Raw genomic sequence first — 57,671 nt, 5'->3', positions numbered from 1 at the left:
ATGTGACGTTTTAAAAAGAGTTAATTACTTAAGACGTTTGTATTTTATTCTGTGCGGCTCTGCGGCGGCTGCACCATATGTTTTCTTAAACCATTCTTCATATTCAGTATAGTTACCTTCAAAGAACTCAATATGGCCTTCATCTCTGTAGTCAATTATGTGTGTCGCTATTCTATCTAGGAACCAACGGTCATGCGAAATTACCATCGCGCTACCTGGGAACTCTAAAATAGCGTTCTCCAGTGCCCGAAGGGTTTCAATATCCAAGTCGTTGGTTGGCTCATCGAGCAGCAGTACGTTGCCGCCAGCTTTTACTAATTTAGCTAAGTGAACACGGTTACGCTCACCACCAGATAAGTCACCAATACGTTTTTGTTGGTCTGAACCTTTGAAGTTAAAGCGACTAACGTAAGCTCTTGATGGAACTTCAAAGTTGCCCACTTGAATGATATCGCTACCTTCAGAAACTTCTTCGTATACCGTTTTAGAGTCATCCATGCTATCCCTAAACTGGTCAACAGAAGATAAAGCCACGGTATCACCAACAATAACATCGCCAGAATCTGGCTTTTCTGCATCGCTTAGTAATTTAAATAGAGTGGATTTACCGGCACCGTTAGGGCCAATAATTCCAACAATACTGCCTTTTGGCATTGTGAAGCTTAAGTCATCAATTAAAACTCGATCGCCAAAGCTCTTACGCAAGTTTTTAACTTCAATAACTTTATCACCTAGTCGAGGCCCAGGTGGGATGTATAATTCATTTGTTTCATTACGTTTTTGATAATCATTTTGCTGCATTTCTTCAAATCGAGCTAAACGAGCTTTTGATTTTGATTGACGTGCTTTAGGGTTTGAACGAACCCACTCCAATTCTTGTTGAATAGACTTTTGGCGCGATTTTTCAGTACGTTGCTCTTGCGCTAAACGAATATCCTTTTGCTCAAGCCAACTAGAGTAATTACCTTCCCAAGGAATACCTTCGCCTCGGTCTAGTTCTAATATCCAACCCGCAACATTATCTAAGAAGTATCTATCGTGGGTAATTGCTACAACTGTACCTTCATATTCATGTAAGAAGCGCTCAAGCCAAGCAACAGACTCAGCATCCAAATGGTTGGTAGGCTCATCGAGCAGTAACATGTCTGGCTTATCTAGCAACAAGCGACAAATAGCAACTCGTCGGCGTTCACCACCTGATAGGTGTTCGATGTTTGCATCCCAAGGCGGTAATCTAAGTGCATCTGCGGCAATTTCTAATTGATGCTCTAGGTTGTGACCGTCTTTTGATTGAATGACAGCTTCTAGTTCGCCTTGTTCTTTTGCCAAAGCGTCAAAATCTGCATTTTCTAATGCGTATTCAGCATAAACTTCATCTAATCGAGTTAATGCATTTTTAACATCAGTGACAGACTCTTCAACAATCTCGCGAACTGTTTTTGATGCATCCAAAACCGGCTCTTGAGGAAGGTAACCAATTTTAATGCCAGCCATTGGGCGAGCTTCGCCTTCAATTTCAGTATCTAATCCAGCCATAATGCGAAGTAAAGTTGATTTACCCGCGCCGTTTAGACCTAAAACACCAATTTTTGCGCCAGGGAAAAAACTAAGAGAAATGTCTTTTAAAATTGTACGTTTAGACGTGGGTATATACTTTGACACTCGATTCATAGAAAATATGAATTTATCGGGCATTACCATAGGAAGTCCTTTATGAAAAAAATTATTGTTAGCTACAACCGAGTATCGACTAAAAAACAATCGAAAGAAGGTATCGGTTTAGACATTCAGATTAAGAGTAATAATACAGCGATTAATCGGCTAATGGAAGAAGACCAAAGCTTTGTAAGATTAGACGATATTTCGGAAAGTGAATCTGCTTTTAAAGGCGGTAATATTGATACGATTATGAATCTAGTTTTATCTGGTTTATACGCTGGCGGCAGCATAATTGTAATTTATGACCAAACTCGTTTTTCAAGAATGGAACCAGTTGAAGTAATAACCTTGATGAATACGATTATAAAATCAGGGTTTAAGTTACATTTTTCTGCGAGTAATAAAACAATAGATAGCCTGAAGAAAATAGAAGAAATAATTCTTCCGCTAGTGAATGCGGGAGCTGCTCATGCAGAATCTGAAAATAGAAGTAACCGTACGAAAGATAGTTATCAAACTAGATTAAATGCAATTAAATCGGGCGACAAAACGGCCCTTGTAAATGTTGGTAATGTACCAAGTTGGATAGATAAAAAATACGAAGGTAGGAAAATAACAGGATATACGCTTAACGATGATAGAGCTGCTGTTATAAAGATAATATATGAGAAGTATATAGGTGGCTTGGGAGCAAATGCAATCGTTGGTTGGCTTAATGCTAACGTAGAGCCTTGGGGTAATTTCGATTACCGCCGAAAAGACATTAATAATAAGGTTTGGGGCGAAACAGCCGTTTCTAAAATCCTTCGAAATGAGAGCGTGATTGGCGCTAAAACTTTCAACCGAACTAATGACCATCAAGAAGTTACGATAAACGATTATTTTCCGCCAGCGATATCTAAAGAACTTTACTACAAGGCCAAAGAAGTAAGAGAAAATAGGGTAGGAAGCCAAGTTCATCGCACTAAACACCCCAGCATTTTTTACATTGGATTGGCCAAATGCGGCTATTGTGGTGGCAGTATTGTCCCACAAAACTTTAAAAATAAACGGGCGGCTGTAAGGTGCAGCGCGCACGCTAAACAACAAACCACAGAATGTGCTGGTGGCAGTCACCCAGCAAGGTTCCTAGAGAAAGTACTAGTTGAATTATGTAGCGATGAAGTTAATTACAATTTGTTATTTGAAGATAAAGTCGATGTCAATCAGCTAAAGGCGCAACTTGCCGTAATAATCGATATACGGGATAAGTTGTTGGTGGGTAAAGAGCGAGCCAATATATTGTTTAAAGAAGGCCTTATGACTCTCGATGAATATAAAAATGATGTTGGCGGTGATAACGATAAGCTAAATGAATTAGAACCTAAGATATTGAACTTAACGGCTGAGATAGAAAAGGCTACGCATATTCAGACAGGTACCAGCGAGGAGTTCTTAGAGCTATTAAAACAGGCTAAAGCAGATGGTATACCAAACGATCTTAGATTACGCCTTAAAGACCACTTACGGGCTTATATATCACGTATAGACATCTATCGTTACGGTGAGCAATGGAAAACTGAACAGCAATGGCAAGACTTCAAGGCTAAAGCACCTAAAGAAGTAATTGAGCATATTTGGGAAGTTAGAAACCCATTTGAAAAGAGTAGGGCGAATTTATGCTACAACATCATATTTAAGAACGGTCAAAGCCGTTATGTGGCGTTTGATTATAAGACCGAGACATGGAGCTTTACGGCTACTCCAAAAGGCAGCGAATTTAACTCACAATTCAATTTAAGCTAGATAAGTGCAAGGTAATTGCCTGATTTATAAGTGTTTACTTGTTTTGCATTTAAAGGTTACTATTTTAGCTGGAACTACTTATCCAATTAATAAACCGAGTAAAATTTAAATAAGCCTCAATGTGAGAGAATAAAAGGAAGTTAAATGAAAAAATTGTTTATATTAGTCTTGGCTTTTGTAATTACTGGTTGCGCCAGTGTTAACTTGAAAGAAGCAAGATATTCCACAAGTGTAAAAATTGCGGAATTCAATAGCATTGCGAGTCAATATTTCGAAAAGCCAACATTCGCAAAGATAATGAGGATGGACACACTTAAAGGTGACACTATTCAGTATATAGCGGACTCATACGGAGCAAGTTGCGGAAAGTATGGATGTAGTCAAAATAATATGGCCTTTTTTATTCATATAAAAGACGTAGAAAATGTATTGATTGCGATTAATAAATATGAGTCTTGGAATAAACTGGCCACATCTGAAGGCGACACAATTAACAAAGAGATATTAACATTTGATAGTAATTTTAATTCTAGTTTAAAATATAAATATAGCTTTTATAGTGGAAATAGAACCAGTCATTATTTAGTAATTACAGCGTGTGGTGGCTTCGGTGTTTGTGTTCATGACAGCGCCGCCTATCTCAATGCCGACTCGGTTAAACACTTGAAAAGCGATTTACAAAAATTCAAAAGTGGTGAGTTGAGTAAATTTGACATAGAAAGCAAATATAATTAAAAAAAAAAAAAAAAAAAAAAAAAAAAAAAAAAGCCCCTAGATAATTATGCTAGGGGCATTCTTCTTGAATAAGTCTCAACTCGATTAACAGCACTCTATCAAATCTGACAATCGCCAAATGTGCCAGAAGAAGTCATTTGGCAAAGGGTTTAATGAAGTTTCGATTTTAGCGCTTAGAGTACATCCGTTTTTATTTATGTGAAAATACAGTTCCTGTTTTTAAGAAGAAACGGGTGTTACTATCAATTCTTAATAATAAGCGTTAGAGGTTTTCGATGGATTTAGATTTCGACTCAATGGATCGAATAGAAAAGGATTTTTCAGGCCTATTCGTAACTCTTTCCATGACTCAGAGAAAAATCAGAGAAATGCTTGCTGATTACTCTGATGGAAAAGTGCTTAAAGGAGATGAGCTAGTAGGGTGGCTGGGAGAAATCTATACAAAGATTGCTGTAGGTGGCTACCTTGTAGATGACAGTTTCGAGCATGATGTTGAGACAACGACAGGAATGGCCATATCGGTTAAAACACGTCGTGGTAAAAATAGTGGATGGACTCGAACTAGTGCGATCCCAAAAATTGAAGGAGAGGAAGCTCCTACCCACTTGATGTTTGTGCATCTTAATGAGGAATATATTGTTACTGAAATGTGGCTATATCCGTGGCAAGACTTGATTGAGCAAGAGCGATTTAGGAAGCATAAAGTTCGTGGGAATTTCCGCTCTTATTATATGTCTGTAAATCCAAGTAAGGATCAAGTATATAAGGTCTATACCTGCACGCCCTAAAAACATTTTTTGTTAGGCTGTTTTGCTTAAGAGTTTCAAACCAGACTCAAATTAGTGACTAAGTAACCAAAAGGATTTATGGCATTGGAATATTTCGATCCACCTAATATAGACAAAAGTATCCTAAGAAAGGCAGGAATAAACGAAACAATTTTAGTTCCTATTAAACCGTCAAGTGGTGCTTTGCCGCAAAACTGTCTTAATAACGTCAATACCTATATTGATAGATTTGGTGGTGAGGTTCAATTAGGCTGGATATTTTCGATTATGGGAAATGTTGCACTTAAACTAACTGCTCATGCTGTGGTAAAAACGAAAGAACAAAAGTTTATTTGCATTACTCCAAATCTCAACAGAAAAGACAACGTTCGCTTTTGTCCTGACAATGGCGTCAGCTCTCTGATCGTTAATAATTTTTTACCTCAAAAACTAATTCCATTGATTTCTAGTAAGGTGTTAGACGAGTACTTAGCCTTAGAAAGGGAAATGAACGACCTAAGGCTAAGTAATTTAAGGTTGGTTTCTCAGAAACAAGTTCAAGAAATCCAACTAAAAGCACAGCTTTTATATCCTTCGATATTACATTTAGCTATGGGAAATACGTCGCAAAAGGATTATTGCTTTTGTGGTTCTTATAAGAAAAGGTGCAAATGCTGTAAATAGTATCGAGCTACAGCAAGAGACTTTGCCTGAAAGGTTAACATGTGACCATCTTAGCCTAGTGCTGTTTTAGGTTAGGTTCATCAATACAGGTTCAGTGGAAGACTTATAATCTTAAAGTTTTTCGTATAGCGAGCATTTGCCTGATTCTAGCTTTTATCAAGTAGTGAGTTTTGTTCTGTTATCACGGCTTATATGTGATTAAAGAGTTTCAGCGAAGGCTAAGAGTCTATCGAATTTATTAGGATCTAGCTCTTCCAGCCTCGCAATTACCCTACGTCGATTCAATTCACCTTCTGAAAGACCAAACCGTTCTTGGCTAGACATTCGTTCTGATGCTTCGTATTCGATCGGATTATCAATATTATATTTTTCGGCTAGGTTTTCTTTATCTACTTGCCAAACAATAGTCACTTTTCGTTTTTCTGGCTTTAATCCTTTCGCGGGAACTATAATTGTTGTTCGCTTCCCCAAAGTTTGAAGGCTAGTATTAGTACCACCACCAGCAGTGCCAATAAAACTATGTACTACTACTTCAAAATCTAACGATTCCGTTATCTTTTTAGAGCCACGATCTAACGAATATTGGTTAACAGTTGGGTGCGCTCGGCTAGTGTTTGCTAGTAAGCGATCAAATAAGTCTACGTCTTCTTGCGTAGTGCAGTCGCCAAATGACTGCTTCTTATCGGCCTTAATTGGTTTATTTGTTCCCGCAGTGAGGATTACCAAATCACTCTCGTGTGGGTCTTGCAAATGTTGTGGTTTGGAGGCTACTTTTAGGCCTCCGAATTGTTCGCTTCTTTGTGGTGGTTGTGTCACTTGAATTGTTGAAGTCATATTATTGTCCTTTTTTGTGATTTTAGGGGGACATAATTCCCCCATAATATTCGTTACTAAGCTTCTGGTAATAACGCTACAAATGCATCGTTAGCTTTAGGCCAAGATTTAAAGCGAGCTTTACGGGTATAACGAACCGCACCATCAATTGCGAATGGATTAACAACATCATTGGTGTTGTAAACGCCTACGCCTAAAGCTAAGTCTGGTACGCCGAAACCGATAGTATTGTTTTCAACGTTTTCGTCAGTCACGACTTTATATCCATCAATGCTATCTGGCTCGATATTTACAATAGAGTCAGCTGTGCGCAGTTTCTGAATGGCTTTCCAAGTAGAGTCTTTCATCACGAACACTGGAGATTGGTTCCGATAGTTGGCAGGTAACATAAATATAAGATCTTTAAGGTTACTTAATACCGTAACGGAGTCAGATCCCAAAGCCGAATTTTTGCCTGACTTCATAGCTGCGAAAATAAATGGTTTACGGGTTGTCAAAGGTTTGTAAGCTTCTGCGTAACCATTATCTGAATCCAATAGTTCTGTAAATACGCCAGCTGCTTCTCCTAAGTCACCATCTCCAGAAATAAGCTCAGCGCTTAGACTTTCCGAAATAGACTTATTAAGTGACTCGTTAGCCATATCAACAATTTTGGTTTTAGGATCTCTAACTACTTCGTCAGAAGCGTTATAAGTACCCATAAAGCCAGTATCAGAAGGGATAGCTTGAGCAAAATGTGATGTATCGACTACGCTGTATTTAAAGTTGTCAGCCAATCCAGACTCAGACCATTTTGCGGCTACCGTAGGCGAAATTTCGACTAAGTCAGGTTTAAAGTCCATACTAGGTAAAACTTCGATAGAAATTTCACCCAATAGGCCAGGAGCTTTCCGAGCGCGTTCAACAATTCCAGACTGCACGTATGAATCAATAGCAAATGCAGCGTCAGAAGAAGTTAATGCTTTAACATGAACTTCTTGCTGTTCTAATGTAGCTGATTTGATTGCCCCCTGTATCGCGGCAGTAATTGTTTGACTAACGTCCATAGCGTGTCCTTGTTCTCGGCTTTTTGCAGATTTAGTTAATATTTTATTAGCATGGTGTTTAGCCTTTAGAGCAGCTAAATCTACTGATTCGATTGCATTGATTAAAAGGTCACGTTCTTTTCTCTGATCGTCGGTGAGGTATACGAATCCATCATTTGATGCTGGTTGGCCGATAGATTGAATTTGAGCTACGACGGCTTGGTAATGTGGATAAGTTTTAATTTCCATTACATTTCCTAAATGTATTTGCCAACCTAATTGTTGGACTTAAATAGATACACGCCAGCGGTATTGCTGGACTTACGATTAAACCTATATAAACAAGCACAACATCAACGCCCGTAAGGGCTAAACCGCAAAGTAAAGTTGAGCCTTTTACACCTGCGAATCAGCTCTAAACACAATAGTCAATTGTGGTAGCTAAACTCCGCGTACAGAGACGCGTGACAGGATTGTCAAAAATATGGCTGTTATCAGGGAGGGAATTTATCTATATAGGAGTGATTTACTCACACTAAGCCTGAGTTAATTCTATAAGGGCTATAATTGAGCACTGGTTATTCAATAAAGGAGCTTGAGGCTCTGTCCAAGCACAAACAGCTTGCCAATATTAATGTATGATTGTCTAAAGTGATTAACTTCTTGCTTTACAAGCAGCTAGTATGTATTCGTCTAGTATGTCGACGACTTCACCTTCGATAAGGTTAAATAAGCCACTACCGTTCAAGGCTAAGTATTCATTCGCATATTTCTTAACGAGATCGCGTGAGTACCCTTTCTTCTCAAGGCGAGTTACTACAGCATTTTTCTTAATTCGAGCCTTAGAAGTTTTCATATCGAAAGGTTGGAGCATAGCTCTAGCGCGCCTAGCATTTTCTTTGGATTCTAAAGCATTATTAGCTGATTCCTTCTGGAATATGGCTAGGGCTTCATAGTGATCTTTACCCCAGTATGGGCTTTGTTCGAACTTACTATGAAGGGAGTGAATTACTTCGGGGTGGTATAAAATTGTAACTTCGTCAGCCATGTTTAGCTCGTTAAGTAAGGCGATTTGGTCTAACCAAGGAACGTGTGTGAAGTCTAGATTCAGCAGGTCTTTGCCTAGTATATCTTTTCCATACACTCTGTACCGTTTGGTTAGTTCTATTTCTAGTTCACCTTCTTCAAGGCGCAGTAGTTTTGCTTTCATTTTACTCTCGGTCTAATGTCTATATTTGTCGAATTCTCTAAATACGAGGGTTAGTGACTTTTAGATATATCGGCTAGTTAGGCAAACGCGCCTAAATTCTTGCTGAATCTCGTAAATATTGACGGATATTGATTATTTGGTGTGTTGGATTGGGGCGGTTGGTTGTTCAAAAAAACGTTAAAATTTAGAGCGCGCAGGTTAACCGTATATCATCGCACTTATTTTTACACCCCCCCAGTATAGGTTATGCAATCCGTGGCCTAGGGCCTGTTTTCTATATGTTAGTAGTGGAAAACAGCGGGTCTTACACCAGTGTTCTAGGTCGGGAAAAATTAGATATTTCAATATCGGTATTCTTCTGATTTCCTGAAGAATACCGGTATATTGTTATTACACTCTTTGCCACTTCATAATTAAAAATGCGGCTATTTTGCTTGTTTAAAGCTCGTTGCAATTGATGTTTGTCGATCATAATGTTCTCCCTTTGTGTTTGTAACTGGACTAACCGTAAATAAAGCTTGGATTTTTTGAGGATTAAAACCGCGACGAGCCAACTAAGCTGTTGCCTAGAGTCAACCCGTTAAAGCCGTTTTAAAAGACTCTACGGGAATAACTCTATTCGCCTCGGTAATCGTATAGACTTGGGGTGTTTAGTTCCTTCTGAGGAAGAAGAAGGGTCTTAACTTACTTTTTTGGAACGTTTACCGCCTATCTTCAATGGGTAATCTTTATCTAGGAACTTATCTCTCGTTATATTACCTACTGAATTCCTAAAGCTCTTTATGCGTGGAAGCATTTCACACATTGCAGTATCGACTGCTCCTTCAATGGTAAAGTTCAAGCGTGGGATTTCATGGTTTAAGTCTATTTTAACTTTACCAACTAAATTATCTTCGGTGATATCAATTTGGAATATGTTTTCCCCTGTTTGGGTGACTTCACCAACTAGTTGTTCTAGTAATTTTTGTTTTATGTTCATATATGTATTTGTCTGTGATTATAGGTAATAAGAAAAGGTGGCTAGCTCTTAAGCAGCCACATTTGGCGTAGGCAATTTTCATGCGTGCGAGCTATTAGGCTCTATTTGTAATGTGATTTTCACTTCGTTTGACGGGGTAAGTGAGTTACGGTATCAATGGGGACTGTTTAACACTGATATTATTAAGCGATTGCTATGTATGTAGGTATTAACTCTTTTCTTGGAAATACAGTAATAGACAGGCCGCTAATTTTTTCGTACCTCTAAAACGAGCCACGAGTGGCTGATGATCTGAAATATAATAAAACTAAAATATTTATCACAAAAAGCCACGCGAGGCGAAGCCACGTTAACGCCCCGACGCGGGTCGGGCTACATAGCGCAGCGGAGTAGAGTTAAGAAATATAAAAGTAAGAACGTTCAAACTATGCGAACGTAGTGAGGCAGGTAAACGTATGGCTTACCGAAAAGTAGCTCAAGATCTACCAATCAGTCTACCGATACCAACAATCTTACTTTCTTTATCCTCACCAACATTATTAAAGTTAGCGGGGGTCACTCGGAATGTGAACATATCACCAGCAATAAAGACGTCTAACATACCATCAAACCCGCCTGTTTCTGTGCCTTGCCAAACTGCGCCCGTGAATGGAACCATCTTAATTCCTTTATTAGTTTCGGTCTTACTTAGGCCGTACCACATACGATGTTTATTCTTAACTCTGGGGGGAATCCTAGAGGATAGGTTGATGGGTCGATCTAATTCTTCTTCATACATATTAAATATATGTTCAATGATTGCTGAGTGATAAATACGACTTTCTTTATCGTCATCGTCATTCCATTTTTCAATAAAGCGCTTGCGGCCATCGTTAGCGCCAAGTTTGCAAATTAAGGTATGATCCAAAAAGTTTATATATTGATCAGTTTCTTTGTCCTGACCAACGATAGGTTTAATAGAAAATTCTAATTCAAACCTATGAGGAGTATTCCCACCGTTATCAAATACGGTTAATTTTATATCTTCTATAAATCTAATTAGTGAGATATTGTCCATAAATAACTTCTCAGTATCGAAAGTTATAAATTCGTGTTCTTTAACTTCGCCCGTTGCCTTACTGACGGATTTCCGTTTAAGTGTAGTTATCTCCTCATGTTCAAGTAAGTTCGTTTTTACTTTATTAGAACTTTTCTTATTTTGTTTCTTGTACGTGCTGCTTTGTTTTAATTTCTGGAAACTTTCCATTCCATTCTCCGCGCCCTGTAGCGCCTGTTTGAATATGTTCTTTAATAATATTGTTAACTACATCAGTCATTTTCATATTGGGGTACATTTCAGATATACGATCTAACGTGTCTGATAGAATTAATATTTTAGGGTTCTTAGCCATGCTGTACTCCTAGGTAGTAATACGAGCTATTTAGGTATAAAAGAGGGTTTCAATGCTCTTTGACAAGTGAGTACGCATCTTGGAGCAAGCGTCTAAAGCTACGAAAGCCTTAGCTATGTGCAATAAGGCCTCTTTATCACCCGCAGAAATTACAGGCGCTTTTTCATTGCGTTCAACCATACGTCTCCATCGGGCGCGGCTAGCAGCTCTTTCAACGGAATTGCTTCCTGCGAATTCAGACTCACAGATGATCTTTCTTGCGATACTTACTGACAAATGGTTACTCCTTAAAGTAGTAAGTGACGTAATTTAAAGTTTACGTCTTTAGTTAATTTGGTAAGGGCTTTCCCCTGAAATTAGGTGGTCTCTTGTTCTCTATTAAGGGGTGCTTTATAAACTCCACGTATCCATTGGCTTACGGGAGGCGTTAAAGGGGTTTAGTAAATAAACTTTTTATTAACTGGTTCGTAACCTATACTTGTATATATAGAGTTTGAAGGGATTACGAAGGAAAGTTGATAAAAATGAGCAAGGTGTGGAAAAGGGGAGAGTTGTTCTCTGATTATCACGTTAAGCGAGATATAGAATCTCAGCAGGACAGTAAACTAAAAGAACTAGCGCTAGAAATGGTAGCTTACATAAGTGAACTTGAACGAAAGGTAAGCGAACTTAAAACTTCAAATTCTTCCGCGGAAAACCGTGTGGAATGGGAAAAGGAAAAAATAGAAGAGGCTCAAGGAAAATTGGAGTCCAAAATAGAAGACTTAGATAAATCTAACCGCCTTATCAAAGCGAAGCACGATAAGCTAGAGAAGGAATTAGAAGCGAAAAAGAAAGAGTTATCTCAAACTAAAGCGAAACTTGGTAGGCCTAAGGATAAATCACCGAAATACGATAAAGACGGTTTACTTAAGGTGAAACATACGAACAAGCGTTACAAATCGCCATGTAACGCTGTAATTAACCTTCCTAATAACGTAGATGTTAAGTTGGCCTCGGTAGTTAACCCAAAACGATTAAATGACTTAATTAAGGCGGCTAATTGTGGTGTTAGGACTGATAAAAGGGCAATACACCTAAAAGAACAGTATAATTATTGCCTTCTTAATCTCTTTAGGGAAATGGAGCCGAGGGATAGGAAAGCCCTATACCATCACAAACTAGGGGCACTTAAGCTGGGTAGCGAGATCTACAATTATGTGTCAGATTATCGGGCTAGGAAAGGTTTAATCTGAATGGGTAATATAAGCAGGTAACGTGTTGCTGGTGCGCATACTCAAGTACGTTATTGAACCTTAGAGAGTCGTAGAAAGGGGGTTGCTTAACTACGAAACAAGCCCCAATTGAATAAAGTTCTTGACATATTTTTAATAGAATATAGATTGTTAAAGGTTAGCGAAAGCTGATTACAAACAGAATTTAAAAGAATCCCCTTAGAGAAATCTCTGGGGATTTTTTGCGTCTAGGTTTTAATCACTAGACTAGCAAAATTAGTCGCCGTAGCTAGCTACTAATTTGCGAATACCCCACCGACTTGTCGAGTGGGGCTTTTGGCGTGTTCTGAATTCAGTTTGTGGTCATTTTTTGTCTATTAATCAGTTGTTTAAAAATAAAAGGAAATATTATGAAGAAATATATACCAACTAATTACACTGGCAAAGTGTTAGACGACAACATTTTTGTTATTCAGTCTCCGAAGGTGGTAGAAGGTAGGGTGACTACGCATAACCCTGAGCTTCACTTATCTGATTCTTACGCATATAGAGTGTATTTCCACGCATTGGATCAAATGATCAATACAATACAAAACTACGATGTTAGCACTGCCATTATCAAAGCGACTACTATTCGTCTCTTTGGTATGGATGCTGGTGGCCTTGGTGGTGGCTTTGAATTAGTAATGGACAAAGATCCTAACGATGTTTGGGATAGTGTCGCGTCTGGAATTTGTTACAGCTGTGATGATTTGAACACAGGGGAATGGAGCGGAATGAATGACGATGACTATTACGCATTACAGATATTAGCGTGTTTTACTCAAGACGAAGTGGGCGTTATGGCGATAACAGCAGCAAATGCGGTATTTAATACATTTACTGAATTGTATAAGGAAGGAGAAGTCATAGGTGTTGAAGCGATAAATGAAATTATGGAAGACAAAATAGGAGATTGGGGCAATTGGTTATGTGGAGAAGTGAATGGAAAGATCAAGTTAGACTTTTCTGGTTTCTTAAAAGAAAACCTTGAAGAAACCACCGAATATCCTGTAAGAGAATTGGACAAATAAGGAATACAAAATGAAATCCGAATTAATAGATAAAATTGATCCAGATATGTTTAATACTTATGCGCCGCTACCAAAAGTCACAGCGTCAGAGCTAGCGGATAAGCACGCTATTGAGTTACGGGATTTTGGCCTTACTAGGGTTGATAGCCGCTTCGTTGTCCCAAATGGGATCGCACCACTAGCTATAGGGCTGGCTGATAAAAACTTCCTTGATAGAGTAGGAGGTTATCCGAGACTGGCTATATCTAAGGCGGCATTAACTGATACGGCTTTTAAAGCAGTACTTAATAAGCACAATCTTATTGGAAAGCAAAACTATGGCCTTACTTTGGTTGGGTATGACTTTGAAGATGAACTATCAGTGAAAGAGCTTGGTAGCTTTTTAGTTGAGTTTGAAAGGGAATATAGAATATCTAAGGCCACTTAAAGTTTGCCATAATTAGGCGCGTTAACGCCATGTTAACCGCCTAAACTAAACTTAAATGAATATTCTTTATTTAATTAACAGAAGTCAACCAAGTTTGACCATCGCAAATATGCTAGAAGCGTGCATTTAGGTATAGTCCGGTTCTTATTACTCTGAAATAAATCGACCTCATACAACAAGTATTGTAAACGTTAGCAAAATACTATTTAGCCCTACTAGCCTCTGTGTGTTGTCTTCATTAGCACTTGATTCTAAGGTAATTTGTTTAATATGCTCATTATATAATTGAAGGTAGTATTTCCAGAAACTCCGTACATTGTATTCTTTGCCAATTCCCTCAGCGAATTTATGACACTGTGGTTGTCTCGATAGTCCATAATACTGTCCTCTAAAAGTTGTTTAGAGCTTTCATTCATACCACTATCTATTGACTTTTCGAGTAGCTTAATTATGGAGGCAGGAATTTCCTTATTGTAATGAGTCATTTGTTGCTGTGTAGTTCTCAATGAGCTGCAAATAGAGTTTTGCAATTCTTTTATAGATTCCTCAAGTGATAGAACTCTTTCTTTTAGTTCTTGATTATCACTTTTATAGACTGCTAGAAGTTTATCGTTTTGTTTGAGTTCAAGTGCTGCCATCTCCAGTTTCATCTCCAGTTTGGCGATATCAAAATCATTTTTTAAAACTTCGTGGGCTTGCACTTCTCCAATCACTACCAGTCCAAACTCCTCCAATGACCTTTCAACCTCTTCCACTTCGCCACTAGGTGATTGGATTATAAGTTTAACAACATTTCCTAACTGCTCTATGTGTACTTTAGCTTGAGTGCCAGTATACTTTTGATGAATAAACTCGTTGAAATAGGATAGAATTGAAAGACCTGCACTCGCATGGTGTGGTTCAAATGAAATTGATTTTGAAATTTCGACTACGTCGAATTCCTCTAATTCAAAAGGATCATATACAAAAGATTTGGGGAGACTTGGAAGACCTGCGACAAATAAAGTAACCTCCATGTCGGTCTTGCCAATATCAATGACGGTGCCTATAACAACTGTTGCTTCCTCACCAATTATGTTTTTTACAGAATTGCCCAAGGTTTCAAACTCTTCTATAGTCAAATCCAATCCGGAAACGATTGTCACAACACAAGATTTAGCACTTTTTACGTTGTAGTTTTGAAAAGCTGGAGACGTTAGAATATGTGAAATGACGTTGTCTGCTCTTCCTTGTCCTTGACCGACAGCAACACCAACAGTACTAAGTCCCATATCGCTCAAGCAAATTTTAACGTCTGCTAAATCAACGTTGATAATCCCTTTGCCATTTATTAAATTTGTTAATCCTTTAATTGCGGACTTAAAATGAATATTAGAGTCTCGAAAAATGTCTGATGTTCTCGACAGGCTTTTACTTTCTATGTTGGACTCTAAAAAGCGGTCATTTTCCAAACAAACAATGGTATCGGTGTATTGTTGCAATTTGTTATAGGCGCTTCCAGCTCTGTCACGCTTTCGTTTTCCTTCAAAGCTAAATGGAAGTGAAAAAAGCCCTATTGTTAAAGCTCCTTGATTCTTTGATACTTCTGCAACATGAGGAGAAACGTAAGTTCCCGATTCACCGCCAAGCCCTGCAACAATGAAAACAATATCATGACCGGAGAGGCGATTTGCTAGTTCCAACTTCTTGTCTTTTATGTTTTGTGACAAATGGAATTGCTCATCAACTCGACCTGTCATCGAATTCAATTTTGTTTGAGAAGAGTGAATAAATAATCGAGCGGGGTTTTCGAAATTTTCGAACTCCCCTTCAATATACTCAATTATTCTACATCCTACCGTACCTATTGCGACAATACATACTGAAGCATTTTCTTCATTAACGTCCTTTAATTCAATCATTATCCGTTCCCTGCCAATTTCGTAGAATACGCATCTCAATGCTGTTACTAAGTGTATATTATTTATCAGATTATCCTACTCTGAACTTCTTTTGTCTATGAGTGTGTTTTAACGATTGGCCGCTCCACGCTCTTCTGAGTCATTCGCCAGAGTTAACCCTAAGATAAAGGTAACCCACAACCAAGCCCAGGAATAGACATAAAAGAGTATTTGGAATACCAATTAGGTGAATAACGATTGATGTGTACCTGACATAATTTAATTTTGCCAAATGAGGGTCGAAGTTAACTTATGCTAATTGGCTATTAAACAGAAGATTTAAACTTTATTGCTGCGCCTAGTTAAAATTAACAGTGTGATTTGTTTTTTGACTGATAGTCAAAAAAAGGTTGCTATTGTAAAAGGTGATGCTATTCTAGGTTTTGTACAGGATGTTTCGTCCTGATGCACTTTAAAAGAAGAACCTTTGATTGAACTTGTAAGTGACTCACTTGTGAGTCGATTGTTAGATAATAACAATCTTCTAACCAGAGAGAGTTGATTTGACACCCCCAACGTCGTATGGCATCTAACAAGCGTCATGTAGCAGGGAGTAAAAAATTAATTTCGGCTGGAACGGCACCTTAAGGTGCCTAAACGAGTGACCTGTGTTGTCTATGCTCATTTCTATTCAGTTCAATTTTGCTTTGTCGGCTGGTGCAATTTCGCACTGATTAGACAGAAGGTTTTAGTTATGAAAAATAATATTCTTTTAGATAACTCGATCGAGATTTTGAAAAAAATCAGAGAAGAGTTGCATGATGACATAGACAGCAGTAAACGCAGGCAGCTTGATAAAGCTATAAGTGAACTAGAAGAAAGTGGTGAAACACTATCGCACTCTCAATTGTTAGATTCGTTGGGTAAGGTGCTTGAATGTTTACCATTTATTTTAAAGTTAATTAATAGTTTATCTGAGCTGTGATTTTGCTGTGTTTACAGCAGGTCACGACTTTTAAGGTTTTAATATTATGAATATAGGCAAAGCACTAAAATTGTGTCGAACCCAAAAAGGTCTTACTAAAACAGCTTTAGCAAAAAGGACCAATCTTTCAATATCTTACTTGTCTTTATTAGAGCAAGGTAAGAGAGATCCTAATTTTACAACAGTTTCTGATATTTGTAAGGCATTAGATATTCCTGTAAGCATATTTGTTTTCTTAGCGTCCGACATAAATGAATTGGACGGAGTAAGTAAAGAGTTAACAAAAATGTTATCTCATACTGCATTGAAGCTAATAGAAGAAGACATAAGTGATACCGAACTACCCGCATGAATCAATATGTAACTTGTCTTCGCTGTATAAAGCGTTAGGTATTACTGAACAACAAGCCAACAATTTGCGTACTAATTCTAGTTCTTTTTACTTTCTAACACATAAAAAAGTTAAGCCTGATAATAGCATTCGATATACGTATGATGTTCGGCCTGAACTCAAATCTGTTCATGAAAGAATATGTGCAGTATTGTTAAGAAAGGTAGAATATCCGGACTTTCTCAAAGGGAGCATAAAAGGACGAGATTATTTGTCAAACTGTGCTGAACACACAGGTAAAAAAATAGTTATTAGTGAAGACGTTACCAACTTTTTTCCATCAGTTAAAGCCCCTATAGTTTATCAAATGTGGATTGGTGTTTTTGGCATGTCACACGACGTAGCAAAACTTTTAACTGAATTAGTGTGTTTTGAAGGAGGTCTAGTTCAAGGTGCCAAACCAAGTAGCTTCATTTGTAATTTAATCTTGTGGAAAAGGGAAGCACGTTTAGTTAACGAACTAAAAAGTAAAGGTTTAACCTATACTCGGTATGTTGACGATATTACTGTTTCCAGTTCAGGTTTCCTAAATAAAAAAGAAATACCGAGGATAATTTCTAAAATTTATGGGATGTTATCTTCTATTGGTGTTAAGCCAAATAGAAAGAAACATTGCATCATGCCGAGTAGCAAGAAGCAAGATGTTCATCGAATTAATGTTAATTCGAACTTACCCACATTACCCAAAAAGAAGCGTAAAATCATAAGAGCCATTGTTTATAGATGCTCACAAGCGGATCAAAGTTATAAAAATACTGCTGAATATAGAAGTATGTATAACAGTGCATTGGGAAAGGTCAATAACCTCAGAAGAATGCACCCAAAAGAAGGGAAACAACTACTAGAAATTCTAAATAACGTTAAGCCGATTATTAGTTAAAAAACGTAAAGAAATTAAATTTTCTTAGTCTATCAAGAAAAAGTAAGGTCTATTTTCTAGTCGGAGACAGTGGAAACCAAACATAATCAGCTGAGTAAATCCCCCCTTTTTATTTTTTGAGTTTTAACAATCTCGATGCGTTAAGAGTACGATTTTAATCAATGGGGTTAGTGAATAAAATTTGTAGTTTCTTTATTTTAGAGCCTTGTGAGGCCATTTACCTAATCGCACTTTTATATTAAAATTAGTAGTAACCTAAGGCTAAATTTGTACGTTTAGGTGGAACCACTTTACTTACGCGGTTCATTGAAAAAATAAACTTGTCAGGTAATGCCATCGGGAAATTTTCTTTTTATGAACTATTTAGACGAATATTTTAGGGCATGCAGCCTGCTTTTAGCAAATTAGTTTTTGCCCTCAAAGGCGAACAAGAAATTTGAGGCTTAAATAAGGCCAATTTGTACCTAAATGAATAAAATACAAGGTTGTTTTTTGCGCAATGTGGAATTATGACTTAACCTTTTTGTATCTGGTCCAACATGGTGAGGCTTTATAGAAATGGCAGAGAAGAAAAAGGTTTTGGTGGCAGACGATGATCAGGGGATAAACCTTCTTCTAGTTAACACGTTATTGAAAAAATTTGATGTTCACTCTTCTTTTTCTGGAAAAGAAACCTTAAGTAAGTGTCAAGAGCATCATTTTGATTTGGTTTTGTTAGATGTGAATCTTGGTGACATCGACGGCAGAGAAGTATGTAAAACGTTAAAGAATGACTCGGAAGGCAAGCCTCCGTTGATCATTTTTATTTCTGGCGACCAAGATCAAGAAAACATAATTCGATGTTTTGAAAATGGCGCTGATGATTTTATCGGCAAACCGTTTTCTCCTGTACAAGTCATGACAAAAGTTGAAGCCTTACTAAAATATGATGTCATGATTGATAATCTTCAATCACAAAGCCAAGAGTTAACAAGCTTAGTTACTACAACCATGTCTCAAGCTTCGAGTTATGGCTCTTCGTTGCAGATGGTGAAACAACTAAATCATGCCAACTCTGAAAGTGAAATTGCACAAACGGTTTTTAACTTTTTAGCATCACAAGGATTACACGCAGCACTTTACCTCAAGGACAATAAGCACTCCACCTGCTTTGACCAAGCTTCTTCGGTTTGTTCGCCAATAGTAAAAGAAGTGTTTGAACTTACTCATAATAAACAGCGGATAAAAAACTTAGGCACAAGGTTAATGGTGTCTGATCAGCACTGTTCAATTTTAGTATTAGACCCACCCAAAGAAGATGAAGAAGCTTATGGCATCTTTATCGATATCATCACGGTTGTCATTGAAGCTGTTGAAGCTCGGTTTATTGGGTTCTTGCGAGAACAAGAGTTAAGGTCTTTAAACAAGGAGTTGTCGCTAGTAATTAGCCAAATTAATAAGGATGTTGAACAAGTTCGTAAAGATAAACAAAACTTGATGGACGACATCATCATGCAAATAGGGCTTAGTTTTCATAAGCTTGATTTAACCATAGATCAGGAAGAATACTTTACAAAGTTAATGGAGCAAACACTGCTCTCACATGACGAAAACAATAACGTATTGATGACATTACAAGAACGTTTGCAAACATTAGTAAATGAAATGAAGACCTTATTAACTTAATTTTTAATGAGGCCAAATAATCGAGTTCATAAAAGTAATGCAAATTAGTTAGAATTTCTCATTGTTAAGATATAGGCATTTAGCTAAGAAGTGCGTATTATAAGCGCCTCATTTGTTTGTTATATAACCAATACCGAGGTGCAATAATGTTAACTCGTGATATGAATATCGCAGATTTCGACCCAGAACTATGGGCATCAATGCAACAAGAAACTCAACGTCAAGAACACCACATTGAGTTAATCGCTTCTGAAAACTATACCAGTCCTCGTGTAATGCAAGCACAAGGTTCACAGTTAACAAACAAATATGCCGAGGGTTACCCTGGCAAACGTTATTATGGCGGTTGTGAGCATGTTGATGTTACTGAACAACTAGCCATTGATAGAGCTAACGAATTGTTCGGTTCTACTTATGCAAACGTTCAACCACACTCAGGTTCGCAAGCAAACTCTGCCGTTTTTCAAGCCTTACTTAATCCTGGCGACACGTATTTAGGAATGAGCTTGGCCCACGGTGGACATTTAACACACGGTTCACACGTAAACTTCTCAGGTAAAGTATATAACGCAATACCTTACGGTCTTGATGATGCGACTGGTGAAATTGACTATAAACAAGTGGAAGAACTAGCAGCTGAGCACAAGCCAAAAATGATTATTGCAGGTTTTTCTGCATATTCAGGTATTGTTGATTGGGCTAAATTCCGTGAAATCGCTGATAAAGTAGGCGCGTACTTGTTTGTTGATATGGCTCACGTTGCAGGCTTAGTAGCTGCAGGTGTATATCCAAACCCAGTTCCTCATGCTCATGTTGTTTCAACAACAACTCATAAAACACTTGCGGGCCCTCGTGGTGGTTTAATTATTTCTGGTGCAGATGATGAAGCACTTTATAAAAAGTTAAACAGTGCTGTTTTCCCTGGCGGTCAAGGTGGTCCACTTTGTCACGTAATTGCCGCTAAAGCCGTTGCGTTTAAAGAAGCGCTACAACCAGAATTTAAAGAGTACCAAGCTCAAGTATTACTAAACGCACAAAAAATGTGTGCTGTAATGCAAGAACGTGGTTATGACATTGTTTCAGGTGGCACTCAAAACCATTTGTTCTTAGTTGATTTAATCAATAAAGATATTACTGGTAAAGACGCAGATGCTGCATTAAGCAAAGCCTTTATCACAGTGAATAAAAACTCAGTTCCAAATGACCCGCGTTCTCCATTTGTTACATCTGGTCTGCGTTTAGGTACTCCGGCTGTAACACGTCGCGGTATGAAAGAAGCTGAGATGGTTGAGTTATCAAACTTAGTTTGTGATGTATTAGACAATATCGATAGCGAAGAAAGCTTGGCTGCTGTGAAAGAAAAAGTCGTTGCGTTGTGCGCGAGATTCCCAGTTTACGCCTAGTCTATTTTTTACAGTGAAAGCTGTGTTAATATTTAAAGCCGTGGAAACACGGCTTTTTTATTTTTTCTAGGAAAACTCACATGCATTGTCCTTTTTGCTCTGCTACGGAAACTAAAGTCATAGACTCTCGTCTTGTTGGTGGTGGCTCTCAAGTTCGCCGAAGACGCGCCTGTAATGAATGTAATGAACGATTCACTACGTTTGAAGGGGCAGAATTGGTCATGCCTAAAGTGGTGAAAAGAGATAGCAAACGAGAACCTTTTAATGAAGAAAAAATGAGCGCAGGTATTTTGCGTGCCATCGAAAAAAGACCGGTTTGTACTGAACAGGTTGATCAACTCATTCTTTCAATAAAAAAAGAAATCCGTAATACCGGTGAACGAGAAATATCTTCTGAGTTTATTGGTAGTCTTATTATGGATGGTTTAGTCCAATTGGACAAAGTGGCGTACGTTCGTTTTGCTTCTGTATATCGCTCATTTGAAGATATAAAAGAATTTGGTGAAGAAATTGCGAAAATTGGTCAGCAAGCTGATAGCGCAAATGAATTAAAAAGTCGTCAATCTAAGTTGTTCGAATAAAAATGTCTCAAAACAACACCACTAGCTCTTTCTCTCAGCAAGATTACACCATGATGGCACTGGCAATTAAGCTTGCTAAAAAGGGTCAGTACACTACAACGCCTAATCCCAATGTAGGTTGTGTGATTGTTAAAGATGGTGCAATCCTAGGCCAAGGTTGGCACCAAAAGTCAGGTACAGGCCATGCAGAAGTTAACGCGTTGCAGGCTCTCAGTATTCAACAAACAGCTGGTGCTACCGCCTACGTCACATTAGAGCCTTGTAGTCACTATGGCCGAACACCACCTTGTGCACTTCGTTTAAAAAAAGCGAAGATTAAAAAAGTTATTGTTGCCATGTTAGATCCTAATCCTCTTGTTGCCGGTAATGGTGTTGCTATGCTTCAAGAAGCCGGTATAGAAGTGCAAATTGGTTTATTAGAAACTGATGCTAGAGCGTTAAACCCTGGCTTTTTGTCGAGGATGGAAAGGCAACAGCCTCATGTACGCTTAAAGTTAGCAACATCTGTTGATGGTAAAATAGCGTTACATAATGGTGAAAGTAAATGGATTACAGGTCCAGCAGCTAGAGCCGATGTGCAAAGATATCGAGCGTTGAGTTGCGCTATTTTAACCACAGCAAAAACGGTCATTAGAGACAATGCAAGACTTAACGTAAGGCCTGAACAGCTTAACATTCAATATGAATTTACTAATATTGTTACTGACATTCGTCAGCCTATAAAAATTGTTTTGGATGGCAAAAACAAAATAACACCAGAAGTTGCAAGTGGCCTTGCATTATTTGATTGCAACATGGCTAAAAACCAATCAGATAATAAACTTACACCGGAAGATAGGCCTCAGGTAGTATTAGTAAAGTCAGAGGCTCACCTTGAACAGGCGACTGTTGATTTTAAAGAGTTTGCCAACGTCACTATAGTTTCTTCAGTATACAATAAAGAAAAAGGCTTTTGTGTGAGTGACTTAATTTCTCACTGCAATCAGCTGTCGATTAATAATTTGTGGGTTGAAGCTGGTAGTCAATTATCGGCGTCATTTTTACAAAGCCAAGTTGTAGATGAGTTAATTCTTTATATGGCGCCTATTATTATGGGTAAAAATGCCATTGATTGTATTCCACTTGGTCCATTCGACAGTATGAAAGAGACAAAGTCATTAAATTTACTAGACTATAAAATGGTTGGTGATGATATCAGATTCACTTATCAGCCAATAAACAAGCATTAACTAAAAGTGGAATTACTGTGTTTACAGGAATAATCGAAACAATAGGAACAATAAAAAGCCTTAAACGAATGGGTGAAGATTTCCAAGTGGAAGTTCAATCTCCAACTTTTGACTTCTCAGACGTAAACCTCGGGGACAGCATAGCAACTAATGGTGTGTGCCTAACCGTAGTGGAAAAGTCTGAGCAATCCTTTAAAGCCGATGTTTCAAATGAAACCATTAGCTATACCGGATTTAAACATTATCAAACAGGCCAATTAGTTAACCTTGAAAAAGCGATGTTACCTACCACTCGATTTGGCGGCCACATGGTAAGCGGTCATGTTGATGCGGTTTGTTACGTAGCGTCAATCTATAACAATGGTCGCGCTAAAGATATTTGGCTTAGTATCCCAAGTCATTTAGAGAAATACGCCGTTAAAAAAGGCTCAATTACCGTTGATGGAATTAGCTTAACCGTCAATGATGTTACTGAAGGTCAATGTAAGTTGACAATCGTACCGCATACCTTTGCTGAAACTACACTATCAAATGTAGCCGTTGGTGATGCAGTTAACGTTGAAATTGATATAATAGCTCGATACGTTGAAAGATTACTCGGTCATGCGTCAAGTGGGAAAGACCCAAAAGGCGTGGACATGTCATTACTGGCAAGAGCCGGTTACCTTAATAAGTAAGCCTCATCCAAAATTGGTAGAAAATATGAATTTGAATACACCAGAAGAAATAATTGAAGACATCCGTCACGGTAAAATGGTCATTTTGATGGATGATGAAGACAGAGAAAATGAGGGTGACTTAATCATGGCGGCAGACATGCTGACGCCAGAGCATATTAACTTTATGGTAACCCACGCTAGAGGTCTAGTTTGTTTACCAATGACAGAAGATCGAGCAAGAGCGTTAAACTTAACGTTAATGGTAGATAATAATAATGCTCAGTTTGCTACTAACTTTACGGTTTCAATTGAAGCTGCCGAAGGCGTAACAACAGGTATTAGTGCTGCAGATAGAGCAAGAACAATTCAAGCGGCTGTCGCTCCAAATGCAAAACCAGCAGACATAGTACAGCCGGGTCACATTTTCCCTTTAGTTGCTAAAAAAGGCGGTGTTTTAACACGCGCAGGCCATACTGAAGCTGCCGTTGACTTAGCTCGTTTAGCGGGTCGCGCTGACTGTGGCGTTATCGTCGAGATATTAAATGATGATGGCACTATGGCTCGTCGTCCTGATTTAGAAGTGTTTGCGAAAAAGCACGACCTAAAAATTGGCACTATTGCAGACTTAATTGAATACAGAAATTTAAATGAAACGACGGTAGAAAAAATTGCTAGTTGTAAAATACCGACTCAATTTGGTGAGTTTCAGTTAGTTACATTTAAAGACACAATTGACGAACAGTTACACTTTGCAATGGTAAAAGGTGACATTGATAAAATGGATGCACCTCTTGTTCGTGTTCATTTACAAAATACATTCAGTGATTTATTGAGTTCTGACCGCTCAGTAAACCGCAGCTTCTCTATTGATTCTGCTTTGCAAAAAATATCAGCTGAAGGCGGTGTTCTAGTATTACTTGGCAAGCAAGAAAGTAATCAAGAGCTTATAAATATAGTTAAACGCTTTGAAGCGGAAGACAATGGCGATAATTTACCACCGGCTAAATGGCAAGGCACTTCTCGTAATGTTGGAGTAGGCTCACAAATACTTGCACAGCTTGGTGTTAATCAAATGCGTTTATTAAGTTCGCCTAAAAAATATCATGCACTTTCAGGCTTTGGCTTAGAAGTTGTAGAGTATGTAAGTGAATAAGATCTAAGATCGCGCGATCTGCTAACATCTACTAATATGTTGTGGTATTATCGCGCAAAATTTTTTAAAGATAAGAAATAAGGTTCCCGAATGAACGTCATCGAAGGCAATTTTCGTGCGACAGGTAAAAAATTCGCAATTGTAGTATCTCGTTTTAATCACTTTGTGGTTGATAGCTTATTAGAAGGCGCAGTTGATGCCCTAGAGCGTCATGGCGAAGTAAACCAAGACGATATCACTATTGTTTATGTTCCTGGCGCCTATGAATTACCATTAGCGGCAAAAAAGATCGCTAAGCGTGGTGAAGTTGATGCCATTATTGCTATTGGTGCAGTAATCAGAGGCGGCACACCTCATTTTGAATTTGTTGCAGGTGAATGTAACAAAGGTTTAGCGTCTGTATCGTTAGATTACGATATACCAGTATCATTTGGTGTAATCACAACAGACAGCATTGAACAAGCTATCGAGCGCTCTGGCACAAAAGCTGGAAACAAAGGCGGTGAAGCTGCCCTTGGTGCACTTGAGATGGTTAATGTAATGGCGCAAATCTAAGGCAATATAATGAAACCAGCAGCAAGAAGAAAGGCACGTAGCCTTGCAGTACAAGCTATATATTCATGGCAGATTAGCCAAAACCACGTAAGTGACATTGAGCAACAGTTCCTTTTGGAAAATGACGTAAATAAAATTGACGTTGAGTTCTTCAAAGAAGCTATTCGTGGTGTTGCCGCACACTATAAAGAGTTAGACACTGCGCTAACACCTTATACTGAGCGTCCATATGAAGATGTTGATCAAATCGAAAAAGCCATCATGCGCTTGTCTGCATTTGAGTTAAAATTCAGAGTCGACGTACCTTACAAGGTTGCGATCAACGAAGGCATTGAATTGGCAAAGAAATTTGGTGCAGATGATAGCCACCGCTTTGTTAACGGCGTATTGGACAGAGCCGCCAAAGATCTTCGTATCCCTCTTAGATAACTAGACTCACACCAAAAGGAAATGGTTATGAAAGAGTTTGAAATGATTCAGACTTATTTTTCAGGCCGTGGTCCGCAACGTAAAGATGTTATTGTCGGCGTCGGAGATGACGCCGCTTTAATGAAAATGCCGCAGGATAAGCTGCTTGTCGTTGCCACAGATACCATGGTTGAAAACACCCACTTTTTTACAGATACAAGTGCCAGATCAATTGGTCATCGTTGCTTAGCGGTTAACTTAAGTGATTTTGCTGCTATGGGCGCCGAGCCTGCTTGGGCATCAGTTGCTATAACGCTGCCAAACGCTGATGAGCAATGGGTAAAAGAGTTTGCTGACGGTTTGTTTGAAATTGCAGAATATTATAATGTTCAAATTGTTGGTGGTGATACTACGCAAGGGCCGCTAGCGGTTACAGTGAGCCTTAAAGGATTTATAACAGAAGGCAAAGCGTTATTAAGATCTGGAGCTAAAGCGGGCGATTGGATTTATGTAACAGGTGAGTTAGGTGAATCTGCTCTGGCGGTTGACTCAAAAATTAATGGGCTTAAGTTCCCGGAAGATATTGCTAGCCATATTCAGCAACGTTTTGACTACCCAGTTGCACGAATTGCTGCCGGACAGGTTGTAAGACACGCGGCAACCTCTGCACTTGATATTTCTGATGGTTTAATTCAAGACCTTGGCCACATTCTTAAGGCCTCATCAGTCTCAGCAAGAATAGATGTAGAGCGATTACCTATTTCACATACGCTATACGATGCTGTTGGCCAAGAAAAAGCAATTTCTCTGGCGTTAACCGGTGGGGAAGACTATGAAATTTTGTTTACTGTGCCTGAACAACAAAAAGGTTACTTAGAGCAAAACGCAACAGCGATGGGTGTTAAATATACCTGCATTGGCCAAATTTGTGGCGGCGATACCGGAATTGAATTGCTGTTCAATGACGAGCCGTTTAACTTGAAAGGCCAAAAGGGCTTTCAGCATTTTTCGGATAAAGAAGAGAAGTAAAGTGGAAAACCCTGCGGCTAAATTTAACTTATGTAATAAAACACACCTTTTAGCTACAGGGTTTGGTAGTGGCCTTGCGCCATTTGCTCCTGGCACGTTTGGGACATTAGCTGCCATCCCTTTTTACTTAGCATTTGTTTATAGCCCAGCTTATATATTTATATTGTTCACTCTGTTTACTTGCGTAGTGGGCCCTTATATTTGTGGCAAAGCTGCGTCGGACATCGGCGTTCACGATCATAAAGCGATTGTATGGGATGAGTTTGCAGGTATGTTTATTACCTTATGCTTTGTTCCATTTAGTTGGACTGCTATTGCCGTAGGATTTGTATTATTCAGGTTCTTTGATATTGTTAAACCTTGGCCTATAAGTTACTTAGACAAGCACGTTCATGGTGGTTTAGGCATTATGATTGATGACATTGTAGCGGGCTTAGCCGCTGGCGTTTGTTTATATTTCATTATGCCGCTATTAGGTTAGACAACAGCCTCTGTTTGAACTTCATCGCTTTTTATACCCTTAGTAAATAATGATGCTGGATCAATTATCAAACTGTGTTTGTCCCCAAGCTGAATTAACCCTTTCAAAATTGCTTTAGTATCGTTATCTAATTCAAATCCAACCGTTGTTACTTTGTCTAATGACTTTATGTCTGATTCATTGACGTGGATATTATCTTCAACCTTGTCAACTAAGAGACCTATGTGAGGCGCACTGCCATTTATGGTCGTAAAAACGATAATGGGTTTGTAACTGTATTCAATATGCTCAATGGCATTTTCAAACAACTGATTAACTTTTGAATTTAGTTTGTTGTCTTCAGCAATATTTTTCGAGACTATTTGCTCAACAATTAGCTTAGCCTTTGACATGATACTAGCCAAGTCTTCATCACTGCTTGTGAAGTTATTTAGCCACTTCAGTAATGCATGTGGTTTTGTTAAAACGTTGTTACCTTTATTGGATAGTAGCCATTGGTTAAAAATATTTTTTTGTTCTAAAAATTGATTTACAGTTTGGGTATTTTTATCTTTGGTAGAACAATGATTTAGTATTTTACCTAGGTCAAAAATAGGCACTGGAATATTCATAAAGTCTTTAATGCCCATAAAGTTTGGATTGTGGTTAGGCATTTCTGTTAGGTTTTCACGATACTGTTCTGTTAACAAGATATTTAAGATGGCAAGCGAAACGGTTTTTGAGCCAACTTCAAAATTTACAAAATCCATGAATATTCCCCAATATTACAAATCCTTTTAAGTCTAGTTGACTAAATAGGGGTTACAAGGAAATAGTATTATTCCTTTGTTTTTTCCTCGGTTACTTCATTATTTGAGTCGTTAAAGTCAGCGTCATTTTTACCATTTAGTTTGGAAAATTTAATAGAATTAAAACCGAGAACTGCGCCACTTAAGGCGTAGATGAAGAAAGTAATAAATAAAACTTCCGCTGGTCTTGCAGCTATAACAACAAATAAGAACACTGCAATTAGTAAACTTACGAAAGGTTGCTCCTTAAGTAATGTTAGGTTCTTGAATGCGCTGTATCTAAAGTTACTCACCATTAATAAACCCGACAGAACTGTGACTACTGCAACAACAAGGGAGATAATGCCATTTTCTAGCTCGAATGATTGAAGTACCCAAACCATACTTGCTACAAGAGCTGCAGCGGCAGGCGATGGTAAACCTTGAAAGTAATTCTTAGAAAAAATAGACAACATAGAATTGAATCGAGCTAAACGTAGAGCAGCACAAGCAACAAAAATAAAACAGGCCAGCCAACCTAATTTTCCAAATGAAGATAGACAAAAACTATACGTTAATATAGCTGGAGCGATCCCAAAGGAGACAATATCAGCCATACTGTCGTATTGTGCGCCAAACTCACTTTGAGTATTTGTCATGCGAGCAACTCTGCCATCTAAGCCATCAAATATCATGGCAATAAATATCGCGACAGAGGCATGTTCGAATTGATTATTGATACTGGATATTATGGCGTAAAAGCCAAAAAATAATCCGGCAGTGGTAAGCAAGTTTGGAAGTAAATAGAAGTGCTCTTTAGGTTTGTTTTTATTGGAATTATCGACAGACATCAAATTTTCTTTTATTTTTTGGCTAAATAAGGATATAAAAGCACCATAGCATATAAAATTCAAAGGACAACAAGGGGACCTAATGAGGTTTTTAGCAATTTTATGCATGTTACTAGTCAGCAGTAGCTACGCAGGTTCACAAAAGGTGAAGGTATACCGTTGGATTGATGCGAAAGGCGTGGTGACATTTAGTGAATATCGTCCTCAAAATAGCAAGTATGTAGAATTAGAAATTGAAGGCGATAGAGTGCTGCGCGGCAAGAAAGATGGTCAATCTGTAGAAATATCTATAAACGCAGATAAAGACGACTCTATGGTAGATGAATTGAACTCACAAGCTAAATTATATTGTGATAAAGCCAAGCATAATTTAAAGGTATTGGACTCTTATGAGTCTGTGAAAGTATTGGATGATAAAGGTAACCCTAAAACCTTGTCACAAAATGATATTGCTCAACAGAAGCGTCTGGCGAATAGGCAAATTGAGTTATTTTGTAATTGATGGTTCAATTTATAAACTAACTAATTTAGCTTTGTCATATTAGCGTAGTCCTGACTAATAGTGTGTCTAGGCCCAGAAAAGAAAAAAGCCTGCACTTTTCTGCAGGCTTTCTTATAACAATTTGACCAGTCCTGAACAACGTTGAGACTTTTCAATTGGTTGTTATTTGCCTTTATTTAGCTTCTTAACCAATTTAATTATCTGTTAAATTCTACCGACGTTACTCTTGATCTAACTCTTTGTTTAACTCTTGCTCTAACTCTGGAGATGGTGGAGTTACATCAGGAATTGGCCATCCTCCAAGTTCTTTCCAACGATTAACCATGTAACAAAATAAGTCAGCGGTTTTTTCAGTATCGTATTTAGCCGAATGAGCTTCTTTGTTGTCAAAACCTAAACCAGCGCGTTTGCAAGCTTCAGCAAGTACAGTGTGGCCTAGACTCAATGCGGCAAAAGATGCGGTATCAAAAGTTACAAAAGGGTGAAATGGAATTCGTTTATAATTAATACGCTCTATAGCAGCCATAACAAAACCATGATCAAACGCCGCGTTGTGAGCCACAATTACAGAGCGATTACATCCTGCTGCTTTTTGACCTTTACGGATCTCTTTGCATATTTCTTTAATAGCTTCCGATTCTGAAACAGCACCTCGTAAGGGGTTAAAAGGATCTATACCGTTAAAATCAATAGCCGCTTGTTCAATATTTGCACCTTCAAAAGGCTCAACATGGAAGTGGATTGTTTTGTCTCGTTGCAAAACCCCATCGTCATCCATTTTTAATGTAGTGGCAGCAATCTCTAAAAGCGCATCTGTTTTTGCATTAAAACCTGCGGTCTCTACATCTATAACGACCGGATAAAAGCCTCTAAAACGAGAGCTTAAAAGGTTTGGATCGGGTTTGTTTTTTTCAGTTGATTCGTTGGCAGGTTCTGTCACGGTACTCACATGATGCTAATAACAATAATGATCTATTATCGCATGAAGTTGGTCTTCTTTCATTTACTAATTATATTCTATAAGTGGTATATGAATTGCTTTAGTATTAACAGAAGTATTACCAATAGAATTAGTAATAGCCGTTATTACAACATAATCTTAATGACAGAAATGATATGAAACCTATGAATTCATCAAGAGAATTTCTTTTAAAAAAAGAATTTATTAGCTGGACTGTTTTGTTTATAGCGCTTGTCTTTACTGGCGTTTCCGATGCTAAGTCAAGTTTGAGAACTTATTCAGCGAGCTTAAATAATTCGAACTGGATGTTGGCCAACAACAACCGATTACAATGTGAACTACAACATACCATTCCTAATTACGGAACGGCAAAGTTTAGTAGTGCGGCAAATAAACTAACCAATTTAGAATTTGAACTCGATCTTCGTCGCCTCCCTGCGGATTATTCACTGGCTCAAATAGAGTCGGTACCACCTCAATGGCGGCCAGGACAAGGCTCAACCCATATTACAAGCTTACAGTGGCGTAAACAGTTTAACGGCGACGTTGACCAAGATTCTGCGTGGGTTATGTTAACGGAGTTGGAAAAGGGCTATTTCCCAACACTTTATTACGCTGACTGGCACAATAAGTCCGATAGAGTTGCGGTGGCTTTAGCTGCAACAAACTTTAGGCCTGCATATTACGATTTTTTGACGTGTATGGACGGTTTATTGCCATATAGCTTTGATGATATTTCTTACACTGTTCTCAATTTTGAGAAAAATAGCGCAGTATTAGATAAAGCTTCGAAGAAAAAACTGGCCCAGATTGAAGAGTATTTAAAGCATGATAGTAATATTGAGCGTATTACGGTCAAAGCTTATAGCAGCTCTTGGGGCGGTCGATACACTAACTTAAAAGTATCAGAAAAACGTGCTGATGAAGTTAAAGGATTGTTTGTTGGCTTCGGTATTGCTCAGTCTAAAATTGATGTTGAAGGCTTTGGTGAGAAAAGGCACATCGCATCTAACGAAACAATATTAGGTCGAGCTGAAAACAGACGAGTCGTTATCCAAATGGAAAGGCCGTAAGCTAATAGTTAGAGACATTGTTTATTATTAATAATGTCTCATGATTAATTTACCTTTGGTAAAACCTTGGTACGTTTGTATTCTCTAAGTTGGAATCTCATCGGTGCTGTGGTCTCTATCAGGTTATTTAGTGGTTTTGAAACACGACCACTATTCACAATTAAGTCACTAACCATGTCGGCCAAAATAGGCGCTGACGTCAAACCTCTCGCTCCTAGTCCAGTTAAACAATATAAACCTTGAAGTGGGTTATCAAGTTTTCCTTGTATTTTATCCGCTCGTTTATATTTTCCATTATTATTGTCTACATGATGCTTAATCCAACTCCAATCAAATAACTCCCCAGCAATGGGAATGTGGTCAGGCGTTGTGGCTCTTACCGCAGCATTATTATGGTTCACCAATTCATTACTCACTTGCTGAGCCCAGTCTTCAAATGGGAACACTTTTTTAATCTGAGCGATATTTTGACTCATTGCTTCCTGGGTTGAAGTTATCGATTCATAGTTCTTTTCGAAGGTTGCGCCAAACGCTTGATACTTGCCATCACTTGGCGTGATATAACCCTTATGGCACAACACTGCTTTTAATGGTTGCGTGCTTGACTCCGTATTGAAGCTAGACACTTGTCCTAATACACCATCAATTGGAATTGAATTGATACTGGCGTATGTGACTAGAGGTGAGTCAATACCGGCACAAATAACAACGTGGTCAGCAAAAGTTGTTACGCCGTCTGAAAAGACCTCCCAAGAGTCTCCAAGATGCGACTTTGAAATGCTATTTACTTCAGTGTTTTGTAATATTGAGACTTTTCTATTGCTTATAAGATCATTTAAAAGCCATTTGCAAAATTGATTTGGGTTAATCCAGCCGCCATCTTTAAAATACAAGCTTGAATATGGGGTACTGATACCCGCTAACTCAGAACTCGATTTATCATCAATATATTCGGTAATGTGAGCCCAAAGTTGGCTGATTTCTTTAAATTTTTCAGGCATTGTTGGGTTAAAAGCTTGTTGTAACACACCGCACCATTGATGCGGCACAACACTAGCTGATGGCAAAGTTTCTCTATAATATTTAATGGCATGTTCAAATGCTTGTGCATAAAACGTAGAAATAATTGACTTACCGGCTTGTAACAAAGGGTAGATTGCCCCTTGTTTATTACTTGAGCCCTGTGACGCTATGTCGCTGTCTTTGCACAAAAGCGTGATTTCTAGGTTTGGACTTTTTTTAGATAGGTAGTCAGCTAAGATTAAACTCGCGATGCCACCGCCAATTATGGCAACTTTATTAGGTTTATAGACGTCACTCGTATATGCAGCCGGATTATTTTGCATGTCTGTTTTTATTTACCTGAGTCAGATTCAAATCTGTCTAAAATACCTCTAGACGCAACCATGTCTCGCTTGTAGCCAAAACCTTTATATTTTATAACATCAAATCCAGCCTTTATTAATCCGCGCCTTACATGTCCTGCAGCAGTAAAGGTAGCAATTGTACCTTGCTCTTTTGTTAGACGTCGCATGTTGTTGAATAGGTTTTCTGTCCACATATCGGGATTTTTACTTGGCGCAAAACCGTCGAGATACCATGCATCCACCTCATTGTTACTGACATCAAGGTTCGTAATCGACTCATTCACATCACCAATGATTAGCCGTAGTTCAACGTTGCCATTTTCAAGGATCATAGTATTGTCATCCAATAATTTTTCTGGATACGCGTTTAATAGCTGAACTGATAGTGATTTAAACTTAGGCCAAGCTGATAAAGTCGATGTTAAGTCAGACTTTGACAGTGGGTATTTTTCAAATGTCGTAAATTTTAGCTTAACCGGAGATGGGTTAGATTGATTGGCCAGGTTTAATTGTTGCCAGGTAACCAATAAATTTAAACCCGTACCAAAACCAGTTTCAGCAATATGAAAACAACCAGTATTTTTAAACCTAGACGGGATCCCATTGTGCTTTAAAAACACATAAGTTGTTTCAGCGATACCATCTTTTTTAGAAAAGTATATATCGTCAAAGTCACTGGAGTAAGGAACACCATTCTCGTCGAACTTTAAATTTGCATTATTAATCAAAACTTCATCTCAATAAATTACACTGATTTAAGTAAATTTTACGTGTTTGTTTTCAAAAAGGTAACGTTACTTTAATAAAAAATTAATTGAGCTAACACTTGTGCGCTGAAATTAGACCAGTTAGATTATAAAAGTGCGTAGAATACTGACAAAATTTATCGTTGAAGACTCAATAATTAGGATAGTTATGAAAAGAGCAGTTATTACTGGTATGGGGATTGTGTCGAGCATCGGCAACAATAAAGATGAAGTTTTAGCAAGCTTAAAAGAAGGCAAGTCTGGAATAACAGCGTCAGAGCAGTTCAAAGAGTACAAGCTTAGGTCGCAGGTGTGGGGCAATATTGATATCGATATTACTGAACACATAGACCGTAAAGCAATACGATTTATGGGTGAAGCTTCAGCATACGCTTACATTGCAATGAAAGAAGCCATTGCTGATTCAGGCTTAACAGATGAAATGGTATCTAACCCACGTACTGGTTTGTTAGCTGGTTCTGGTGGAGCGTCATCTAAAAATCAAATTATGGCTTGCGACACACTTCGTGAAAAAGGCGTAAAACGTGTTGGGCCTTATCAAGTTCCTCGCACTATGAGCAGTACCTGTTCAGCTACATTGGCAACGCCATTTAAAATTAAGGGCGTAAACTACTCTATAAGTTCAGCGTGTGCTACTTCAGCGCACTGTATTGGTCATGCTCTAGAGCAGATTCAGTTAGGTAAACAAGACATCGTTTTTGCCGGTGGTGGTGAAGAAGTTGACTGGACACTTGCAGGTATGTTTGACGCTATGGGCGCGCTTTCAACAAAGTATAATGAAACCCCGGAAGTAGCTTCAAGAACTTACGACGCGGATAGAGATGGTTTTGTGATCTCTGGTGGCGGCGGTATGGTTGTTGTTGAAGAGTACGAACATGCCAAAGCTCGGGGTGCTAAGATTTATGCAGAAGTTGTAGGTTATGGTGCCACTTCTGATGGCTTTGATATGGTTGCGCCATCGGGCGAGGGTGCTGAACGTTGTATGCAAATGGCGTTAAGCACTGTAGACGGGCCAATTGATTATTTGAATACTCATGGCACGAGCACGCCAGTAGGTGATGTTAAAGAGTTAGGTGCAATTCAGAACGTATTTGCAGGTAAATCGCCTATGATTTCTGCAACAAAAGCAATGACGGGGCACGCCTTAGGTGCAGCCGGAGTGCATGAAGCAATTTACAGCTTGTTAATGATGGAAAATAAATTTGTAGCGCCTTCCGTTAATATTGCAAATTTAGATGAAAAAGCGGAAGGTCTAAATATAATTACTGAGGCTACGCCAGCTGAAATTACCACAGCAATGTCAAACAGTTTTGGTTTTGGTGGTACAAATGCGACGTTAGTATTTAAAAAAGTATAAATATTTATAAAACTCGTATTTTACAACCCGAATAGGCGTTAAACTTATTCGGGTTTTTTAATGACTGGATTTCCTATGAAAATTTTAATTGATGAAAACATTCCCTATGCTGAGGCCTTTTTTGCAGATATTGGCACAGTAGTGAGATTTTCAGGGCGAAGTTTGCAAGCGAGTGATTTAGTTGATGCAGATGTATTGCTTGTTCGGTCAATTACTAAAGTAAATGCAAGTCTTCTTTCCCAAGCCAATTCATTAAAGTTTGTTGGTACTGCAACTATTGGCGAAGATCATATTGATAAAGCAGAGTTGTCGAATCGAGGCATTGCCTTTAGTTCAGCTCCGGGGTGCAATGCTAACTCCGTGGCAGAGTTTGTAATTAATGCGTTGTTTGTATTAGCGGAAAAATATCAAATAGACGTTAGTAACAAAAAAGTGGCGATCATTGGGTTAGGTAACATTGGCCAAAACCTGCATCATAAATTAACAGTTTTAGGTATTGAGACTTTATTATGCGATCCGTTTAAAAGCTCAACCCTAGAAAAAACTTATGTCGATTTTGAATATGCTATCGCGAATGCAGACATTATTACTTTTCATACACCGCTAACGTCGACAGGCACGCATCCTACTCACCACTTGTTGAATGCCAATAACCTGACACTACTCAAAGACAATGTATGTTTAATAAATGCCAGTCGAGGTGAGGTGATAGACAATACCGCGCTACTAGAGCATATTACGCAACGAAGTTTATCTGGTAAGCCAAATATAAAGTTAGTGCTGGATGTATGGGAAGGAGAGCCAAATCCACTGCAAGCGTTGATCCCTCATTGTGACCTAACAAGTGCACACATTGCAGGCTACAGTTTAGAAGGCAAAGCGACAGGCACAGAAATGCTGTATAAAAACGTGTGCCAATTGTTAAATGTCGCAGCAACAGCCCAGTTAAAAGACTTTTTACCTGAAGCGGCAATATCATCAATTACTCTAAATAAAGATAAAACTGTTAATAATGAAGTCAGCAAGACTTTCACTATTGCACCTAACAACCCACTTAAAACACTAATACATACTGTTTACGACGTTAGACGAGACGATAGTTTATTCAGAAATCTATTAAACGAGCATAGTTTTGATTGGTTGAGAAAAAACTACCCAATACGTCGCGAATGGTCGTCAATTTCGGTAAACTGTCAGCAACCTGAATTAGCAGAGCAACTCAGTTCGCTCGGATTCCATATTAAGTAGAGAAACAATGTCAGAACAAAAATATAATATTGCAATTTTAGGCGCCACAGGATTAGTGGGGCAAAACATTATTGAAGGATTAGCAGATAGAAAATTTCCAGTTGGAGAGTTATTCCCTTTAGGAAGCGAGCGCTCAGCAGGTGAAACAATATCGTTCAAAGGTAAAGACATTGAGGTACTAGACGCCGCTGAGTTTGATTGGAGCCAAGTACAATTAGCTATTTTTAGCGCTGGTTCTGACGCGTCCATGCGTTATGCACCTATCGCAGCTGATTTAGGCGTTGTTGTTATCGACAACACATCTTTTTACCGCTACGAGCCTGAAATTCCGTTGGTGATCCCTGAAGTTAACCCTCATGCATTAGCTGACTTTAGAAATAGAAATATTATTGCCAACCCAAATTGCTCTACAATTCAAATGTTAGTTGCCCTTAAGCCATTACACGACGCTTATGGAATTGACCGAATCAATGTTAGTACTTACCAATCAGTAAGTGGCGCAGGTAAAAAAGGCATCGACGAACTCGTGTCTCAAACCGCTCAGCTGATGAATGGCCGCCCGGTGGAAACAGAAGCGTTTCCGGTACAAATGGCATTTAACGTAATCCCTCAAATAGATTCATTTGAAGATAATGGCTATACACGTGAAGAAATGAAAATGGTGTGGGAAACACATAAAATAATGGGTGATGAAACTATCCGTGTTAACCCAACTGCCGTTCGTGTGCCTGTTTTTTACGGTCATGCAGAGTCAATTCACGTTGAACTACGTCAACCAGTATCAGCAGAAGATGTTAAACAGCTACTCGAGCAGGCGCCTGGCGTTGTTTTAATGAGAGAAGACAAAGAGTTTCCAACCCAGGTGAGCCATGCAAGTGGCCAAGACCAAACTTTTGTTGGCCGTGTTCGTGAAGATATTTCTCACCCTAACGGTATAAATTTATGGGTAGTGGCCGATAACGTTCGTAAAGGGGCGGCAACAAATAGCCTGCAAATTGCAGAGTTATTAATAAAAGACTATCTATAATTAAATCGATAGTTTCCTAAGCCTCGGTTGTATCGGGGCTTTTTTTTGGTCTAAATTTAATAAAGAGACATAAACTTGACAGAATTAAGTGGTACAAGCTTTGCTTTACTTTTTTAAAGTGTTTAAATAATTAAAGTTGAATGCAGGTATTTTAATGTGGTTTTAACCAATACATTTTCTTAAAAACAACTGCATCAACAAACTTTTACCGCATTTGGCGGAACTATATTGAATCTGGAAATTATCAATGCGCTCAAGCTTAAAATTATTTGCTTTGTTTATAATCATAATGTCGTTCTCAACGGCAACCTCTATTTATGCAGATAACAAATTAAAAGGCCCTAAAGGGGTCGACTATGGCGAAATGGGAGAAACTTACGGCCCAATCACTAGCCGAGATACAATGTGGAAACTGGGTAATAAATTCAGACACCGTAATAATGTGTCTGTTTATCAGGTTATGGTAGCCATTCTCAAGAAAAACCCTTCGTCATTTGATTACAATAATTTGAACGGTTTAAAAAATGGCACAATATTAAAGATCCCTAGCCATAAAGAAGTAATGTCAGTAGAGCCTCTTTATGCAAAAGAGCGCGCAGACGCAGATGATGAATTGTGGAAAGATATATTAAGTGGCAAAGCAAATAAACAATCAATTGACGTAGCGTTAGCTCCAATTGAAGCCGCTAAACAAGTTGACGTTACTAACGCGAAAAAAGAAATATCTGAGAAAATTGAAAAGGTAGAACAAAAGCAACTTAAGGCTTTTGAGAATATACAAACTCAACTTGATAGTGCCAAAAACCAAAACCAATCTTTGCAGCAAGAAAATGTAGCATTGCAAGATAAGTTGTCGGCGTTGTCAGACAAGCTTACCAATGTTGAGCAATCATTGGGTAATGAAAGCCAGCTTAGAAATGAAACACAACAAATCTTATCAAAGTTAGAAGAATTGCTGATTCAGCAACAAGAAGAGTTGGCGATCACAAAAGCGCAGGCGGAAGACAAGGGCATAACAGATCAAATTAGCGAGTTCTTATCCTCAACCATTGGCATTATCGTTTTATCTTCTCTGCTTTCAATATCTTTATTAGTTGCTCTTGCTTTATTTCTTAAAAGAAAAAGCTCTCCAACCGCGGATCCGTTAACAGATCCTTTAAACTCTCCTTTAGCTGCTCCAATGGATTCAAACTTTAACCATTCTGAAGCAATGGGTGTTAGTGCAGACTTAGATGTTGATGACAGTTTAGATTCACTAGACCCATTTAGTGATGACTTATCTGGATTGGATGATGATTTAGACTCTCTAGATATGGAAGACGACCTACTAGATGACGTTCCATTAGATGATGACTCGTTGGATGATCTGCCATTAGACGACGATGAGTTACTCTCAGATGATTCCGCGTTTGATGACTCTATAGCCGATGATCAGCTTTTAGATGATGGTTCAGAATTGGAAGAGATTGATTTAGCGGATGACGATGACCAAGCAATCGTTCAAGCGGATGATATAGATGCTCTTCTAGATATGGATGATGAACAAGCAGAAGATGACATTGGTGACGATTTAACCAGTGAATTAGATGCTGACGATATTGTGGCTGAAATTAATGAAAGCCTTCCTGCAGAAGATACGGATGAAACTGCGCCGCCAGATGATGATATGGATACTGGTGTTAATGATTTAGATGACGAGCTTGGCCTAGACGACGATGACTTTGATATTGACTCGTTAATTGACGAAGCGGGATCAACGGAAGAAATTGATGAGCAAACGGATGCTGCTGACGATGATGACTTTGACATTGATTCGCTAATCGATGAAACGCCAAAGGCTGAAGAACCTGCGGAGCAAGAAGACTCTGCCGAAGAAGAAATAGAATTAGAAGATGATGACTTTGACATTGACTCATTGATTGATGGAGTTTCAGATGCTTCATCCGCGGATAGTGTTGAGTTAGATGACGACGATTTTGATATTGATGCTCTTATTGATGGCGCTGGTGATTCAGAAGTAAAAGCCGAACCTGAAGACGAGGATGACTTCGATATAGACTCGTTAATTGATGACGCAGCTGACCCAGAAGCTGAAGTCGAACCAGAAATAGAAGCAGAGCCGGAAGTAGAATTAGAGACTGAAGACGACGGTGACTTCGATATAGACTCGTTAATTGATGACGCAGCTGAGCCAGAAGCTGAAGTTGAACCAGAAATAGAAGCAGAGCCGGAAGTAGAATTAGAAACTGAAGACGACGATGACTTCGATATAGACTCGTTGATTGATGACGCAGCTGAGCCGAAAGTGGAAGCTGAACCAGAGGTAGAAGCTGAACCAGAGGTAGAAGCTGAACCAGAGGTAGAAGCTGAACCAGAGGTAGAAGCTGAACCAGAGGTAGAAGCTGAACCAGAGGTAGAAGCTGAACCAGAGGTAGAAGCTGAACCAGAGGTAGAAGCTGAACCAGAGGTAGAAGCTGAACCAGAGGTAGAAGCTGAACCAGAGGTAGAAGCTGAACCAGAGGTAGAAGCTGAAGTTGAACCAGAAATAGAAGCTGAGCCAGAAGTTGAAGCTGAGCCAGAAGTTGAAGCTGAGCCAGAAGTTGAAGCTGAACCAGAAGTTGAAGCTGAGCCAGAAGTTGAAGCTGAGCCAGAGGTAGAAGCTGAACCAGAAGTTGAAGCTGAACCAGAAGTTGAAGCTGAACCAGTGGTAGAAGCAGAACCAGTGGTAGAAGCAGAACCAGTGGTAGAAGCTGAGCCAGAGGTAGAAGCTGAGCCAGAAGTTGAAGCTGAGCCAGAAGTTGAAGCTGAGCCAGAAGTTGAAGCTGAGCCAGAAGCAGATCCTGAACATGAATTTTTGGAAGATACTTCACATGAAGAAGTGGATTTAGCTTCGGATGAGTCAGAAGAAGACCATCCTATTGCAGACGTTGAGCCTAGCACTGAGCTGGATGAATATCCTGAATTGGAAATGGACGACGAAGCTGCAGAAGAAGAGCTTGAAGCCGAAGATAATGAAATACCACAGTTAAACGATGTTATTGATGACGAGTTGTTAAACAATGACAGCATAGACTTATTTGAAGAAACTGAAGAGTCATTGGATGATGTCAGTATTGATGAGCTTGGTGACGATTTAGCCGAAGGTGTAGACTTAGATCCAGGTGATTTTGGTGAAGACGATATTGCAAACTTATTGGCTGATGAAGATCAATTAGCTCAAGACTTGTTAGATGATGACTTAATTAATGCGAGTTTTGATGAAAGCGATATTAATAGTCTTTTAGCCGATGGTGACACGGTTATTGGTGAGTCGGTAGAAGAAGAGTCAGATGATTTAGATAATAAAGATAAAGAGCAAGATGAAAACATTGAGTCAGATCAAGCGTTTGAAATAGACGAATTAGAGCAAGCCGACTTTGACCAATTGTTAGCTGAGTTATCAGATGAAAACTTTGAAAGTGACGTAGACAGTGAGTCACAAAATATCGAATCAGCGGAAAGCACATTATTAGAAAATGATGATGTGATATCAGAAGATGCCGAGTTAGACGAAGAGCTACTGTCAGAGCTTAACGAAGACTTCTTAAGTGTTGATAACTTAATGGATGATCTTGACGACGGTGATGACGATGACTTGCCGGATGATCTTGATATTGATGTTGGCTTAGATGACTTTGACGAGCTGTCATCTAGTCGAGGTTCGGTGGATGTTGATAAAGAAGCTGGTGGCATGGCGTCGCAACTGGATTTAGCTAAAACATATATTGAGATGGACGACGTAGAAAACGCTAAATTAATATTAGATAAGATAGCGAATAGCGATAATCCTGAAGCAAAAGAGCAGGCTCAGTCATTACTCGATGAATTAAATGATTAAAACCAAATAACAATTCATAGTATAATCAACGCAGATTTTTTATAATTCTGCGTTTTTTATTTTTAGGGCAACAAATATGCGAATAGCGTTAGGTATAGAGTACGATGGGGCACAATTTTTTGGCTGGCAGAGACAAAGAGATGTAGCCACTGTTCAAGAGTGCCTTGAAGCTGCGCTAACACAAGTTGCCAATCATAAAGTTGATGTATTTTGCGCTGGTCGAACTGATGCCGGTGTTCATGGTACTGGTCAGGTTGTTCATTTTGACACTGAGTCTGTTCGTGGTGAACGCGGCTGGACCATGGGCATCAATGCTAACCTACCTGACGCAATCGCGGTTACATGGATGAAAGAAGTACCTGATGACTTTCATGCGCGTTTTTCTGCAACGGCTAGACGTTACAAATATGTTATTTATAATGAAAAGCTAAGACCTGGTATTTTAAATAAAGGGTTGAGCCATTATCACATGCCACTTAATGCAGACGATATGCAGCAAGCAGCACAGTGTCTGTTGGGCGAAAATGACTTCTCTTCGTTTCGTGCAGCACAATGCCAATCAAATTCCCCCAATCGATTTGTTCACTTTGTAAATGTCACTCGTAAAGGCAGTTATATTGTAATAGACATAAAAGCGAATGCGTTTGTTCATCATATGGTTAGAAATATTGCGGGTAGTCTAATTGCTGTTGGCAAGGGCGACAAACCAGTAGAGTGGATGGCGGAGGTTTTGGCTAAAAAAGACAGAACACAAGCGGCAGAAACAGCTAAACCAAATGGGCTATATTTAATCGATGTTGATTACCCGGAAGAATTTAACCTACCAACATCCAAGCTAGGACCTCTTTTTCTTTAAATATCGAGTTGGTTTTGTTTGTTTTTTATTCTATTTACAAACAAATAAGACCAGTTTAAGCGAGTTTTTATATAAAGGTTGTGTTTTAATAGCCCCAGATTTTTCATTAAGAAGAATATTGCGGACAATTTTTATAGGGCAGTAATGAAATGAGCTGGATAGAAAAAATTCTACCAAAGACAAATACCTCTACAAAGCGAAACATCCCTGAGGGTGTTTGGACTAAATGCACTAGCTGTGACGCTATTCTATATAAAAACGACTTAGAAAAAGAGCAGGGCGTTTGCCCTAAATGTGATCATCATATGCGCTTAACTGGTCGTAAACGTTTAGAGCTGTTTTTAGACGCGGGTGAAAAAACCGAAATAGCGGCAGACCTTGAGCCTCAAGACGTTTTATCATTTAAAGATACAAAAAAGTATAAAGACAGAATTTCAGCCGCGCAAAAGCAAACTAAAGAAAAAGACGCAATGATTGTCCTTAAGGGTCGAGTAAAAGGTGTTCCTTGTGTTGCGGCATCATTTGAATTTGCCTATATGGGTGGTTCAATGGCGACGGTGGTTGGAGAGAAGTTTGTGCAAGCGGTAAATGTTTGTATAAATGAAAATATTCCACTAGTTTGTTTTTCTGCGTCTGGTGGCGCTAGAATGCAAGAAGCCTTGTTCTCATTAATGCAAATGGCAAAAACAAGTGCTGCGTTGGCTAAATTGAGTGAAAAAGGTTTACCATTTATCTCAGTATTAACAGACCCAACAATGGGCGGTGTTTCGGCAAGTTTAGCAATGCTAGGTGACGTAAATATTGGTGAGCCTAAAGCGTTGATCGGATTTGCAGGCCCTCGAGTTATTGAGCAAACAGTAAGAGAGAAACTTCCAGAAGGTTTCCAAAGAAGTGAATTTTTACTAGAGCATGGTGCAATAGACATGATTGTAGATCGCAGAGAAATGCGAAATACAGTTGCACGATTGTTCGCAAAAATGTGTAAACTACCGTCACTGGAAAAAGAACACAGAACCGCTTAAATGAGTAATGAAATCTTTCAAAGCCAGTCTCTTAATGACTGGCTTTTTTATTTAGAGCAACAACACCCTACAGAAATAGAATTAGGGTTATCTCGAATTCAATCCGTTGCCGATAAAGCAAAGCTTAACCACCTCAATGCAGGTAAGACGGTGTTAGTTGCTGGTACGAACGGCAAAGGCACGACCATACGCTTTATAGAACTAGCCTTAATTGAACTAGGTTATTCAGTTGGTGTTTTCAGCTCCCCCCATTTGTTTACATATAATGAAAGAGTGCGCGTAAATGGCGAGTTATTAGCAGACTCTGACCACATCAGCGCTTTTGACTTTGTAGAGCTGCACAAAGGTAATACGTCGTTAACTTACTTTGAGTTTTCTACCCTTGCCGCGTTTAAATTGTTTCAACAGCATAAATTAGATTTTGTCTTGGTAGAAGTTGGTTTAGGTGGTCGTTTAGACTCAACGAATATTCTACAACAGGATATTTCTGTTATTACAAGTATCGGACTCGACCACGTTGATTGGCTGGGAAATACATTAGAGAAAATAGCGTTTGAAAAGGCCGGGATATTTAAAGCCAATAATACCGCAATCATAGGTGAGCAAAATCCACCATTGACCATTGAACAACAAGCTGCAAACTTAAAGGTCAAGACGGCTTTGTGGAGTGGCCGTGATTTCACTTTCTCTTCAGCGCTAGAGTGCCCAAAAACTTGGCAGTTTAAGTCAGGACAGGCGGTATTTGAGCAGTTAAACTCCAACTTTGTGCCGAGACAAAATATAGCCACTGCCATTCAAACTCTAATCGAATTGAATATAAAGTTAACGGAAGGCCTATTAAATAAAGTAATCAAAAACTTCTCATTACCAGGGCGTATGCAAATACTTTGTAGCAAACCTCTACAAATGGTGGACGTTGCACACAACCCACATGCGATAGCATATTTAAGTGATACTTTAGCCAGCAATGATGCTTTTAAACATATAAATGGTATTCATGCGGTTGTTGCTATGATGAAGGATAAAGATATTAAAGAGACGCTAGCCATTATGGTAAAAAGCGTTTCACATTGGCATATAGGAGAACTAGAAGCTAATCCAAGAGCTGCAAAAGCGGAATCAATTAAAGCGGTGCTAGAAGATCTTGGTGCAAAAAATGTTTCAGTCTATTCCAGCGTAGAATCAGCTTGGGCTCAAGCTCAAGAAGAACAACAAGAGGAAGAGCTTTTACTTGGGTTCGGATCATTTTACACTGTGTGTGATATTTTAAAGAATAATAACAAAGAAAAGAGGTCACTGTGACAGACATGATAAAACAACGACTATTGGGAATGTTAATAGTAGTTATTGCTGGGGTCGTATTTTTACCTGACTTGTTAGATGGCAAAAAGGAAGCAACCAAAGCGGACTTTAAAAAAATACCTGCTAAACCTGCGTTTGAACAAGAACCTAGTGAAAGTGAGTTTCCAGTTGATCTTGTTGAAGAAGCCATTGCTAATATTCCATCAGACAGCGACGAAATTGCTGTAGATGAAACTATTTCTGATAACAGTGCCAGCACTACAATAGCGAATGAAAATGGTAACGAAACGGAAGCTGATGATAACAATGTTGCGGCAACAAATATTATTGCCCCAGATAGCAATGCATCAACAGAAGTTAAAACTCAAAGCGAAGACCTAAAAGCAGAAATAACGACAAAAATACAAGATGACTTTCAGAAACCAATGTGGATATTACAACTTGGAAGTTTTAAACATAAAGAAAATGTGGTGACACTGCGCGAAACGCTTCGTAAAGCAGGTATTGAGACTTATACAAAGCCGGTGAAAACACAAGCTGGGGTATTGTCTAAAGTGTATGTCGGGCCAGAACAAGACAAAGATATACTTGTGAAAACCCAGCTTAAAATAAAAGAAATAAATGGTTTAGTCGGTAAGATTACACGTTTTGATACTAGAAATTAGTAGCCTGACTAAACTGGTTCTGGTAGACTTCGCGCCGAAAATTACCCGTGGAAAAGTTGTTTTTTATGGTATGGATTGATTACGCAATTATTGCAATTATTGCGATCTCATCATTGGTTAGTTTGGTGCGAGGTTTCGTGAAAGAGTCAGTGTCTCTGGCTGTTTGGGTCGCGGCCTTTTTTGTGGCCAGCCAATTTTACCCGTATCTAGCTTCTTACTTAACCGGCATCGAAAAAGAAATGGTTCGAAATGGCTCTGCCATTGCTATTCTCTTTATTATCACACTTATTTTAGGTGCGATGGTTAATCATATACTCTCTGAAATAGTCCAATTTACCGGTTTAACCGGTACAGATAAAATGCTTGGAATGATATTTGGCGGCCTAAGAGGTGCGCTTATCGTTGCAGCTACATTACTCTTTTTAGATACACTGACGCCCTCGAGTGACTCGCTTTGGTGGCAAAACTCAATTCTCATACCTGAATTCGCCTTTATCGTTGAATGGTTTTTTGAATTGTTAAAAGAAAACTCAAGTTTACTCTCTACACAACCTTGATGGAGAACGTATCATGTGTGGTATTGTTGGAATAGTTGGCAAAGAACCGGTTAATCAAATTATTTATGATGGACTGACTGTCCTTCAACACAGAGGTCAAGATGCAGCGGGCATAGTGACCATTGATGAAGGAAAATTTAGACTTCGTAAAGCCAACGGTTTAGTCCGTGACGTCTTCCAAGAACGCCATATGCAGCGTTTACAAGGAAATATGGGCATAGGTCACGTTCGTTATCCTACGGCCGGCAGCTCAAGCTCTGCAGAAGCTCAGCCATTTTATGTAAACTCTCCTTTTGGCATCTCATTAGCCCACAATGGCAACTTAACCAACGCGACTGAATTACGAGCGCACTTATTCAAAGAAGCTCGTCGTCATATTAATACCACTTCAGACTCTGAACTTTTGCTTAACATTTTAGCTCATGAGCTTTGTGAGTCTCAGCTTATGGAGCTAACGGCAGACAATATGTTCTCTGCTGTTAAACGATTACATCAAAATGTTCGTGGTGCTTATGCTGTTGTTGCCGTAATTATTGGCCACGGTATGTTGGCGTTTAGGGATCCGAACGGTATTCGACCTCTTGTATTAGGTGAGCGAGAAACTGATAAAGGTGTTGAATACATGGTTGCGTCTGAAAGCGTTGCCTTGGACATCGATGGCTTTAAGTTGGTAAGAGACGTTGCTCCTGGTGAAGCTGTTTACATTACGGAAGCTGGGGAGTTGTTTACTCAGCAATGTTTCCCTAACCCTAAATGTGTTCCTTGTATTTTTGAGTATGTTTATTTTGCTCGTCCAGACTCAAAACTAAATGATATTTCTGTTTATGCATCACGCGTAAAAATGGGGACATACTTAGGTCGTAAAATTAAAAAAGAATGGTCAGAATTGGATATTGATGTGGTTATTCCAATTCCTGAAACAAGTTGTGACATTGCTTTGCAAATTGCGCATGAATTAGATTTGCCTTACCGTCAAGGGTTCGTTAAAAACCGTTATGTAGGCCGTACGTTTATCATGCCTGGCCAAGCGCAGCGTAAAAAGTCTGTACGAAGAAAACTAAATGCTATTGGTGAAGAGTTTAAAGGCAAAAATGTTTTGCTAGTGGATGACTCCATTGTACGCGGTACAACTTCAGAGCAAATTATAGAAATGGCTAGAGATGCCGGAGCGAAAAAAGTATTTTTTGCTTCAGCAGCGCCAGAAATTCGCTTTCCAAATGTGTATGGTATTGATATGCCTTCGCCAAATGAGCTTATTGCTTATGGTCGTGAAGCTGACGAAGTTGCGGCACTTATTGGTGCAGATGAATTAATTTATCAGTCACTTGAAGATTTAGAGTCTGCAGTGAAGGAACAGAATCCTGGCATTGAGTCCTTTGAAACTTCAGTATTTGATGGCGACTATGTTACTAAAGATATTGACCAGGCGTATTTAGAGTCATTAGAAAGTACAAGAAAAGATAATGCGAAAAGTAAATTGTCAGAACCATTAGAAAATGGTTTGGAAATGCATAACGAAGAAAACTAGTTTCCGTTAGTAAACTCTTTACTTAGTCAGTTACTAAAATCAAAAAGCCAGCATTTAGCTGGCTTTTTTGTAATGAAAGTTCGGAGGTAACACAAAACTAAAACAGAAACCTAAAACACAAAGTTCGATGTAATAGGTTTATTACCTCTTAAACGAACATTAGCTATGAAACTTTTCACAGGCTTCAAGTGTATTTTCTACTAAAGATGCAACCGTCATTGGGCCTACGCCACCAGGAACAGGTGTAATCCAAGAGGCACGCTGAAATGCTTCATCAAATTGAATGTCCCCAACAAGACGACCATCGGCTAATCGGTTTATACCTACATCGATTACAATTGCGCCAGGCTTAACCCAATCGCCAGGAATAAACTCAGGTTTACCCACTGCAACAACTAAAATATCAGCTTGACGAACTTGAGCTTCAAGGTCTTGGGTAAACTTGTGACACACTGTTGTTGTACATCCCGCTAGTAAAAGCTCCAATGACATTGGACGACCAACAATATTTGATGCCCCAACTATAACGGCGTGTTTACCTTTATAAAAAACATGAGTGTTGTCTAACAGGGTCATTATACCTTTTGGCGTACAAGGACGAAGGGCAGGGACGCGTTGTGCAAGACGACCTATGTTATAAGGATGAAAGCCATCAACGTCTTTGTGAGGATGAATGCGCTCTAATATACGCTCTGGGTTTAAACCATGAGGTAAAGGAAGCTGAACCAATATGCCATCTATTTCATTATCTGAATTTAACTCATCAATTAATGTAAGCAGCTCTTGCTCAGTGGTTGTAGATGGTAAGTCAAAAGATTTAGAGGTAAGGCCTACTTCTTCACAGGCTTTTTTCTTATTCCCAACGTAAACTTGAGAGGCGGGATCTTGACCCACAAGCACTACTGCAAGTCCTGGAGCTCGTCGGTTTGCTTTTAATCGGGCACTAACACCTGTTTTTACTTTATCTCGAACGGTTTGCGCGATGGCTTTACCATCAATTAGTCTGGCAGTCATTGAACACTCTTATAAGTAGAAGTTAATTTTGCAGGGTAATTGTAAACCTTTGGTGAAAAAAACTCATTGATAATAACGTGGTTAATGAAAATAAATTAAAAACTTAATTATGAAATGGATGGTTTTTTATACTAAACTAGCCCATATTGAACGAAACAATAGCAAGTTGGGTTAAAAATCACCAAACAGTATAAATTCTTTAAAAAAGTATTTGACTGAATTGGGGGTTGTCCGTAATATGCCGCCCTGTCACGAGGCAACAAGTTCTCGAAACGAAAATCGGTGTTTAGCGCAGCTTGGTAGCGCACTTCGTTTGGGTCGAAGGGGTCGCAGGTTCGAATCCTGCAACACCGACCATTTTTTGTTTTGAGGAAGTAGCCCGTAGGTTATGCGCCCGTAGCTCAGCTGGATAGAGCAACGCCCTTCTAAGGCGTCGGTCGTAGGTTCGAATCCTACCGGGTGCGCCATTGTTTCGTTGACAAGTCTATATTGCGGTGATTGTAGCTCAGTTGGTAGAGCCCCGGATTGTGATTCCGGTTGTCGTGGGTTCAAGTCCCATCAGTCACCCCATCTTTTTGCGGGAGTGGCGGAATTGGTAGACGCGCTGGATTTAGGTTCCAGTATCGCAAGGTGTGAGAGTTCAAGTCTCTCCTTCCGCACCATTATCTACTTATATAATATTGTCGGTGTTTAGCGCAGCTTGGTAGCGCACTTCGTTTGGGTCGAAGGGGTCGCAGGTTCGAATCCTGCAACACCGACCATTATTATTTCCGTTACAAATTCAAAAAAAATCAAATTTCTCTCCTAAGTGCACATTATTTATCCCATTTTGGTCCCTTTTGCGTGGACGATTCAATAAGACACAGCTATAATGCCGCGTCATTTTAAGAACAAAAATATTGGGCCCGAGATTTTCGTATTGGCCACAAATTTATTAATTGAGGTAGAACATGCAAGTTTCTTTAGAAACGACTCAAGGTTTAGAGCGTAAAATTACTATCACTGTTCCAGCTGATGCAGTTGAAACTCAAGTTAAAGCACGTTTACGTGAAGTTGGTAAAACAACTCGCATCGATGGTTTCCGTAAAGGCAAAGTTCCAGTTTCAGTTCTAGAGAAGCGCTACGGTCAGTCAGTATTTGTAGAAGTTGCTCAAGAACAGATGCAACAAAACTACATCCAAGGCATCATCCAAGAGAAAGTAAACCCAGCGGGCGCGCCTTTCTTTGAGCCAAAGAATATGAAACGTGGTGAAGACTTAGAATTCACTGCGACGTTTGAAGTATACCCAGAAGTTGCTTTAGACAATGTTGAAAAAATCTCTGTTGAACGTCCAGTTGCTGAAGTAACAGACGCTGACCTAGACAACATGATGGTTACATTGCAGAAGCAACAAGCTTCTTGGACAGAAACTGACGCAGCTGCTGCGGAAGGTCATCGTGCAAATATCGATTTCATCGGTAAAATTGACGGTGAAGAGTTTGAAGGCGGAAAAGCTGAAGGTTTTGATTTAGAACTAGGTCAAGGTCGTATGATCCCTGGTTTTGAAGACGGCATCATGGGTAAAAAAGCAGGCGAAGAAGTAACAGTTAACGTTACATTCCCTGAAGAATACCATGCAGAAAACCTTAAAGGTAAAGAAGCTGAGTTCGCAGTAACTATCAACAAAATCGAAGCTCAAGAATTACCAGAGCTTAATGATGATTTTGTAACTAAGTTTGGCATTGAAGAGGGCGGCGTTGACGCACTTAAAGCTGAAGTTAAAAACAACATGACTCGTGAATTAGGCCAAGCGCTTAAAGCTAAAGTTAAAGAGCAAGCTATTAAAGGTTTATTAGAAGCTCACGAACTAGAAGTTCCTAAAGCGTTAGTTGACCAAGAAGTAAATGCTTTACGTCAACAAGCTATGCAACGTTTTGGCGGCCAAATGGACGCGAGCAACATGCCTGAGCTTCCTGCTGAGTTGTTTGAACAACAAGCTAAAGACCGTGTACGCACTGGTTTATTACTTGGCGAATTCATTCGTACAAACGACATCAAAGCTGACGATGCAAAAGTAAAAGAAATCATTGAAACTCAAGCATCAGCTTATGAAGATCCTTCAGAAGTAGTTAACCACTACTACGGTGACGAGAAGTTAATGGAAAATATCCGTAACTTAGCGACAGAAGATCAAGCAATTGAAATGTTACTTGAGAAAGCCAAAGTTGAAGATAAATCATTCAGCTTTGACGAAATTATGAACCCTAAGCAAGCATAATTAAAAATCGCATTGACTTAAGGGTTGAATAAAGGATTTAATGGCTCGATATACATAAAGTATGTCGAGCCATTTTTGTTTAAGGAAGTTTTATGATTAACCACAATAGTAATGTGGCAGCTGGGTTTGAAGAGCCAAGCAATGCATTAGTTCCAATGGTCGTTGAGCAAACGTCCAAAGGCGAACGTTCTTATGATATTTTTTCACGTCTTTTAAAAGAGCGTGTCATTTTCTTAACAGGCCAAGTTGAAGATCAAATGGCGAATTTGATCTGTGCTCAGCTTTTGTTTTTAGAGTCAGAAAACCCAGATAAAGACATTTACCTTTATATCAACTCTCCAGGTGGTTCGGTTAGTGCTGGTTTATCTATTTACGATACGATGAACTTTATCAAGCCTGATATCGCGACAGTATGTATGGGTCAAGCTGCAAGTATGGGCGCATTCTTATTATCAGGTGGTGCTAAAGGCAAACGTCACTGCTTACCTAATTCTCGTGTCATGATTCACCAACCGTTAGGTGGTTTCCAAGGTCAAGCTTCTGATTTTGAAATTCACGCTAAAGAAATTTTATATATTAAAGAAAAATTAAATCGTTTAATGGCTGAGCACTCTGGTCAAGACATTGAAAAAGTGGCTAAAGATACAGATCGTGATAATTTCTTAACGCCAGAAGACGCACTAGAATATGGCTTAATTGACTCAATTCTTACGCGCAGAGATTTAAAGTAAGTTTATTGGTTAACCTACTGGGTTAATACGAAATTATTGACTAACCTTAGGTTAGTCAAGCTAGCAAAGTGAGGTGACTCTATGTCAGAACCTACAGAAAATGACAGTAAGCTACTGTATTGTTCATTTTGCGGCAAGAGCCAGCATGAAGTTAAAAAACTAATTGCGGGTCCTTCTGTATATGTTTGTGATGAGTGCGTTGATTTATGCAATGACATCATTCGCGAAGAAATTAAAGAAATCTCTCCAAAAAGAGATGCAGACTCATTGCCGACACCAAGAGATATTTGTAACCACTTAGATGATTACGTTATCGGACAGAAACACGCTAAAAAAGTATTAAGTGTTGCTGTTTATAATCATTATAAGCGTTTACGTAATGCAGAGTCAGGTAACAGTGACGGCGTTGAACTTGGTAAAAGTAATATATTGCTTATTGGCCCAACGGGTAGTGGTAAAACATTGTTAGCGGAAACGTTAGCTCGATTTTTAGATGTACCATTTACCATGGCTGATGCGACAACGTTGACTGAAGCCGGTTATGTTGGTGAAGATGTTGAAAACATTATTCAGAAACTTCTTCAAAAGTGTGACTACGATGTTGAGAAAGCACAACGCGGTATCGTTTACATTGATGAAATAGACAAAATATCACGCAAATCTGATAATCCTTCTATTACTAGAGACGTATCAGGTGAAGGTGTACAACAAGCGCTATTGAAATTAATTGAAGGCACAGTTGCATCAATTCCTCCGCAAGGTGGACGCAAACACCCTCAACAAGAGTTTTTGCAAGTTGATACGTCTAAGATTCTATTTATCTGTGGTGGTGCATTCGCTGGTCTAGATAAAGTTGTTAGCGCTCGCTCAGAAACGGGTACTGCAATTGGTTTTGGTGCAGAAGTTAAGTCGAGTAAAGATGAAACGACCCTAACAGAACATTTCCAAAATGTAGAACCAGAAGATCTAGTTAAATATGGATTAATTCCAGAATTTATCGGCCGTCTACCAGTTGTTGCAACTTTAGGTGAACTAGATTTGGATGCGCTCGTACAAATACTAAGCGAACCTAAAAATGCGCTTACAAAACAGTATGGTGCATTGTTTGATTTAGAAGGTACGGAACTAGAGTTTCGAGAAGATGCTTTAAAAGCTATAGCTGCTAAAGCAATGGATAGAAAAACAGGTGCTCGTGGTTTGCGTTCAATTATTGAAGCAACCTTGCTAGATACCATGTATGAACTACCTTCTATGGAAGATGTTTCTAAAGTTGTTATTGACGAATCGGTCATTGCTGGACAGTCAGATCCTATTTTGATTTACGATAATCAAAAGAGCCAAGCATTGCCTGAGTGATAATTAATCAATCGTCTATAAAAAGGAGTCATTTGGCTCCTTTTTTGCTTTCAACAATTGAACTTTTTATCAGTCGCCCCATATACTTAATTATTACTTATAGAATGCAGAGAACTCATTAATATGACGCATGACGCAGAACTTTCAAACATTCCAGTGCTAGCATTAAGGGATGTTGTTGTTTATCCCCACATGGTTATTCCCCTATTTGTTGGTCGGGAAAAGTCTATTGCATGTCTAGAACAGGCAATGGAAAAGGATAAGAAGATATTTTTAGTTGCGCAACTTGACCCAGCCAATGACGATCCTAAGCCTAAAGACATGTACAAAGTAGGCACGGTAGCAACCATTCTTCAATTATTGAAACTACCTGACGGCACAGTAAAAGTGTTAGTTGAAGGTAATGTTCGCGGCAAAATATTGCAGTTTACGGAAACCAATGATTTCTTTGAGGCAGAAGTTGAGCCAATTGCTATTGCAATGGCTGACGAACGCGAAGAAGAGGTTTTAATTAGATCAGCAATAAACCAGTTTGAAGGCTACATAAAACTTAACAAAAAAATACCTCCGGAAGTATTAACTTCGGTAACAGGTATTGATGATGCTGATAGGTTAGCCGATACCATGGCATCTCATATGCCATTAAAAGTTGAAGAAAAACAGAAAGCCCTAGAAATTGAAGACGTTCATGAGCGTTTAGAATACTTAATGGCGCTTATGGAAGGTGAAATTGATCTACTTCAAGTAGAAAAGAAAATCCGTAGCCGCGTTAAAAAACAAATGGAAAAAAGCCAGCGCGAATACTACTTGAATGAGCAAATGAAAGCGATTCAAAAAGAATTAGGTGAATCGGAAGAGGGCGTTGATGAATTTGAAGCTTTAGAAGTGAAAATTTCTGAAGCCGGTATGCCAGAAGAAGCTGAACAAAAGACTCGTGCAGAACTTAAAAAGTTAAAAATGATGTCTGCTATGTCAGCGGAAGCAACAGTTGTTCGTGGCTATATAGATTGGATGACAGGCGTTCCATGGAAAAAGCGCAGCAAAGTTAAAAAAGACTTAAATAAAGCACAGGACGTTTTGGACTCTGATCACTTTGGTTTAGATAAAGTAAAAGAGCGTATTTTAGAGTATCTAGCCGTTCAACAAAGAACCAGTAAATTAAAAGGGCCTATTCTCTGTCTGGTGGGACCTCCAGGCGTTGGTAAAACTTCACTAGGCCAATCAATTGCAAAAGCGACAGGGCGTAAATACGTTCGTATGGCGCTAGGTGGTGTTCGTGATGAAGCAGAAATTAGAGGCCATCGCAGAACCTACATAGGTTCAATGCCAGGCAAAATAATTCAAAAGATGAGTAAGGTTGGTGTTAAAAACCCATTATTCCTTTTGGACGAAATTGATAAAATGAGCTCTGACATGCGTGGCGACCCATCGTCGGCGTTATTAGAAGTATTAGACCCAGAACAAAATGCTGCATTTAACGATCACTACTTAGAAGTTGATTATGACTTGTCAGACATAATGTTTGTTGCGACGTCAAACAGCATGGATATTCCAGGTCCTTTATTAGACCGAATGGAAGTTATTCGTTTGGCTGGTTATACAGAAGATGAAAAGCTTAATATTGCAAATCAACATCTTATCAGTAAGCAAATTAAACGAAACGGTCTTAAGGATAGCGAACTAACGCTGGAAGACAGTGCAATAATTGATATTGTTCGTTATTACACAAGAGAAGCGGGTGTTCGTAGTTTAGAACGAGAGATATCAAAAATTTGTCGTAAGGTAGTTACTCAAATCCTAACTAACAAAGATACTAAGAGTGTTGTTGTTAATGGGGATAACCTATCAGAGTATTCTGGTGTGCGTCGTTATGATTACGGCAAAGCAGATGAAGATGACCGTATTGGTCAAGTTACTGGTTTGGCGTGGACTCAGGTTGGCGGTGACTTACTGACAATTGAGTGTGCGACGGTACCAGGTAAAGGTAAACTGGTTTATACAGGCTCGTTAGGCGATGTAATGAAAGAGTCAATTCAAGCTGCTATGACTGTGGTGAAAAGCCGCGCAGAGGGTTTGAGAATAAACGCTGACTTCTCTGAAAAACGTGACATTCATGTGCACGTGCCAGAAGGGGCGACGCCAAAAGATGGTCCAAGTGCTGGTATTGGTATGGTAACGGCTCTTGTTTCTAGCTTAACGGGTAACCCGGTTAAAGCTGACGTGGCAATGACTGGTGAAATTACTTTACGTGGTGAAGTTTTAGCCATTGGTGGTCTAAAAGAAAAGCTTCTTGCGGCCCATCGTGGCGGCATTAAAACTGTTCTAATACCGCATGAAAATGAAAGAGATTTGGAAGAGATACCAGAAAATGTGAAGAAAGACTTAACTATTAAACCTGTTAAGTGGATTGATGAAGTGCTAGATGTCGCATTAAGTCAGCCAATTGAGCGTATTTCGACGGAAAATTGCGCATAAGTGAAGGTTTTTTTGTAAAAATCAAAAAAAAGGCTTTTCAAAACCTCCGACTGTGCTAGTTTATTGGTGCTAGGAGGGTTGGTTAGCCTACCTTCGCTAATAAAAATTGATTTCTAACGTTTATATAAACGGAATGAAAATGAGCCTAATAAAAATAACAAGGGCTCTAATAAATATAAAAACAATATAGGGGATGAAATTGTGAACAAGTCTCAATTAATCGAAAAAATTGCTGAAGGTGCTGACGTATCAAAGGCTTCTGCTGGCCGCGCATTAGACTCATTCATCGAGTCTGTAACAGGCGCTCTTAAAGATGGCGACTCAGTTGCTCTAGTTGGTTTCGGTACTTTTTCAGTACGTGACCGTGCAGCGCGCACAGGTCGTAACCCACAAACTGGTGCGACTATTGAAATTGCAGCTGCAAAAGTTCCAGCATTTAAAGCGGGCAAAGCGCTTAAAGACGCGTGTAACTAATTAAAACTTTTTGATGGGGAGCGGTAGTTCAGTTGGTTAGAATACCGGCCTGTCACGCCGGGGGTCGCGAGTTCGAGTCTCGTCCGTTCCGCCAATAAAAAAGTTCAAGCATTAAAGCGCATCTGTTAAGATGCGTTTTTTTTTACAAACCAATTTCAAACTCAGCAAAGAGAAGTAATAATGCTAGATAGAATTAGAGAAGGTTCTCAAGGAATCGCAGCCAAAGTTATTCTTGGCTTGGTGATACTAACTTTTGCCATCAGTGGCATTGGTAGCTACATCAATAGTAAAGCTGATACTGCCGTTAAGTCAGTAAACGGTGTCGAAATCACACAAACTGCATTAGAGGAAGCGTTCCAAAATGAACGTAACCGTATGAAGCAACAATTTGGTGATGTAGTTGAGCAACTAATGGCTGACGAAAGCTACGTTGCTAATTTTAAAGCAGGCATCTTAGACCGTCTAGTTGTTGAAGAGTTACAACGTCAACAAGCCAAAGACCTTGGTATTCGTGTAAGCGACGAACAGATAAAGACAACGATTGTTGAAATGCCAGAGTTTCAACGTAATGGTCAATTTGATAACGAAGTATACTTAGCGCTTCTTCGTCAAGCTGGTTTTACGCCATTACAGTTCCGTGATTACTTACGTCAACAAATGACGCGCTCTCAGTACACAGCTTCTTTAATGGGATCTGAATTTGTATTGGATCATGAAAAAGAGCAATACGCATCTCTAAATAATCAAACTCGTACATATTCACAAGCACTTGTATCAAGCAAAACATTAGAAGCGAGTGTTCAGTTAACTGAAGAAGAAATTCAAGCTTATTACGACAACAACAAGTTTTCATATAAGACTGCGGACAAAGTAGCTATTGAGTACTTATTTATCGATGCAAACGCACTAGCAAACGCAGTAGATGTTAATGAGGAACAGCTAAACGAATATTACCAACAAAATATTGTTGAATTCACACAACAAGAACAACGCCGAATAGCTCACATTCTTGTTGAAGCCGGTGATAATGCCCAACAAAAGATTGAAGAAGCAAAAGCTAAGCTAGATGCAGGTGACTCTTTTGAATCAGTTGTAAAAGCGTTTTCTGAAGATAGCTTCAGTGCAGAAAATGGCGGCGACTTAGAATGGTTTGAAAAAGGTATTTTTGGTGACGCATTTGATAGTGCGGTATTGTCACTAGAAAAGGCTGGCGATATTTCTGATGTGTTTGAGTCTGAGTCTGGTTTTCATATTGTTAAATTAACAGATTATGTAAAAGCAGAAACTACTCCGTTTGAAGAAGTTAAAGAAACAATTGCATCACAACTTCAACAATTAAAAATTGATGAGCTTTATATAGAAGCGCAAACAAAAGTGTCTGAATTAGCTTTTGAAATTCCAGATACACTTGAAGATGCTGCAGAAGTTGCAGGGTTAGAGCTTAAGAGTACAGAGCTTAAAACAGCAAACGAGTTACAAGGCCTTTTAGGTTCTCAAGTAGCAGTATCAAAAGCATTTGATGAGACGTTTATCAGTGAAGGCTTAAATAGTGACTTAATAGAAATTAATGACACTACTTCGTTAGTTCTTCGTGTAACAGATAATCAGCCTGCAAGAATTCAGAAATTAGATGAGATAAAGATTCGCATAGAAGCTGCACTTACACGTGAAAAAGCCGCTGAGCTAGCATCGCAAAAAGCGCTAGAGCTTGCGGAAAGAGTTAAGTCAGGTGAAGCAATTACAAGTCTAGCTGACAATGCTGTAGTCGTAACAGAGAACACTGACATTGCTCGTTTTGATGCAACGGTTAATGCGAACATTCGTGATGCTGTATTTGAATTGGCAAAACCAGTAAACGGTCAAGCTGAAGTAAGCACAGTAGAAACGTCGAATGGAGACGCTGCGGTTGTGTCGTTAACTTCATTTAATGTTAAGCCTGCTGCTGTTGAAGAGCCAGTTGCAAACCAAGTACTTAATGTAGTTGGTCAGCAAGCAATTAAAGCGCTGATCGAAGCAAGTAAGAACAACGCAGATATTGAGTAATTACGAAAGTATCTAAATAAAAAAAGACTCTTCGGAGTCTTTTTTTTTGGTTTTGTTGACCCGTTTTGATTAGGGTTTATTGAATATTTACATATCCAGAGATTTTAATAACTTTTGAGTTTTTGGATGTTTTGGCGTTTCGAATACGTCATCTATGGTACCAGCTTCAATAATTTTTCCTTGGTCCATGATCATAATTCTATCACTCAGGTAACGAACCAATGATATTTGGTGTGATATGAGCACATATGTCAGTTGTAATGTCTCTTGTAGCTCTAAAAGCAGATTTATAACCTGAGCCCTTAGTGAAGGGTCTAATGGCGCTAGAGCTTCATCTATTATAACAACTTGAGGGTCTAAAATTAGCGCTCGAGCAATTCCAATTCTTTGAGCTTGTCCGCCAGAAAACATATGAGGGTAATACCCAGCGTGTTCAGGCAACAGACCCACCTTACGTAAAGCATTGTTTATTCGTTCTAATCGTTGCTCTTTATTTAATCGCGTATTAAAA

General features: G+C 39.0%; 53 protein-coding genes, 6 tRNA genes and 1 pseudogene (1 of these 60 cut by a window edge). 44 read left to right on the top strand and 16 right to left on the bottom strand.

The features are described from left to right. Nucleotides 1-24: 24 nt before the first annotated feature. Complete coding sequence (gene ettA / locus ABD009_RS03205; RefSeq protein WP_343822605.1) at nt 25-1,701, bottom strand: energy-dependent translational throttle protein EttA; 1,677 nt, start codon at nt 1,699-1,701, stop codon at nt 25-27. Nucleotides 1,702-1,713: 12 nt separating this feature from the next. Here ettA and ABD009_RS03200 point away from each other — a divergent pair, with 12 nt between their 5' ends. The 4 genes from ABD009_RS03200 to ABD009_RS03185 all read left to right on the top strand — a co-directional run bounded on the left by ABD009_RS03200 (nt 1,714) and on the right by ABD009_RS03185 (nt 5,630). Beyond that, nucleotides 1,714-3,444, top strand: coding sequence for a recombinase family protein (locus tag ABD009_RS03200; protein ID WP_343822603.1), 1,731 nt, complete (start codon nt 1,714-1,716; stop codon nt 3,442-3,444). 144 nt (nt 3,445-3,588) lie between these two features. Beyond that, nucleotides 3,589-4,179, top strand: a complete 591-nt coding sequence (locus ABD009_RS03195) for a hypothetical protein (protein WP_343822601.1) — start codon at nt 3,589-3,591, stop codon at nt 4,177-4,179. A gap of 275 nt (nt 4,180-4,454) precedes the next feature. Continuing rightward, nucleotides 4,455-4,967 (top strand): hypothetical protein, encoded by a 513-nt coding sequence (locus tag ABD009_RS03190; RefSeq protein WP_343822599.1) that lies wholly within the window; start codon nt 4,455-4,457, stop codon nt 4,965-4,967. Between the two features lie 78 nt (nt 4,968-5,045). Further along, nucleotides 5,046-5,630: a hypothetical protein gene (locus ABD009_RS03185; RefSeq protein ID WP_343822597.1), complete on the top strand. Its 585-nt coding sequence runs from the start codon at nt 5,046-5,048 to the stop codon at nt 5,628-5,630. A gap of 198 nt (nt 5,631-5,828) precedes the next feature. Here the strand turns inward: ABD009_RS03185 and ABD009_RS03180 are convergent, their stop codons facing one another. The 7 genes from ABD009_RS03180 to ABD009_RS03150 form a co-directional block, all read right to left on the bottom strand. After that, a complete protein-coding gene (locus tag ABD009_RS03180) occupies nt 5,829-6,464 on the bottom strand; it encodes a hypothetical protein (protein WP_343822595.1) in 636 nt (211 codons plus the stop codon). A gap of 56 nt (nt 6,465-6,520) precedes the next feature. Continuing rightward, nucleotides 6,521-7,738: a phage major capsid protein gene (locus ABD009_RS03175; RefSeq protein WP_343822593.1), complete on the bottom strand. Its 1,218-nt coding sequence runs from the start codon at nt 7,736-7,738 to the stop codon at nt 6,521-6,523. 406 nt (nt 7,739-8,144) lie between these two features. Further along, entirely contained in the window at nt 8,145-8,699 is a 555-nt protein-coding gene (locus ABD009_RS03170; RefSeq protein WP_343822591.1) for a hypothetical protein, read from the bottom strand. Nucleotides 8,700-9,378: 679 nt separating this feature from the next. Beyond that, nucleotides 9,379-9,678 (bottom strand): hypothetical protein, encoded by a 300-nt coding sequence (locus ABD009_RS03165; RefSeq protein ID WP_343822589.1) that lies wholly within the window; start codon nt 9,676-9,678, stop codon nt 9,379-9,381. A gap of 475 nt (nt 9,679-10,153) precedes the next feature. Beyond that, the gene (locus ABD009_RS03160) at nt 10,154-10,735 is read right to left on the bottom strand and encodes a hypothetical protein (RefSeq protein ID WP_343822587.1); all 582 of its coding nucleotides are present in this window, start codon (nt 10,733-10,735) and stop codon (nt 10,154-10,156) included. A 136-nt stretch (nt 10,736-10,871) separates the two neighbouring features. Continuing rightward, the gene (locus ABD009_RS03155) at nt 10,872-11,069 is read right to left on the bottom strand and encodes a hypothetical protein (RefSeq protein ID WP_343822585.1); all 198 of its coding nucleotides are present in this window, start codon (nt 11,067-11,069) and stop codon (nt 10,872-10,874) included. A gap of 30 nt (nt 11,070-11,099) precedes the next feature. Continuing rightward, the gene (locus ABD009_RS03150) at nt 11,100-11,345 is read right to left on the bottom strand and encodes a hypothetical protein (RefSeq protein WP_343822583.1); all 246 of its coding nucleotides are present in this window, start codon (nt 11,343-11,345) and stop codon (nt 11,100-11,102) included. Nucleotides 11,346-11,593: 248 nt separating this feature from the next. Between ABD009_RS03150 and ABD009_RS03145 the strand changes: the two genes are divergently transcribed. The 3 genes from ABD009_RS03145 to ABD009_RS03135 all read left to right on the top strand — a co-directional run bounded on the left by ABD009_RS03145 (nt 11,594) and on the right by ABD009_RS03135 (nt 13,783). Further along, on the top strand, nt 11,594-12,304 hold the full coding sequence (locus tag ABD009_RS03145; RefSeq protein WP_343822581.1) for a hypothetical protein: 711 nt from the start codon (nt 11,594-11,596) through the stop codon (nt 12,302-12,304). A gap of 389 nt (nt 12,305-12,693) precedes the next feature. Continuing rightward, nucleotides 12,694-13,356, top strand: coding sequence for a hypothetical protein (locus ABD009_RS03140; protein WP_343822579.1), 663 nt, complete (start codon nt 12,694-12,696; stop codon nt 13,354-13,356). 10 nt (nt 13,357-13,366) lie between these two features. Then, complete coding sequence (locus ABD009_RS03135; RefSeq protein WP_343822577.1) at nt 13,367-13,783, top strand: hypothetical protein; 417 nt, start codon at nt 13,367-13,369, stop codon at nt 13,781-13,783. A 251-nt stretch (nt 13,784-14,034) separates the two neighbouring features. Here the strand turns inward: ABD009_RS03135 and ABD009_RS03130 are convergent, their stop codons facing one another. Further along, nucleotides 14,035-15,684, bottom strand: coding sequence for an FtsZ/tubulin family protein (locus ABD009_RS03130; RefSeq protein WP_343822575.1), 1,650 nt, complete (start codon nt 15,682-15,684; stop codon nt 14,035-14,037). A 733-nt stretch (nt 15,685-16,417) separates the two neighbouring features. Between ABD009_RS03130 and ABD009_RS03125 the strand changes: the two genes are divergently transcribed. The 13 genes from ABD009_RS03125 (at nt 16,418) to ABD009_RS03065 (ending at nt 27,082) form a co-directional block, all read left to right on the top strand. Next, nucleotides 16,418-16,648: a hypothetical protein gene (locus ABD009_RS03125; protein WP_343822573.1), complete on the top strand. Its 231-nt coding sequence runs from the start codon at nt 16,418-16,420 to the stop codon at nt 16,646-16,648. Nucleotides 16,649-16,694: 46 nt separating this feature from the next. Next, on the top strand, nt 16,695-17,000 hold the full coding sequence (locus tag ABD009_RS03120) for a helix-turn-helix domain-containing protein (RefSeq protein ID WP_343822571.1): 306 nt from the start codon (nt 16,695-16,697) through the stop codon (nt 16,998-17,000). Beyond that, complete coding sequence (locus ABD009_RS03115; protein WP_343822569.1) at nt 16,978-17,919, top strand: reverse transcriptase family protein; 942 nt, start codon at nt 16,978-16,980, stop codon at nt 17,917-17,919. The genes ABD009_RS03120 and ABD009_RS03115 overlap by 23 nt, the downstream gene beginning before the upstream one ends. A 558-nt stretch (nt 17,920-18,477) precedes the next feature. Continuing rightward, nucleotides 18,478-19,584, top strand: a complete 1,107-nt coding sequence (locus ABD009_RS03110; protein ID WP_343822567.1) for a response regulator — start codon at nt 18,478-18,480, stop codon at nt 19,582-19,584. A gap of 146 nt (nt 19,585-19,730) precedes the next feature. Further along, a complete protein-coding gene (glyA, locus tag ABD009_RS03105) occupies nt 19,731-20,987 on the top strand; it encodes a serine hydroxymethyltransferase (protein ID WP_343822565.1) in 1,257 nt (418 codons plus the stop codon). An 80-nt stretch (nt 20,988-21,067) separates the two neighbouring features. Then, nucleotides 21,068-21,568 carry a transcriptional regulator NrdR gene (gene nrdR / locus ABD009_RS03100; protein WP_155695337.1) on the top strand — a complete coding sequence of 167 codons (501 nt, stop codon included), beginning with the start codon at nt 21,068-21,070 and terminating at the stop codon, nt 21,566-21,568. A 2-nt stretch (nt 21,569-21,570) separates the two neighbouring features. After that, a complete protein-coding gene (gene ribD / locus ABD009_RS03095; RefSeq protein ID WP_343822563.1) occupies nt 21,571-22,797 on the top strand; it encodes a bifunctional diaminohydroxyphosphoribosylaminopyrimidine deaminase/5-amino-6-(5-phosphoribosylamino)uracil reductase RibD in 1,227 nt (408 codons plus the stop codon). A gap of 17 nt (nt 22,798-22,814) precedes the next feature. Continuing rightward, a complete protein-coding gene (locus ABD009_RS03090) occupies nt 22,815-23,474 on the top strand; it encodes a riboflavin synthase (protein ID WP_343822561.1) in 660 nt (219 codons plus the stop codon). Between the two features lie 25 nt (nt 23,475-23,499). After that, complete coding sequence (gene ribBA / locus ABD009_RS03085) at nt 23,500-24,609, top strand: bifunctional 3,4-dihydroxy-2-butanone-4-phosphate synthase/GTP cyclohydrolase II (RefSeq protein ID WP_155695335.1); 1,110 nt, start codon at nt 23,500-23,502, stop codon at nt 24,607-24,609. A 90-nt stretch (nt 24,610-24,699) separates the two neighbouring features. Then, on the top strand, nt 24,700-25,164 hold the full coding sequence (gene ribH / locus ABD009_RS03080; RefSeq protein WP_155695334.1) for a 6,7-dimethyl-8-ribityllumazine synthase: 465 nt from the start codon (nt 24,700-24,702) through the stop codon (nt 25,162-25,164). A gap of 9 nt (nt 25,165-25,173) precedes the next feature. Next, nucleotides 25,174-25,593: a transcription antitermination factor NusB gene (gene nusB / locus ABD009_RS03075; protein ID WP_155695333.1), complete on the top strand. Its 420-nt coding sequence runs from the start codon at nt 25,174-25,176 to the stop codon at nt 25,591-25,593. 27 nt (nt 25,594-25,620) lie between these two features. Then, complete coding sequence (gene thiL / locus ABD009_RS03070; RefSeq protein ID WP_343822557.1) at nt 25,621-26,601, top strand: thiamine-phosphate kinase; 981 nt, start codon at nt 25,621-25,623, stop codon at nt 26,599-26,601. Between the two features lies 1 nt (nt 26,602). Beyond that, nucleotides 26,603-27,082, top strand: a complete 480-nt coding sequence (locus ABD009_RS03065; protein WP_343822555.1) for a phosphatidylglycerophosphatase A — start codon at nt 26,603-26,605, stop codon at nt 27,080-27,082. Here ABD009_RS03065 and ABD009_RS03060 read toward each other — a convergent pair. After that, nucleotides 27,079-27,831, bottom strand: a complete 753-nt coding sequence (locus ABD009_RS03060; protein ID WP_343822553.1) for a chemotaxis protein — start codon at nt 27,829-27,831, stop codon at nt 27,079-27,081. The two genes, ABD009_RS03065 and ABD009_RS03060, sit on opposite strands and share 4 nt — an antisense overlap. A gap of 68 nt (nt 27,832-27,899) precedes the next feature. Further along, nucleotides 27,900-28,700, bottom strand: a complete 801-nt coding sequence (pssA, locus tag ABD009_RS03055; protein WP_155695330.1) for a CDP-diacylglycerol--serine O-phosphatidyltransferase — start codon at nt 28,698-28,700, stop codon at nt 27,900-27,902. An 82-nt stretch (nt 28,701-28,782) separates the two neighbouring features. On the opposite strand from pssA, the gene ABD009_RS03050 reads away from it, so the two are divergent. Further along, on the top strand, nt 28,783-29,202 hold the full coding sequence (locus ABD009_RS03050) for a DUF4124 domain-containing protein (RefSeq protein WP_343822551.1): 420 nt from the start codon (nt 28,783-28,785) through the stop codon (nt 29,200-29,202). Between the two features lie 220 nt (nt 29,203-29,422). Here the strand turns inward: ABD009_RS03050 and rnt are convergent, their stop codons facing one another. Continuing rightward, a complete protein-coding gene (rnt, locus tag ABD009_RS03045) occupies nt 29,423-30,142 on the bottom strand; it encodes a ribonuclease T (RefSeq protein ID WP_343822549.1) in 720 nt (239 codons plus the stop codon). A gap of 176 nt (nt 30,143-30,318) precedes the next feature. On the opposite strand from rnt, the gene ABD009_RS03040 reads away from it, so the two are divergent. Beyond that, the gene (locus tag ABD009_RS03040) at nt 30,319-31,236 is read left to right on the top strand and encodes a flagellar protein MotY (protein ID WP_343822547.1); all 918 of its coding nucleotides are present in this window, start codon (nt 30,319-30,321) and stop codon (nt 31,234-31,236) included. Between the two features lie 44 nt (nt 31,237-31,280). On the opposite strand, the gene mnmC1 is transcribed toward ABD009_RS03040, so the two are convergent. Both mnmC1 and mnmC2 read right to left on the bottom strand, forming a co-directional pair. Beyond that, complete coding sequence (gene mnmC1 / locus ABD009_RS03035) at nt 31,281-32,582, bottom strand: FAD-dependent 5-carboxymethylaminomethyl-2-thiouridine(34) oxidoreductase MnmC1 (RefSeq protein WP_343822545.1); 1,302 nt, start codon at nt 32,580-32,582, stop codon at nt 31,281-31,283. An 8-nt stretch (nt 32,583-32,590) separates the two neighbouring features. After that, nucleotides 32,591-33,331: a tRNA (5-methylaminomethyl-2-thiouridine)(34)-methyltransferase MnmC2 gene (gene mnmC2, locus ABD009_RS03030; RefSeq protein WP_343822543.1), complete on the bottom strand. Its 741-nt coding sequence runs from the start codon at nt 33,329-33,331 to the stop codon at nt 32,591-32,593. A gap of 187 nt (nt 33,332-33,518) precedes the next feature. Between mnmC2 and fabB the strand changes: the two genes are divergently transcribed. The 10 genes from fabB to purF all read left to right on the top strand — a co-directional run bounded on the left by fabB (nt 33,519) and on the right by purF (nt 46,809). Then, nucleotides 33,519-34,727, top strand: coding sequence for a beta-ketoacyl-ACP synthase I (fabB, locus tag ABD009_RS03025; protein WP_155695326.1), 1,209 nt, complete (start codon nt 33,519-33,521; stop codon nt 34,725-34,727). Between the two features lie 75 nt (nt 34,728-34,802). Continuing rightward, the gene (locus ABD009_RS03020) at nt 34,803-35,975 is read left to right on the top strand and encodes a 4-phosphoerythronate dehydrogenase (protein WP_343822541.1); all 1,173 of its coding nucleotides are present in this window, start codon (nt 34,803-34,805) and stop codon (nt 35,973-35,975) included. 7 nt (nt 35,976-35,982) lie between these two features. After that, the gene (locus tag ABD009_RS03015; RefSeq protein ID WP_155695324.1) at nt 35,983-37,002 is read left to right on the top strand and encodes an aspartate-semialdehyde dehydrogenase; all 1,020 of its coding nucleotides are present in this window, start codon (nt 35,983-35,985) and stop codon (nt 37,000-37,002) included. Nucleotides 37,003-37,249: 247 nt separating this feature from the next. Further along, on the top strand, nt 37,250-40,879 hold the full coding sequence (locus tag ABD009_RS03010; RefSeq protein WP_343822538.1) for a FimV/HubP family polar landmark protein: 3,630 nt from the start codon (nt 37,250-37,252) through the stop codon (nt 40,877-40,879). Between the two features lie 76 nt (nt 40,880-40,955). Then, nucleotides 40,956-41,735, top strand: coding sequence for a tRNA pseudouridine(38-40) synthase TruA (truA, locus tag ABD009_RS03005; RefSeq protein WP_155695320.1), 780 nt, complete (start codon nt 40,956-40,958; stop codon nt 41,733-41,735). Nucleotides 41,736-41,884: 149 nt separating this feature from the next. After that, nucleotides 41,885-42,757 (top strand): acetyl-CoA carboxylase, carboxyltransferase subunit beta, encoded by an 873-nt coding sequence (gene accD, locus ABD009_RS03000; RefSeq protein WP_343822535.1) that lies wholly within the window; start codon nt 41,885-41,887, stop codon nt 42,755-42,757. Next, nucleotides 42,758-44,059: a bifunctional tetrahydrofolate synthase/dihydrofolate synthase gene (gene folC / locus ABD009_RS02995; protein WP_343822533.1), complete on the top strand. Its 1,302-nt coding sequence runs from the start codon at nt 42,758-42,760 to the stop codon at nt 44,057-44,059. Between the two features lie 5 nt (nt 44,060-44,064). Next, nucleotides 44,065-44,724, top strand: coding sequence for an SPOR domain-containing protein (locus ABD009_RS02990; RefSeq protein ID WP_343823888.1), 660 nt, complete (start codon nt 44,065-44,067; stop codon nt 44,722-44,724). Nucleotides 44,725-44,789: 65 nt separating this feature from the next. After that, nucleotides 44,790-45,281: a CvpA family protein gene (locus ABD009_RS02985; RefSeq protein WP_343822531.1), complete on the top strand. Its 492-nt coding sequence runs from the start codon at nt 44,790-44,792 to the stop codon at nt 45,279-45,281. Nucleotides 45,282-45,294: 13 nt separating this feature from the next. Beyond that, nucleotides 45,295-46,809, top strand: a complete 1,515-nt coding sequence (gene purF, locus ABD009_RS02980; protein ID WP_343822530.1) for an amidophosphoribosyltransferase — start codon at nt 45,295-45,297, stop codon at nt 46,807-46,809. 159 nt (nt 46,810-46,968) lie between these two features. Here the strand turns inward: purF and folD are convergent, their stop codons facing one another. After that, nucleotides 46,969-47,823, bottom strand: a complete 855-nt coding sequence (gene folD / locus ABD009_RS02975; protein WP_155695314.1) for a bifunctional methylenetetrahydrofolate dehydrogenase/methenyltetrahydrofolate cyclohydrolase FolD — start codon at nt 47,821-47,823, stop codon at nt 46,969-46,971. A 280-nt stretch (nt 47,824-48,103) separates the two neighbouring features. On the opposite strand from folD, the gene ABD009_RS02970 reads away from it, so the two are divergent. The 12 genes and pseudogenes from ABD009_RS02970 to ABD009_RS02915 all read left to right on the top strand — a co-directional run bounded on the left by ABD009_RS02970 (nt 48,104) and on the right by ABD009_RS02915 (nt 57,160). Then, nucleotides 48,104-48,180, top strand: a tRNA-Pro gene (locus tag ABD009_RS02970). 33 nt (nt 48,181-48,213) lie between these two features. Then, nucleotides 48,214-48,290 (top strand) — tRNA-Arg (locus tag ABD009_RS02965). Between the two features lie 27 nt (nt 48,291-48,317). Beyond that, a tRNA-His gene (locus ABD009_RS02960) sits at nt 48,318-48,393 on the top strand. 7 nt (nt 48,394-48,400) lie between these two features. Continuing rightward, nucleotides 48,401-48,485, top strand: a tRNA-Leu gene (locus ABD009_RS02955). Nucleotides 48,486-48,507: 22 nt separating this feature from the next. After that, a tRNA-Pro gene (locus tag ABD009_RS02950) sits at nt 48,508-48,584 on the top strand. Between the two features lie 189 nt (nt 48,585-48,773). After that, nucleotides 48,774-50,081 carry a trigger factor gene (gene tig / locus ABD009_RS02945; RefSeq protein ID WP_343822527.1) on the top strand — a complete coding sequence of 436 codons (1,308 nt, stop codon included), beginning with the start codon at nt 48,774-48,776 and terminating at the stop codon, nt 50,079-50,081. A 92-nt stretch (nt 50,082-50,173) separates the two neighbouring features. After that, the gene (clpP, locus tag ABD009_RS02940; RefSeq protein WP_155695313.1) at nt 50,174-50,812 is read left to right on the top strand and encodes an ATP-dependent Clp endopeptidase proteolytic subunit ClpP; all 639 of its coding nucleotides are present in this window, start codon (nt 50,174-50,176) and stop codon (nt 50,810-50,812) included. Nucleotides 50,813-50,893: 81 nt separating this feature from the next. After that, nucleotides 50,894-52,168 carry an ATP-dependent protease ATP-binding subunit ClpX gene (gene clpX / locus ABD009_RS02935; protein WP_155695312.1) on the top strand — a complete coding sequence of 425 codons (1,275 nt, stop codon included), beginning with the start codon at nt 50,894-50,896 and terminating at the stop codon, nt 52,166-52,168. Nucleotides 52,169-52,291: 123 nt separating this feature from the next. Beyond that, a complete protein-coding gene (lon, locus tag ABD009_RS02930; protein ID WP_343822524.1) occupies nt 52,292-54,643 on the top strand; it encodes an endopeptidase La in 2,352 nt (783 codons plus the stop codon). A 141-nt stretch (nt 54,644-54,784) separates the two neighbouring features. Then, a pseudogene (locus tag ABD009_RS02925) lies at nt 54,785-55,117 on the top strand (HU family DNA-binding protein); the annotation flags it as partial. A 17-nt stretch (nt 55,118-55,134) separates the two neighbouring features. Next, nucleotides 55,135-55,211 (top strand) — tRNA-Asp (locus tag ABD009_RS02920). Nucleotides 55,212-55,297: 86 nt separating this feature from the next. Continuing rightward, nucleotides 55,298-57,160, top strand: coding sequence for a SurA N-terminal domain-containing protein (locus ABD009_RS02915; protein ID WP_343822522.1), 1,863 nt, complete (start codon nt 55,298-55,300; stop codon nt 57,158-57,160). An 87-nt stretch (nt 57,161-57,247) separates the two neighbouring features. On the opposite strand, the gene ABD009_RS02910 is transcribed toward ABD009_RS02915, so the two are convergent. Continuing rightward, nucleotides 57,248-57,671 carry the 3' portion of an ATP-binding cassette domain-containing protein gene (locus tag ABD009_RS02910; protein ID WP_155695309.1) on the bottom strand. It continues 350 nt past the right edge of the window, so only the last 424 of its 774 coding nucleotides appear in the window; its start codon lies beyond the right edge, outside the window — the gene reads right to left on this strand; it ends in the stop codon at nt 57,248-57,250.

Origin of the sequence: Psychrosphaera haliotis (assembly GCF_039523615.1) — a bacterium.
GTDB lineage: Bacteria > Pseudomonadota > Gammaproteobacteria > Enterobacterales > Alteromonadaceae > Psychrosphaera > Psychrosphaera haliotis.
Note: the sequence above shows the minus strand (reverse complement) of the source record. Positions and strands in the feature narration are given on the sequence as shown.

What these genes read in the sequence shown, in the direction of transcription:
- ABD009_RS02990 (WP_343823888.1), top strand. Translation starts at nt 44,065, where the DNA reads ATGATAAAACAACGACTATTGGGAATGTTAATAGTAGTTATTGCTGGG.
- ABD009_RS03175 (WP_343822593.1), bottom strand. Translation starts at nt 7,738, where the DNA reads ATGGAAATTAAAACTTATCCACATTACCAAGCCGTCGTAGCTCAAATT.
- tig (WP_343822527.1), top strand. Translation starts at nt 48,774, where the DNA reads ATGCAAGTTTCTTTAGAAACGACTCAAGGTTTAGAGCGTAAAATTACT.
- pssA (WP_155695330.1), bottom strand. Translation starts at nt 28,700, where the DNA reads ATGTCTGTCGATAATTCCAATAAAAACAAACCTAAAGAGCACTTCTAT.
- fabB (WP_155695326.1), top strand. Translation starts at nt 33,519, where the DNA reads ATGAAAAGAGCAGTTATTACTGGTATGGGGATTGTGTCGAGCATCGGC.
- accD (WP_343822535.1), top strand. Translation starts at nt 41,885, where the DNA reads ATGAGCTGGATAGAAAAAATTCTACCAAAGACAAATACCTCTACAAAG.
- ABD009_RS03135 (WP_343822577.1), top strand. Translation starts at nt 13,367, where the DNA reads ATGAAATCCGAATTAATAGATAAAATTGATCCAGATATGTTTAATACT.
- ABD009_RS03020 (WP_343822541.1), top strand. Translation starts at nt 34,803, where the DNA reads ATGAAAATTTTAATTGATGAAAACATTCCCTATGCTGAGGCCTTTTTT.
- mnmC1 (WP_343822545.1), bottom strand. Translation starts at nt 32,582, where the DNA reads ATGCAAAATAATCCGGCTGCATATACGAGTGACGTCTATAAACCTAAT.
- ABD009_RS03125 (WP_343822573.1), top strand. Translation starts at nt 16,418, where the DNA reads ATGAAAAATAATATTCTTTTAGATAACTCGATCGAGATTTTGAAAAAA.
- ribBA (WP_155695335.1), top strand. Translation starts at nt 23,500, where the DNA reads ATGAATTTGAATACACCAGAAGAAATAATTGAAGACATCCGTCACGGT.
- ettA (WP_343822605.1), bottom strand. Translation starts at nt 1,701, where the DNA reads ATGGTAATGCCCGATAAATTCATATTTTCTATGAATCGAGTGTCAAAG.
- ABD009_RS03195 (WP_343822601.1), top strand. Translation starts at nt 3,589, where the DNA reads ATGAAAAAATTGTTTATATTAGTCTTGGCTTTTGTAATTACTGGTTGC.
- ABD009_RS03015 (WP_155695324.1), top strand. Translation starts at nt 35,983, where the DNA reads ATGTCAGAACAAAAATATAATATTGCAATTTTAGGCGCCACAGGATTA.
- ribD (WP_343822563.1), top strand. Translation starts at nt 21,571, where the DNA reads ATGTCTCAAAACAACACCACTAGCTCTTTCTCTCAGCAAGATTACACC.
- ABD009_RS03050 (WP_343822551.1), top strand. Translation starts at nt 28,783, where the DNA reads ATGAGGTTTTTAGCAATTTTATGCATGTTACTAGTCAGCAGTAGCTAC.
- ABD009_RS03190 (WP_343822599.1), top strand. Translation starts at nt 4,455, where the DNA reads ATGGATTTAGATTTCGACTCAATGGATCGAATAGAAAAGGATTTTTCA.
- ABD009_RS03180 (WP_343822595.1), bottom strand. Translation starts at nt 6,464, where the DNA reads ATGACTTCAACAATTCAAGTGACACAACCACCACAAAGAAGCGAACAA.
- ABD009_RS03185 (WP_343822597.1), top strand. Translation starts at nt 5,046, where the DNA reads ATGGCATTGGAATATTTCGATCCACCTAATATAGACAAAAGTATCCTA.
- lon (WP_343822524.1), top strand. Translation starts at nt 52,292, where the DNA reads ATGACGCATGACGCAGAACTTTCAAACATTCCAGTGCTAGCATTAAGG.
- ABD009_RS03155 (WP_343822585.1), bottom strand. Translation starts at nt 11,069, where the DNA reads ATGGCTAAGAACCCTAAAATATTAATTCTATCAGACACGTTAGATCGT.
- glyA (WP_343822565.1), top strand. Translation starts at nt 19,731, where the DNA reads ATGTTAACTCGTGATATGAATATCGCAGATTTCGACCCAGAACTATGG.
- ABD009_RS03160 (WP_343822587.1), bottom strand. Translation starts at nt 10,735, where the DNA reads ATGGACAATATCTCACTAATTAGATTTATAGAAGATATAAAATTAACC.
- nrdR (WP_155695337.1), top strand. Translation starts at nt 21,068, where the DNA reads ATGCATTGTCCTTTTTGCTCTGCTACGGAAACTAAAGTCATAGACTCT.
- folD (WP_155695314.1), bottom strand. Translation starts at nt 47,823, where the DNA reads ATGACTGCCAGACTAATTGATGGTAAAGCCATCGCGCAAACCGTTCGA.
- ABD009_RS03110 (WP_343822567.1), top strand. Translation starts at nt 18,478, where the DNA reads ATGGCAGAGAAGAAAAAGGTTTTGGTGGCAGACGATGATCAGGGGATA.
- truA (WP_155695320.1), top strand. Translation starts at nt 40,956, where the DNA reads ATGCGAATAGCGTTAGGTATAGAGTACGATGGGGCACAATTTTTTGGC.
- ABD009_RS03120 (WP_343822571.1), top strand. Translation starts at nt 16,695, where the DNA reads ATGAATATAGGCAAAGCACTAAAATTGTGTCGAACCCAAAAAGGTCTT.
- thiL (WP_343822557.1), top strand. Translation starts at nt 25,621, where the DNA reads ATGAAAGAGTTTGAAATGATTCAGACTTATTTTTCAGGCCGTGGTCCG.
- purF (WP_343822530.1), top strand. Translation starts at nt 45,295, where the DNA reads ATGTGTGGTATTGTTGGAATAGTTGGCAAAGAACCGGTTAATCAAATT.
- folC (WP_343822533.1), top strand. Translation starts at nt 42,758, where the DNA reads ATGAGTAATGAAATCTTTCAAAGCCAGTCTCTTAATGACTGGCTTTTT.
- ABD009_RS03165 (WP_343822589.1), bottom strand. Translation starts at nt 9,678, where the DNA reads ATGAACATAAAACAAAAATTACTAGAACAACTAGTTGGTGAAGTCACC.
- ABD009_RS03140 (WP_343822579.1), top strand. Translation starts at nt 12,694, where the DNA reads ATGAAGAAATATATACCAACTAATTACACTGGCAAAGTGTTAGACGAC.
- ABD009_RS03170 (WP_343822591.1), bottom strand. Translation starts at nt 8,699, where the DNA reads ATGAAAGCAAAACTACTGCGCCTTGAAGAAGGTGAACTAGAAATAGAA.
- ABD009_RS03145 (WP_343822581.1), top strand. Translation starts at nt 11,594, where the DNA reads ATGAGCAAGGTGTGGAAAAGGGGAGAGTTGTTCTCTGATTATCACGTT.
- ABD009_RS02915 (WP_343822522.1), top strand. Translation starts at nt 55,298, where the DNA reads ATGCTAGATAGAATTAGAGAAGGTTCTCAAGGAATCGCAGCCAAAGTT.
- ABD009_RS02985 (WP_343822531.1), top strand. Translation starts at nt 44,790, where the DNA reads ATGGTATGGATTGATTACGCAATTATTGCAATTATTGCGATCTCATCA.
- ABD009_RS03130 (WP_343822575.1), bottom strand. Translation starts at nt 15,684, where the DNA reads ATGATTGAATTAAAGGACGTTAATGAAGAAAATGCTTCAGTATGTATT.
- ABD009_RS03200 (WP_343822603.1), top strand. Translation starts at nt 1,714, where the DNA reads ATGAAAAAAATTATTGTTAGCTACAACCGAGTATCGACTAAAAAACAA.
- clpX (WP_155695312.1), top strand. Translation starts at nt 50,894, where the DNA reads ATGTCAGAACCTACAGAAAATGACAGTAAGCTACTGTATTGTTCATTT.
- ABD009_RS03040 (WP_343822547.1), top strand. Translation starts at nt 30,319, where the DNA reads ATGAAACCTATGAATTCATCAAGAGAATTTCTTTTAAAAAAAGAATTT.
- ABD009_RS03060 (WP_343822553.1), bottom strand. Translation starts at nt 27,831, where the DNA reads ATGGATTTTGTAAATTTTGAAGTTGGCTCAAAAACCGTTTCGCTTGCC.
- clpP (WP_155695313.1), top strand. Translation starts at nt 50,174, where the DNA reads ATGATTAACCACAATAGTAATGTGGCAGCTGGGTTTGAAGAGCCAAGC.
- ribH (WP_155695334.1), top strand. Translation starts at nt 24,700, where the DNA reads ATGAACGTCATCGAAGGCAATTTTCGTGCGACAGGTAAAAAATTCGCA.
- ABD009_RS03010 (WP_343822538.1), top strand. Translation starts at nt 37,250, where the DNA reads ATGCGCTCAAGCTTAAAATTATTTGCTTTGTTTATAATCATAATGTCG.
- nusB (WP_155695333.1), top strand. Translation starts at nt 25,174, where the DNA reads ATGAAACCAGCAGCAAGAAGAAAGGCACGTAGCCTTGCAGTACAAGCT.